This window comes from Nonomuraea sp. NPDC049378 (assembly GCF_055586745.1).
In genome coordinates, this window is the sequence record NZ_JBVJHP010000001.1 from 735,855 (window position 1) to 783,344 (window position 47,490).

At 71.3% G+C, this 47,490-nt stretch carries 40 protein-coding genes (1 of these 40 cut by a window edge); 22 read left to right on the plus strand and 18 right to left on the minus strand.

Going from position 1 to position 47,490, the window contains the following annotated elements; all coding sequences use genetic code 11:
• The 4 genes in view from ACZ6SA_RS03345 to ACZ6SA_RS03360 are tightly spaced (each overlapping or abutting the next) and all read right to left on the minus strand, a layout consistent with a single transcriptional unit that may run on beyond the window.
• Nucleotides 1–1,821 carry the 5' portion of a 2Fe-2S iron-sulfur cluster-binding protein gene (locus tag ACZ6SA_RS03345; protein ID WP_465826396.1) on the minus strand. It extends 1,287 nt beyond the left edge of the window, so only the first 1,821 of its 3,108 coding nucleotides appear in the window; the start codon lies at nt 1,819–1,821; the stop codon falls past the left edge of the window.
• Nucleotides 1,818–2,060, minus strand: coding sequence for a sarcosine oxidase subunit delta (locus ACZ6SA_RS03350; RefSeq protein WP_465826397.1), 243 nt, complete (start codon nt 2,058–2,060; stop codon nt 1,818–1,820). The genes ACZ6SA_RS03345 and ACZ6SA_RS03350 overlap by 4 nt, the downstream gene beginning before the upstream one ends.
• Complete coding sequence (locus tag ACZ6SA_RS03355; RefSeq protein ID WP_347641640.1) at nt 2,060–3,262, minus strand: sarcosine oxidase subunit beta family protein; 1,203 nt, start codon at nt 3,260–3,262, stop codon at nt 2,060–2,062. Before ACZ6SA_RS03355 ends, ACZ6SA_RS03350 begins: the two co-directional genes overlap by 1 nt.
• A complete protein-coding gene (locus tag ACZ6SA_RS03360; RefSeq protein WP_465826399.1) occupies nt 3,259–5,688 on the minus strand; it encodes a GcvT family protein in 2,430 nt (809 codons plus the stop codon). The genes ACZ6SA_RS03355 and ACZ6SA_RS03360 overlap by 4 nt, the downstream gene beginning before the upstream one ends.
• Nucleotides 5,689–5,921: 233 nt before the next feature.
• Between ACZ6SA_RS03360 and ACZ6SA_RS03365 the strand changes: the two genes are divergently transcribed.
• On the plus strand, nt 5,922–6,920 hold the full coding sequence (locus tag ACZ6SA_RS03365) for a helix-turn-helix domain-containing protein (RefSeq protein WP_465826400.1): 999 nt from the start codon (nt 5,922–5,924) through the stop codon (nt 6,918–6,920).
• A gap of 33 nt (nt 6,921–6,953) precedes the next feature.
• Here ACZ6SA_RS03365 and ACZ6SA_RS03370 read toward each other — a convergent pair whose 3' ends face one another.
• The 6 genes from ACZ6SA_RS03370 to ACZ6SA_RS03395 are packed head-to-tail and all read right to left on the minus strand — an operon-like array spanning nt 6,954 to nt 13,123.
• Nucleotides 6,954–7,712, minus strand: coding sequence for an SDR family NAD(P)-dependent oxidoreductase (locus tag ACZ6SA_RS03370; RefSeq protein WP_347641637.1), 759 nt, complete (start codon nt 7,710–7,712; stop codon nt 6,954–6,956).
• Nucleotides 7,713–7,745: 33 nt separating this feature from the next.
• The gene (locus ACZ6SA_RS03375; protein ID WP_465826401.1) at nt 7,746–10,022 is read right to left on the minus strand and encodes a tetratricopeptide repeat protein; all 2,277 of its coding nucleotides are present in this window, start codon (nt 10,020–10,022) and stop codon (nt 7,746–7,748) included.
• Between the two features lie 19 nt (nt 10,023–10,041).
• Nucleotides 10,042–10,797 (minus strand): SCO6745 family protein, encoded by a 756-nt coding sequence (locus tag ACZ6SA_RS03380; RefSeq protein WP_465826403.1) that lies wholly within the window; start codon nt 10,795–10,797, stop codon nt 10,042–10,044.
• 48 nt (nt 10,798–10,845) lie between these two features.
• A complete protein-coding gene (gene dapF / locus ACZ6SA_RS03385; RefSeq protein WP_465826405.1) occupies nt 10,846–11,658 on the minus strand; it encodes a diaminopimelate epimerase in 813 nt (270 codons plus the stop codon).
• Nucleotides 11,659–11,667: 9 nt separating this feature from the next.
• Nucleotides 11,668–12,573 (minus strand): tRNA (adenosine(37)-N6)-dimethylallyltransferase MiaA, encoded by a 906-nt coding sequence (miaA, locus tag ACZ6SA_RS03390; RefSeq protein WP_465826406.1) that lies wholly within the window; start codon nt 12,571–12,573, stop codon nt 11,668–11,670.
• A gap of 13 nt (nt 12,574–12,586) precedes the next feature.
• Complete coding sequence (locus ACZ6SA_RS03395) at nt 12,587–13,123, minus strand: methylated-DNA--[protein]-cysteine S-methyltransferase (RefSeq protein ID WP_465826408.1); 537 nt, start codon at nt 13,121–13,123, stop codon at nt 12,587–12,589.
• Here ACZ6SA_RS03395 and ACZ6SA_RS03400 point away from each other — a divergent pair.
• Complete coding sequence (locus ACZ6SA_RS03400; RefSeq protein ID WP_347641631.1) at nt 13,122–14,021, plus strand: ribonuclease Z; 900 nt, start codon at nt 13,122–13,124, stop codon at nt 14,019–14,021. The genes ACZ6SA_RS03395 and ACZ6SA_RS03400 overlap by 2 nt on opposite strands.
• On the opposite strand, the gene ACZ6SA_RS03405 is transcribed toward ACZ6SA_RS03400, so the two are convergent.
• The 3 genes from ACZ6SA_RS03405 to miaB all read right to left on the minus strand — a co-directional run bounded on the left by ACZ6SA_RS03405 (nt 14,015) and on the right by miaB (nt 18,116).
• Nucleotides 14,015–14,755: an isocitrate lyase/PEP mutase family protein gene (locus tag ACZ6SA_RS03405; RefSeq protein WP_465826410.1), complete on the minus strand. Its 741-nt coding sequence runs from the start codon at nt 14,753–14,755 to the stop codon at nt 14,015–14,017. The genes ACZ6SA_RS03400 and ACZ6SA_RS03405 overlap by 7 nt on opposite strands.
• 178 nt (nt 14,756–14,933) lie before the next feature.
• Entirely contained in the window at nt 14,934–15,500 is a 567-nt protein-coding gene (locus tag ACZ6SA_RS03410) for a hypothetical protein (protein ID WP_465826411.1), read from the minus strand.
• Nucleotides 15,501–16,622: 1,122 nt separating this feature from the next.
• Nucleotides 16,623–18,116, minus strand: coding sequence for a tRNA (N6-isopentenyl adenosine(37)-C2)-methylthiotransferase MiaB (gene miaB, locus ACZ6SA_RS03415; protein ID WP_465826413.1), 1,494 nt, complete (start codon nt 18,114–18,116; stop codon nt 16,623–16,625).
• Nucleotides 18,117–18,254: 138 nt separating this feature from the next.
• Between miaB and ACZ6SA_RS03420 the strand changes: the two genes are divergently transcribed.
• From ACZ6SA_RS03420 to ACZ6SA_RS03445, 6 genes are all read left to right on the plus strand, one after another.
• Nucleotides 18,255–19,010, plus strand: a complete 756-nt coding sequence (locus tag ACZ6SA_RS03420; protein WP_347620236.1) for an amino acid ABC transporter ATP-binding protein — start codon at nt 18,255–18,257, stop codon at nt 19,008–19,010.
• Nucleotides 19,011–19,027: 17 nt separating this feature from the next.
• Entirely contained in the window at nt 19,028–19,888 is an 861-nt protein-coding gene (locus tag ACZ6SA_RS03425) for a glutamate ABC transporter substrate-binding protein (protein ID WP_465826414.1), read from the plus strand.
• Between the two features lie 58 nt (nt 19,889–19,946).
• Entirely contained in the window at nt 19,947–20,615 is a 669-nt protein-coding gene (locus ACZ6SA_RS03430; RefSeq protein WP_443150239.1) for an amino acid ABC transporter permease, read from the plus strand.
• A complete protein-coding gene (locus ACZ6SA_RS03435) occupies nt 20,612–21,478 on the plus strand; it encodes an amino acid ABC transporter permease (protein WP_465826416.1) in 867 nt (288 codons plus the stop codon). Before ACZ6SA_RS03430 ends, ACZ6SA_RS03435 begins: the two co-directional genes overlap by 4 nt.
• Nucleotides 21,479–21,621: 143 nt before the next feature.
• Nucleotides 21,622–22,467: a glutamate ABC transporter substrate-binding protein gene (locus tag ACZ6SA_RS03440; RefSeq protein WP_347643107.1), complete on the plus strand. Its 846-nt coding sequence runs from the start codon at nt 21,622–21,624 to the stop codon at nt 22,465–22,467.
• Between the two features lie 48 nt (nt 22,468–22,515).
• A complete protein-coding gene (locus tag ACZ6SA_RS03445) occupies nt 22,516–24,324 on the plus strand; it encodes a S9 family peptidase (RefSeq protein WP_465826417.1) in 1,809 nt (602 codons plus the stop codon).
• On the opposite strand, the gene rny is transcribed toward ACZ6SA_RS03445, so the two are convergent.
• From rny to recA, 3 genes are all read right to left on the minus strand, one after another.
• Nucleotides 24,321–25,937, minus strand: coding sequence for a ribonuclease Y (rny, locus tag ACZ6SA_RS03450; protein WP_347641623.1), 1,617 nt, complete (start codon nt 25,935–25,937; stop codon nt 24,321–24,323). The genes ACZ6SA_RS03445 and rny overlap by 4 nt on opposite strands.
• Nucleotides 25,938–26,561: 624 nt before the next feature.
• Nucleotides 26,562–27,101 (minus strand): recombination regulator RecX, encoded by a 540-nt coding sequence (recX, locus tag ACZ6SA_RS03455; protein WP_465826418.1) that lies wholly within the window; start codon nt 27,099–27,101, stop codon nt 26,562–26,564.
• 662 nt (nt 27,102–27,763) lie between these two features.
• A complete protein-coding gene (recA, locus tag ACZ6SA_RS03460) occupies nt 27,764–29,944 on the minus strand; it encodes an intein-containing recombinase RecA (protein ID WP_465826420.1) in 2,181 nt (726 codons plus the stop codon).
• A gap of 442 nt (nt 29,945–30,386) precedes the next feature.
• On the opposite strand from recA, the gene ACZ6SA_RS03465 reads away from it, so the two are divergent.
• On the plus strand, nt 30,387–30,659 hold the full coding sequence (locus tag ACZ6SA_RS03465) for a hypothetical protein (RefSeq protein ID WP_347641621.1): 273 nt from the start codon (nt 30,387–30,389) through the stop codon (nt 30,657–30,659).
• 5 nt (nt 30,660–30,664) lie between these two features.
• Here the strand turns inward: ACZ6SA_RS03465 and ACZ6SA_RS03470 are convergent, their stop codons facing one another.
• On the minus strand, nt 30,665–30,859 hold the full coding sequence (locus ACZ6SA_RS03470) for a DUF3046 domain-containing protein (RefSeq protein WP_132596118.1): 195 nt from the start codon (nt 30,857–30,859) through the stop codon (nt 30,665–30,667).
• 44 nt (nt 30,860–30,903) lie between these two features.
• Between ACZ6SA_RS03470 and ACZ6SA_RS03475 the strand changes: the two genes are divergently transcribed.
• Nucleotides 30,904–31,098 carry a hypothetical protein gene (locus ACZ6SA_RS03475; RefSeq protein WP_347641620.1) on the plus strand — a complete coding sequence of 65 codons (195 nt, stop codon included), beginning with the start codon at nt 30,904–30,906 and terminating at the stop codon, nt 31,096–31,098.
• Between the two features lies 1 nt (nt 31,099).
• Here ACZ6SA_RS03475 and ACZ6SA_RS03480 read toward each other — a convergent pair whose 3' ends face one another.
• Nucleotides 31,100–31,588 (minus strand): VOC family protein, encoded by a 489-nt coding sequence (locus ACZ6SA_RS03480; RefSeq protein WP_347620246.1) that lies wholly within the window; start codon nt 31,586–31,588, stop codon nt 31,100–31,102.
• A gap of 83 nt (nt 31,589–31,671) precedes the next feature.
• Between ACZ6SA_RS03480 and ACZ6SA_RS03485 the strand changes: the two genes are divergently transcribed.
• The 12 genes from ACZ6SA_RS03485 to ACZ6SA_RS03540 all read left to right on the plus strand — a co-directional run.
• Entirely contained in the window at nt 31,672–36,408 is a 4,737-nt protein-coding gene (locus ACZ6SA_RS03485) for an ATP-dependent helicase (RefSeq protein ID WP_465826422.1), read from the plus strand.
• 84 nt (nt 36,409–36,492) lie between these two features.
• Entirely contained in the window at nt 36,493–37,098 is a 606-nt protein-coding gene (locus ACZ6SA_RS03490; RefSeq protein ID WP_347641618.1) for a TetR/AcrR family transcriptional regulator, read from the plus strand.
• Nucleotides 37,095–37,844, plus strand: a complete 750-nt coding sequence (locus ACZ6SA_RS03495; RefSeq protein WP_347641617.1) for an ABC transporter ATP-binding protein — start codon at nt 37,095–37,097, stop codon at nt 37,842–37,844. The genes ACZ6SA_RS03490 and ACZ6SA_RS03495 overlap by 4 nt, the downstream gene beginning before the upstream one ends.
• A complete protein-coding gene (locus ACZ6SA_RS03500) occupies nt 37,835–39,589 on the plus strand; it encodes a hypothetical protein (RefSeq protein WP_347641616.1) in 1,755 nt (584 codons plus the stop codon). The genes ACZ6SA_RS03495 and ACZ6SA_RS03500 overlap by 10 nt, the downstream gene beginning before the upstream one ends.
• A 19-nt stretch (nt 39,590–39,608) precedes the next feature.
• On the plus strand, nt 39,609–39,824 hold the full coding sequence (locus ACZ6SA_RS03505; RefSeq protein WP_347641615.1) for a hypothetical protein: 216 nt from the start codon (nt 39,609–39,611) through the stop codon (nt 39,822–39,824).
• A 33-nt stretch (nt 39,825–39,857) separates the two neighbouring features.
• Complete coding sequence (locus tag ACZ6SA_RS03510; protein ID WP_465826424.1) at nt 39,858–40,535, plus strand: GntR family transcriptional regulator; 678 nt, start codon at nt 39,858–39,860, stop codon at nt 40,533–40,535.
• 90 nt (nt 40,536–40,625) lie between these two features.
• Nucleotides 40,626–42,242, plus strand: a complete 1,617-nt coding sequence (locus tag ACZ6SA_RS03515; protein ID WP_347641613.1) for an ABC transporter substrate-binding protein — start codon at nt 40,626–40,628, stop codon at nt 42,240–42,242.
• The gene (locus ACZ6SA_RS03520; RefSeq protein WP_347641612.1) at nt 42,242–43,201 is read left to right on the plus strand and encodes an ABC transporter permease; all 960 of its coding nucleotides are present in this window, start codon (nt 42,242–42,244) and stop codon (nt 43,199–43,201) included. Before ACZ6SA_RS03515 ends, ACZ6SA_RS03520 begins: the two co-directional genes overlap by 1 nt.
• The gene (locus ACZ6SA_RS03525; protein WP_347641611.1) at nt 43,194–44,060 is read left to right on the plus strand and encodes an ABC transporter permease; all 867 of its coding nucleotides are present in this window, start codon (nt 43,194–43,196) and stop codon (nt 44,058–44,060) included. Before ACZ6SA_RS03520 ends, ACZ6SA_RS03525 begins: the two co-directional genes overlap by 8 nt.
• Nucleotides 44,057–45,022 (plus strand): ABC transporter ATP-binding protein, encoded by a 966-nt coding sequence (locus tag ACZ6SA_RS03530; RefSeq protein ID WP_347641610.1) that lies wholly within the window; start codon nt 44,057–44,059, stop codon nt 45,020–45,022. Before ACZ6SA_RS03525 ends, ACZ6SA_RS03530 begins: the two co-directional genes overlap by 4 nt.
• Entirely contained in the window at nt 45,019–45,987 is a 969-nt protein-coding gene (locus ACZ6SA_RS03535) for an ABC transporter ATP-binding protein (RefSeq protein WP_347641609.1), read from the plus strand. Before ACZ6SA_RS03530 ends, ACZ6SA_RS03535 begins: the two co-directional genes overlap by 4 nt.
• A gap of 12 nt (nt 45,988–45,999) precedes the next feature.
• Nucleotides 46,000–47,490: gamma-glutamyltransferase family protein (locus ACZ6SA_RS03540; RefSeq protein WP_465826426.1), on the plus strand; the 1,491-nt coding region annotated here is incomplete at its 3' end.

Sequence of the window (47,490 nt, forward strand, 5' to 3'; positions counted from 1 at the left end):
GTCGTCGAACACCATCCCGTCGGCCCCGCACATCACCCCGTAGCGGCAGGCTCCGACGGCGAGCGTGGAGTACATGTTCGTGTAGACGCGGTCGAGGAACTCGCCGGCGTCCGCGCCCCTGACGTCGATCTTGCCCAGCGTGGAGGCGTCCATGGCGGCGACGGCGCTGCGGGCCGCGTGGCACTCGCGCCGCACGGCGGCCTCCATGTCCTCGCCGTCCCGGGGGAAGTATCGCGGCCGTTTCCACTGGCCGACGTCCTCGAACACGGCCCCGCGCGCGACGTGCGCGTCGTGCGGTGCGGTGGTCCTGACGGGGTCGGACAGCGCGCCGCGGGCGCGTCCCGCGAGGGTGGCGAAGGACACGGGCGTGTACGGCGGCCGGAACGTGGTCGTACCGACCTGGCCGGGGGCGGCGCCGAGCAGCGCGGACATGACGCCCACGACGACCGCGCCCGACGTCTTGCCCTGGTCGGCGCCGGTGCCCGCGGTGGTGTAGCGCTTGACGTGCTCCACCGAGCGCATCCCGGTGCCCGTGGCCATGGCCAGGTCGGCCACGGTCACGTCCCGGTGCAGGTCCGTGAAGGCGGGGTCACTGCCCGGGGCTCTTTCGACGAGCCAGAGGGCCGCCGGCCGCCGCAGGGGCCGTTCGTCGCACTCCGGCACCCTCAGCCCGGGTTCGCCGTGCCCGGCGGCCTCCGCTCCCGCGGCGTAGCCGTCGGCGATGGCCTCGCGGGTGCCGTACAGGCCCGCGCAGGCTCCCGCCGACCGTTCGGCCTGCGCCGACGTGCCGGGCACGAAGGCCGCGAGCTCCTCGTCGAACCTGGTCCGGCCGCCCGACTGGCTGAACAGGTGCACGGCGGGGTTCCAGCCGCCGGCGACGGCCAGCAGGTCGGCGTCGAAGTGCCGGGCGCCGGCCTGGACGCCCGTGAGCACCCCCTCGGCGTCCGCGGTCGTGCCCGTCACCACCTGGCCGGCGAGCACCTCCACGTCCGCGGGCACCCCGGAAGGTCGCGGGTCCACGACGGCGAGCACGTCCACCCCGGCCGCCATGAGGTCCTCGGCAGCCTCGTAACCGGAGTCGGCGCAGGCGAACACCACCGCCCGCCGTCCGGCGCGCACGCCGTAACGGTTGGCGTAGGCGCGGGCGGAGGCGGCCAGCATCACACCGGGCCGGTCGTTGCCGGGGAAGGCGAGCGAACGCTCGTGCGCGCCCGTGGCCAGCACCACGCGGCGCGCCCTGATGTGCCACAGCCGCTCGCCCCGAGCCCGCCGCTCCACGGCGAGCACGTAGTTGTGGTCGTAGTAGCCGACGGCCGTCGTCCTCGTGAGCACCCTGGCGGGCAGGTCGAGGCCGGCCACCCAGTCGAGCGCGGGAGCGCCGTCCAGGAGCAGGCGGCTGTTCAGCAGGTCGCCGCCGAGCCGGGGCTGGTCGTCCACAAGGATCACCCGCGCCCCCGACCGTCCCGCCGCGGCGGTCGCGGCCAGCCCGGCCGGCCCGCCACCGACCACCAGCACGTCACAGTGCAGGTAGCCCTTGTCGCAGCGGCGCTCGTCCACCGCGTCGAGATCGACCCGGCCCTTGCCGCGCAGGCTCTGCGCCTCCAGCCCGTCGTGGAGCTCCACGGTGGTGGCCGCCAGCATCGGGTCGGCGCCGACGCGGACCAGCGCGTTCGGCTCCTCGGGACCCGCGGTGAAGATCCCGCGCGGGCGGCCCAGACCGACGCTGCGGCCGACCACCCGCACCCCGTTGCGCAGCAGCGCCGCGGCCAGCGTGTCACCCGGCTCGCCCGTCATCGGGCGGCCGTCGAACGTGAACCTCATCGTGGCTTCCTGATCTCGTGGGTGACCGTGTGGCGCTCGACCGTGAACCAGGTCCGGCAGCCGTGCACGTGGAACCAGCGCTCGTGGAACCAGCCCTTGGGGTTGTCACGCATGAACACGTACGCGGCCCACCGTTCGTCCGTCATGTCGCCGGTGGGGCAGGCGATGCCGGCCTGGCCGCCGTAGTGGAACTCGTTCTCGTCGCGGGGCCCGCAGTTAGGGCAGTCGATCAGCAACATCAGTGCGCCACCGCCGCCGCGCCGTGCTCGTCGATGAGCGCCCCCGTGGTGAACCTGTCGAGCGCGAACGGCTCCGCCAGCGGATGCGGCCGGTCGTGAGCCAGGGTGTGGGCGTAGACCCAGCCGGAGCCGGGGGTCGCCTTGAAGCCGCCGGTGCCCCAGCCCGCGTTGATGTAGAGGCCGTCGACAGGGGTCGGGCCGATGACGGGCGAGGCGTCAGGGGAGACGTCGACGATCCCGGCCCAGGTGCGCAGCACGCGCACTCTGCTGAAGATCGGGAACAGCTCCAGGGCCGCCGCCATCTGCGCCTCGATGACGTGCACGCCGCCGCGCTGCCCGTAGGAGTTGTACGCGTCGATGCCCGCCCCCATGACCAGCTCGCCCTTGTGCGCCTGGCTGACGTACACGTGGACGGCGTTCGACATGACCACGCAGTCGAGCACCGGCTCCAGCAGCTCCGACACCAGCGCCTGGAGCGGGTGCGACTGCAGCGGCAGGCGGATCCCGGCCCGTTCGGCGAGCACGGAGGTGTGCCCCGCCGCCGCCAGCGCGACCTTCCCCGCCGCTATGCGCCCGCGCGAGGTCTCGACGGCCGTGACCCGGCCGCCGGTGATCTCGAAACCGGTGACCTCGCACCCCTGGACGAGGTCGACGCCGTACGCGTCGGCCCGGCGGGCCAGGGCCCAGGCCACGTGGTCGTGCTTGGCGATGCCGCCCCGCCGCTGCAGGGTGGCGCCCATGACGGGATGGCGGGCCCGGTCGCTGACGTTGATGACCGGGCAGAACTTCTTGACCTCGTCCGGGTCGAGCCACTCGGCGTCCACGCCGTTGAGCCGGTTGGCGTTCACCCGGCGCCGGCCCTCGCGCACGTCGCCCAGGTTGTGCGCCAGGTTGAGCACGCCGCGCTGGCTGAACTGCAGGTCGTAGTCCAGCTCGTCGCTCAGCCCCTCCCACAGCTTGAGCGAGTGCTCGTAGATGGCGGCGCTCTCGTCCCACAGGTAGTTGGAGCGGATGATCGTGGTGTTGCGGGCCATGTTGCCGCCGGCCAGCCAGCCGCGCTCCAGGACGGCGACGTTGGTCAGGCCGTGGTTCTTCGCCAGGTAGTAGGCGGTGGCCAGGCCGTGACCGCCGCCTCCCACGATGACGACGTCGTAGGCCGGCTTGGGCTCCGGGTTGCGCCAGAGGAAGTCGGGGTGGGTCAACGTCTGATCTTCTCCATCCCGGGGTCGAACAGGGGCTCCTTCGCGACCTCCGCGGGGACGCGGCGGCCAAAATAGGAAATATCCACGTGTGTCCCTGGTTCGGCGAGCTCGGCGGGCAGCCAGGCGTACGCGATGGGCCGCTGGATGGTGTGCCCGTACGCCGCGCTCGTGACGTACCCGACCGTGCGGCCCTCATGCCGTACGGGCTCCTTGCCCATCACCACCTCGGTGCTGAGCAGCGGCACCAGCCTGCGCGTGACGTCGGCCGTCAGCGCGTCCCGGCCGACGAAGTCCTTGTCCGTCCTGACGGCGAAGGCCAGCCCCGCCTCGTACGGGTTGTGCTCGGTGGTCATGTCGACGCCCCAGAGCCGGTAGCCCTTCTCCAGCCGCAGGCTGTTGAACGCGGCCCGCCCGCCGGCGGTCGTCACCCCGGGCGACCAGAGCGTGTCCCACAACTTGAGCCCCATGTCGGCGGTGGTGTAAAGCTCCCAGCCCAGCTCGCCCACGTAGGAGACGCGCATCGCGAGCACCGGCACCTGACCGACATATCCGGACTTGCAGCTGAAGTAGCGGAAGTTCTCGTGCGACAGATCCATGTCGGTGAGCCCCTGCACGAGCTCCCTGGCCTGCGGGCCCCACACGCCCACGCAGCACGTGCCGGGCGTCAGGTCGCGCACCCGCACCCCTCCGGGCGCGTGCCTGGTCAGCCATTCGAGGTCGAGGTTGCCGTTCGCGCCGACCTGGAAGGTCTCCTCGTCCAGCCGCGCCACCGTGAGATCGGACCTGATGCCGCCCTCGACGTCCAGCAGCAGGGTGTAGGTGACCGAGCCGGGCTTCTTGTCCACGTTGTTCGTCGTCATGCGCTGCAGGAACGCCGCCGCCCCCGGCCCGCTGACCTCGACACGCTTGAGCGGCGTCATGTCGAAGAGCGCGACCCGCTCCCTCGTCGCGTACGACTCCGCGGCGGCGATCGGCGACCAGTAGCGACCGGCCCACTCGTCCCGCTGCTCAGCCCCGATGAACGGCTCGACCGGCACCTCACCGTCGTGTTCATCCGTGCCGCGTACGAGGTCTTCCAGCAGCGGCGCATTGGCCTCGAACCAGTGCGGCCGCTCCCACCCCGCCGCCTCAAGGAAGAACCCGCCCAGTTCCCGCTGGCGCGGGTAGAACGGGCTGGTGCGCAGGGGCCGCGGCGACTCCATCGGCTGCAGCGGGTGGATGACGTCGTAGACCTCGACGAAGTTCTGCTTGCCACGCTCCTCGACGAACGCCGGCGACAGCTGCGCCTGCTCGAACCTGCCCAGCTCGCACTCGTGCAGGTCGACAGACGAGCGTTCGTCCACGAGCACCTCGGCCACCGCCCGCGCCACCCCCGCCGAGTGGGTCACCCAGACCGCCTCGGCCAGCCAGAAACCTTCGAGGTGAGGCGCCTCGCCGATCAGCGGGAACCCGTCCGGCGTGAAGGAGAAGACGCCGTTGATGCCCTCCTCGTACTTCGTCTCGGCGAGCGCGGGCAGCAGCTCGACCGCGTCGCGCCAGGCGGGGTCGAAGTCCTCCTCGGTGAACGCCTGCACCGACGGCATCGTGGTCGACCGGGGGCCGATCTCCTCCTGGGTGACCGGCATGGGCCTGTGGGCGTAGGAGCCGATGCCGATGCGGTCACCGTGCTGCCGGAAGTAGAGGTCGCGGTCCTGGTGGCGGAGGATGGGGCCCTCCAGCTGGAGGGCGAGGGGGCCCGACTTGGCGTACTGGTGGGCCAGCGGCAGCAGCGGCACGGTCAGCCCCGCCATCGCGCCGATCGAGGGGCCCCAGAAGCCGGCCGCGCACACCACCACGTCGGCGGGGACCGTCCGGTGCCCGTCCGAGGTCACGACCGAGACTCCGCTCACCCGGCCGCCCCGCTGCTCGACGCCCACCACCGTGTGGCCGGGCAGGAACGTGGCCCCGCGCTCCATGGCCCGCTCCGCCTGCGCCTGCCCGCAGGCGACCGCCCCCGCCAGGCCGTCGCTCGGCACGTGGAAACCGCCGAACACCCTGTCCTTGTCGAGCAGCGGCCACAGCTCCGCGCACCGCCCGGCGTCGACCAGCTCTCCCTCGACGCCCCACGACTCGGCCCAGCCGTGCTTGCGGTGCAGGTCGGCCCAGCGTTCCGGGGTGGTGGCCACCTCCAGGCCGCCGACCTGGCGGAAACAGCTCTCCCCCAGTGCGGTGTACTTGCGCACGGTGTAGGAGGCGAACTCGGTCATCGTCTTGGACGGGTTGGTCTGGAAGACCAGGCCGGGTGCGTGCGAGCTGGAGCCGCCGGCGGCGAAGAGCGGCCCCTGGTCGAGCACGGTGACGTCGGTCCACCCCCGCTCGGTGAGCTCGTCGGCGAGAGCGCACCCCACGATTCCCGCCCCGACGATCACCAAACGGGGTCCACTCATGGCGCCTCCGGTTGTTTCTTAATACGCAACACGCACCGCACTACGCAACCGAACATAGGCCCATGCGCACCTCTGGAACAAGAGCGGCTTTCCGGAACACTCTGAACCCGCCCCCGAGAACCCGACACCGCCGCACTGGACGCGGCCCACCACAGGCGCACACATCGCAGCCTGAGGTGGACCGCTGGACGCGGCCCGCCTTACGCTTGTGGGATCTTGGGGGTGAGGGCGACATGGCGCAGCGGCGCTTGCTGGAGGGGCTCGGCGTCACCGTCGCCGAGGAGACGGCCTACCGCGCCCTGCTCCAGCACGGCCCCGCCACGCTGAGCCGGCTCGCCGCGGAAACAGGGTCGTCCCCCGCCGCCATCCGCCGCATGCTGCCCAGGCTGGAGGACCTCGGGCTGATCTCCCGCGTCGCGGGCCGCCCGCTGAGACTCGTCGCCACTCCCCCGAACGTCGCCATCGACATCCTCGTCGCCCGCCGCCAGGAGGAGATCGCCCACAGCAGGGCCGCCGCCGCGCTGCTGGCCACCGAGGTCGCCGAGCGCAGCGGGCCGCAGCCCGAGGAGGTGCTGGAGGTGGTGACCGGGCGCGACGCCGTGGCCCGCCGCTATCTGCAGCTCGAACGCAACGCCACCCGGGAGATGCTCGTGCTCGTGCATCCCCCGTACGCGGTCGACATCAGCGACGACCAGGAGAACCGGCAGCGGGCGGCCCGCCAGGGAGCACCCACCCGCGGCATCTACAGCCCGCTGGCCTTCGAGCACCCCGGCATGCTCGCCCACACGCGCCGCGCCATCTCCGACGGCGAGCAGGCCAGGCTCGGCCAGGTGCCGGTCAAGCTGGCCGTAGCCGACGCCCGCACCGCCATCCTGCCCCTGGTCTCCGACGACGACCGGGCCGTCGAGAGCGCCCTCGTGGTGCACCCGTCCGCGCTGCTCGACGCTCTGGTGGGGCTGTTCGAGACGTTGTGGCGGGCCGCCGTGCCGCTCCGCCTGACCTCCACCGAGGCCCTGGAGCCCGAGATGTGGCCGCAGGCCCCCGACGCCGAAGTGCTGGCCCTGCTCGCGGCCGGGATGAAGGACGACGCCATCGCCAGGCAACTGGGGTTGAGCCCGCGCACGGTGCAGCGGCGCGTGCAGGTGTTGTGCGAGCGGCTGGGCGCCAGGACCCGCTTCCACGCGGGCTTCCTCGCCGCCCGCCACGACCTGCTCGTGGCCGGCCCCAAGTGAACGAGCCCGCCGCCCGCCTCTCGTGGCGGGGGCCTAGGTGAGCAGGATCCCGCCGTCCACCGGCAGCGTCACTCCGGTGATGTACGAGGCCGCGTCGCTCGCCAGGAAGACCGCGGCGGCCACCAGCTCGGCCGGGTCGCCGGTGCGGTCCATGATCACCCGCGACTCCACCATCCGCTCCAGATAACCGGGTTTGTACTGCTCGGTCATCTCGGAGGCGAAGAACCCCGGCTCCAGGCAGTTGACCCTGATGCCGCGGCGACCGGTCCACTGCTGCGCGAGGTCGCGCGTCAGCCCGGTCACCGCCGCCTTGGACGCGCTGTAGGCGGCCTGCGGCAGCCCTGCCGTGGTCTCTCCGAGCACGCTGCCGATGTTGACGATCGACGAGCCTGGCCGCATCACCCGCGCGCACGCCTGCGCCATCCAGTAGGTGCCGTGCAGGTTGATGTCGATGACCCGGCGGAACTCCTGCGGGGTCTCGCGCAGCGCGGGCACGGCCGTGCCGACGCCGGCGTTGTTGATCAGCACGTCGACGCCGCCCATGGCCTCGACGGCGGCGGCCACGAGGGCGTCGCAGTCTTCCGGCCGCGACACGTCGGCCGGCACGGCCAGGCACCGGCGGCCGGTCTCCTCGACCAGCCGCCGCGTCTGCTCCAGCCGCTCGGCGCGCCGGGCGGCGATCACGACGTCCGCGCCCGCCTCGGCCAGGCCCCGGGCGAAGGCGACGCCCAGCCCGGCGGAGGCGCCGGTGACGATGGCCACCCTGCCGTCGAGCCGGAACCGATCCAGCACGTCAGTCTCGCCCTTCCGGTCGGCCCGAGAGCCTTACAGGCCGTACTCCTTGACGATGCGCTCGTGCCGCTCGACCTCGACGTCGATCTCGCGGGCCAGGTCGAGCCAGGCCAGCGGGTGCACCCACCGCTCGGTGGCGTCGTCGAGCAGGGCGTCGACCTCGTTGGGCGACACGTCGGGCGGCACCGCGACCCAGCCGAACACCCCAGGCAGCCGCTCGCCCGAGGACGGGTGGGAGACGGTGTAGTTTTCGTCGCTGTAGACCCACATCGGCCAGCCGCGCTCGGCCATGACCTCGGTGAACTCCGCCCAGTCCTCCTCGCTCGGCGCGGCGCCGTCGAAGAAGTAGCTGGTGTAGCCGCCGGGCCGCAGGATGCTCACCGCGGCGAAGGGCGGCACGAAGTTCTGCTGCTCCTCGGGGTCCTCGGGCACCGGCTCCAGCAACTGCGGGTCGAAGACGACCAGGTCGCCGGCGTTGTAGTCCATGCCGCGCGGCTGGGGCAGCGCCAGCCTGGCGGTGGCCGGGCCGGTGCGGATCGACAGGACCTGGCGCTGGCCACCGTCGGGTGCGGGCAGGATGACCCTGATGAGGCCCATCTCCTCCTCGATCGGGCCTTCCTTGGCCTTGATCGGCATGCCGATCTTGGCCGCGCCCTGGTGCACGATCTCCCAGTTCTCGGCGGCTGTGGCCATGACGATCATGCGCCAGACGTCTTCGTCGACGAGCTCGTCGAGCACTTCGTGCAGCACCCCGGCCGCCCGGTCGTTCTGGTCGAGCTGCTGGGCAGCGCCCGACAGCAGGCGGCGGGCCTCGAGCCCGGCGCCGGCCGCGACGGCGTGCTCGGCCGCTTCGAGCGTCTCCGGCCAGCGCTCGCGGGCGCTGTGCAGCCTGGCGAGCGCGAGGTATTGGGCGTCGTGCGGCAACATCGCGGCCATCTGCTCCAGCCGCTCGTCCTGGCGGGCCTCGATGAGCAGCGTGGTGAGGTAGGCCACGTCATCGGAGTCGGCCGTGGCGATGTCGCCGGAGTCGACCAGCATCGTCCAGTAGATGTCGGCGCCGGTGGCGGGATAGCCCAGGAAGCCGGCCGTGGTCGTGTGGCGGCGGGTGGCCTCGAGGTCCTGCCCGGACAGCGGGGCCAGCCAGCCCACCCACTTCTCCGGGTCGGCGTTGAAGCCGTCGGCGGCGTCGAAGAGGCCGACCCGCTCCTCCAGCGGGCCGGGCGGCTCGGGCTCGCCCGTGGCGTCGGCGGTGGCCCGCAGGGCGGCGACGCGCTCCGCGAGCCCTTCGCTCTCGCGCAACTCGGCGACTCCGGACTCGGCGAGGTCGGCCAGCAGCCTGGCCTGCCAGACACCCTGCCTGGCGATGGCCAGCTCGCCCGCGACCAGCGCGAGCTCGACGCGGGCGCGATAGCCGCCCATCATGCTGAAGTAGTCGATCCACTGGCGCAGCACGCGGCCCAGCTGCCAGGTGTTGGTGATCTGGGCGGAACCCGCCAGCTTGCTGACGGCCTGCGACCACTCGACGAACACCCGCGGGTGCTCGCCGACCACGTCGAGGTCGGGCAGCGCGTCGACGGCCTCGGCGATGCGACCGAGCGTGGCCAGGATGAGCGCCCTGCGCACGCCGTCGCGGTGCTCCTTGGCCACCGGGTCGTCCGGCTGGAACTCCGATGCGGCCTGCAACGCCTGCAGCGCGTCCTCGGCGCGGCCGGCGGCGAGCAGCGCGCGGGCGCTCTCGGCGCCGAGCTCCCAGCTCGCCTCGCGACCGGCGACCGTCAGCCGCTCGACGGCCGACTCGGCATAGGTCACGGCCTCGCCCGGCCGGGCCGCGTCGGTGAGCGCGGCGACATATTGCGTGACGAGCCCGGTGAAGGCGGGCTTCTCCGGGCTCAGCGCCTCGATCCGCGCGCCCAGCAACTCGAGCCGCTCGGCGGCGTGGCCGGGGCCGTCGGCGTTGGCCCATGCGATGGCCATCGCCTCGACCGCCGCGGGAACGGCCGGGCACTCCCGCACGTCTTCGCGCTGAGCGAACTCGAGCAGCTGCTTGGCGTCGTCGATGGCGACCGCGCCCTGAGCCCGGTCGCCGATGCGGCCGATCAGGTGCCAGTAGCGGGCGTAGAACTCGAGCCAGGGCAGCTCCAGGGCCTCTGCCTGCTGCGCGATGGCCGGAGCCATGACGTCGAGCTGCGGGTTACGGCCCTCATAGGCCTGTGCGGGAAGGTCTCCCAGCGCCATGGCGAGGCCAACGTTGCCCGCCTCAGAAAGCTGCTGCTGGGTTTCGCCGACCCAGGCCCAGATGTCCACGTCCATGGGCAGCCAGTCTGCCAGGTCAACGAGCGTCCCCAAAACGCAGAAGCCCGATCAGCTCGTCCGATTCGCTGTCGCTCAGGACCGAAAAGGCGCGGGCCATGAGGTCGTCGGTCGTCTCCTCCACGGCGGCGCGCCGCTCGACCACGTCGGGACCGGGCTGCGGGTAGGGCTCAGGCCAGGTGAAGAACCGGGCGATCTGCTCCCCCCTCGTGCGCCCGAGCGGGGTCGAGTCGTGGGCGGCGGCCAGCGTCGCCTCCAGAGGGTCGAGGCCCGCCGCGATCACGGCGTTGGCGTGCAGGCCGCCGCGCAGCTCGCGTACGACGTGCATGAGCTGGACGGCACGCGCCGGCGGGTCGTCGGCCAGCGGCACCGCCCGCCAGCCCGCGAACAGCGGCGCGCCGACGGGCGAGGCCTCCTCGACGACCCGCTGGAGCAGCTCGGCGATCCTGGCGCAGCCGTCGTGGCCGCCCAGCTTGCGCCGCCCCCAGGCCCTGCACACCTCGGCGTAGAGCTCGACGGCCTGCTCGGCGGCCACCTTGCGGCCGCCGTTCCAGCTCTCTTCGACGTGCTCGGGCGGGAAGAAGACGACGACCGCGCTGACCACGTCGGCGTCGCACTCGCCGAGCACGCCGCAGCGGCCGCGGAAGTACAGCTCACGAGGGCCGAGGGCGTACTCGTCGCAGACGGCCTTGGCCTCTCTGGAGATCGTGAAGCCGCCGCCGAACTGGCCGATCGGGGCCCTGACCTGTGTCGCGGTGGTGCGTGGGTCCGCCATGTCCACCTCTCAGTTCGCGAAGTGAACCCAGCATTCCTCGGAAGAACATCATTCTGCAAGCATCAGTTCGCCACTCGCCACGATGACCGCGGGACCGGAAAGGTAGCTGGTGTCCTCGTCGAGGATGACGGTCAGCGTGCCGCCGACCACCTCGACCGTCCAGGTGCCCGTGCTGTCGCCCGACAGGCTCGCGGCGGCGACGGCCGTGGCCACCGCCCCGGTGCCGCACGACCGGGTCTCGCCGGAGCCGCGCTCGAAGACGCGCATCACCGCGCGGCTGGTGCCCACCGGGTTGAACAGCTCGATGTTGACGCCGCCGGGGAAGACCCCCGTGTCGAAGCCCGGCTGGTGGGCGAGGTCGAGCTGCGCGACGGGATCGCCGATGGCGCAGGCCAGATGCGGGTTGCCCATGTCGATGCACAAACCGGTGTACTCGTGTGAGCCGACGGTGGCCACGCTCTCGCCGTGGACGACGGGCCGGCCCATGTCGACCGTGACGTCGCCGTTCGGCTCGACGCGGACCTTGCGCAGGCCGCCACGGGTGGCCACCGCGAACTCCGCGTGCTCCGCCAGCCCGGCGTCGATCAGGTAGCGGACGAACACGCGCACGCCGTTGCCGCACATCTCCGCCACGCCGCCGTCGGCGTTGCGGTAGTCCATGAACCATTCGGCCGCCGACGCCTGCTCGGCCACCTCGTGGCTCAGCTTGGTGCGCGCGACCCTGAGCACACCGTCGGCCCCGATGCCTGTCCTCCTGTCGCAGATCTTCGCGACGAGCGAGGCTGAGACGTCCAGCTCGCCGTCGGGATCAGGCAGGATGACGAAGTCGTTCTCGGTGCCGTGCCCCTTGAGAAAGCGCATTCTGAAAGTCTATGCACACCGGCTCGCCGCGATCCGATCGAGGGATCGCTCAAGCAGATCCGGGGCGTCGTAGGGCAACCAGCACACCCGCGGATCACGGCGGAACCACGACTCCTGGCGACGCGCGAAGCGCCTGGTCAGCCGGACGGTCTCCGCGATCGCCCGCTCCTCGCTCCACTCGCCCTCCAGGAAGCGGATGACCTGGGCGTACCCGAGGGCGCGGCTCGCCGTACGGCCCTCGGCCAGCCCTTCGCCGAGCAGCCCTCGAACCTCGTCGACCAGGCCCGCCCGCCACATGCGCCCGACCCTGACCGCGATCCGCTCGTCCAGCTCCGCCCTCGGCACCTCGAGACCGAGCTGCACGCTCGGGTAGACCGCTTCGTAGGCGGGCATCGTGGCCGAGAACGGGCGCCCCGAATGCTCGATCACCTCAAGGGCGCGGACGATGCGGCGGCCGTTGCTGGGCAGGATCGCCGACGCGGCGGCCGGGTCCAGGCCCCGCAGCCGTTCGTACAGCCGGGCGGTGCCGAACTCGGCCAGCTCCGCCTCCAGCCTCGCCCTGATCTCCGGGTCGGTGCCGGGGAACTCCAGCTCGTCGATGGCCGCCCGCACGTAGAGCCCGCTGCCGCCGACCAGGACCGGCACGTCGACGCGGTCGAAGACGGCCCTCGCCAGCTTCTGGTATTCGGCCACGCTGGCCGTGACCGTGACGTCCCAGACGTCCAGCAGGTGGTGGGGAACCCCGCGCTGCTCGGCCGGGGTCAGCTTGGCCGTGCCGATGTCCATCCCCCGGTAGAGCTGCATGGAGTCGGCGTTGACGCACTCGCCCCCCAACCGGAGCGCGAGGCCGACGGCGAGATCGGACTTTCCCGCCGCGGTGGGGCCGACGACGGCGATGACGGGCTGCTGGCTCACGCTGACCAGTCTGCTAGAGGTCGAGCAGCGTCGGTTGCAGATAGCCCTCATGGGTCAGCAGCCGGCGCTTGGTCTCCACGCCCTCGCCGCCGCTGAAGCCGCCCAGGCCGGTGCCCGCGACCACGCGGTGACAGGGCACGAAGATCGGGATCGGGTTGGAGCCCATGATCGAGCCGATGCCGCGGGCCGGCACGCTGGAGCCGCTGCGCCGGGCCAGCTCGCCGTAGGTGACGGCGGTGCCGTACGGGACCTGGTGGAGTGCCTGGAGCACCCGCAGCCGCGAGCCGGACATCAGGCGCCAGTCGATCGGCGTCTCGAAGACCTTCAGGTCGCCGGCGAAGTAGGCGTTCAGCTCCGCGACCGCGAAGGCCGTACGATCCGCATCATGAACCTCAGGCAGGCCGAGCCGGTCGGAAAGGCGCGCACGCGACCCGTGCGCCGACGCCCAGCCCGACGCCACGAGGCCGGTCTCGGTGACGGCCAGCACGAACAGGCCGACCGGCGTCGGCACCTCGGCGAAGGCGGCGGTCTCTGCGGCGGCGGGCATCATGTCCTCACGTGAGCTCGTGGTGCTGGGCACCTCCAGCGCGGTTCCTACCCGACACCGTAACCACAATGGCTACCTCCTGCGCTGGGACGGTCAGGGCTTCCTGTTCGACCCGGGCGAGGGCACGCAGCGGCAGATGCTGCACGCCGGAGTCAGCGCGCACGACGTGCACTGGCTCTGCGTCACGCACTTCCACGGCGACCACTGCCTGGGCGTGCCGGGCGTGGTGCAGCGCATCGCCCGCGACAAGGTCAGGCACCCGGTGCGGGCGCTCTTCCCCGGTTCCGGCGAACCCTACTGGCGCAGGCTCCGCCACGCCGCCGTCTTCGCCGACACGTCCGTCATCTCCGAACATCCCCTCGACGGCGACCTCACCGCCGTCGGCCCGCTGACTGCGCGCCGCCTCTCCCATCCGGTCGAGTCCTACGGCTACCGCCTCCAGGAGCCGGACGGCCGCCGCATGCTGCCTGAGCGGCTGGCCGCCCACGGCATCCGCGGCCCCGAGGTCGGCGAGCTGCAGCGCACCGGCTCCGTTCGCGGCGTCACGCTCGACCGGTGCAGCGAGCCCAGGCCGGGGCAGAGCGCGGCCTTCGTGATGGACACCCGGCTCTGCGACGCCGTCTTCGAGCTGGCGTCGGGGGCCGACCTGCTGGTGATCGAGTCGACGTTCCTGTCGTCGGAGAGCGCGCTGGCCAAGGAGTACGGGCACCTGACGGCGTTCGAGGCGGGGATGGTGGCGGCGGACGCGGGGGTGCGCAGGCTGGTGCTCACGCACTTCTCCGAGCGGTACGGCTTCGCCGAGGAGCCGGCCTTCGCCGCCGAGGCGCGGCGCAGCTTCGACGGCGAGGTGGTGCTCGCCCGCGACCTGATGAGGATCCCCGTGCCGCGCCGCCGTCAGTAGGGGCTCCGGCCCTCCTTGACCTTCGCCAGCAGCCCGCGCGTGTAGTCGGCGGACGCGCGGTGCAGGCCGCTGCCGAAGCTGATCCTGGCCACCCCCAGCTCGGCCAGGCGCGCCGGCGAAGGGCCTCCCGGCCGGAACAGGATGTTGACCATCCCGCCCAGCTCGCCGGCCAGCGCCCGGATCTCCTCCTCGTCCGCCAGGCCGATCGGGTAGACGCAGTCGGCTCCCGCCTCCAGATAGCGCCGTGCGCGCTCGACGGCCGCGGCACGGTCGCCGCTTCCGTACAGGTACAGGTCGATCCTGGCGTTGATCACCAGGCCCGGGCCCGCGGCGGCGCGCACCTCGGCGAGGAAGTCCGCCTGGACGCCTGTCTCCACCATCTCGCCGGTGCCGGGGAGCGAGTCCTCCAGGTTGCACCCGACGGCTCCGGCGCCCGCCAGCGCCTCGGCGAGGGCGGCCGGTTCGAGCGCGTACCCGCGCTCGACGTCGGCGGTGACGGGCACGTCGACCGCTCTGGCCACGCGCGCCACGGCCGCCATCATCTCGTCGGCAGGGGTGCCCTCGCCGTCCTCGTAGCCCAGCACGCGCGCGACGGCGGCGCTGCCGGTGGCGACCGCGGGGAAACCGGCGTCCTGTACGGCCCGCGCCGACGCGACGTCCCAGACGTTGGGCAGGACCAGCGGAGTGCCCGGCACGTGAAGGGCTCGCAGCGCGTCCGCCTTGTCAGCAGTCATGCGGCGACCTTACGGAGCACCCCGGCGCCGCCGAAGGTCCAATACCGGCGAATTACGGCAAGCCACTTCACCGGCGCCGCACGAGCGCGAGGGGGACGCGAGCACCCGGGCGCTCAATGGCGAGCGGCCCCCGGCCTCCCTGACGCCTTCGATGGGCGAGTGGCCCTTCGTGACACCTTCAGCAGCCGGCCTTGGCGCACTGGCCGTTGACCAGGCCCCCCGGGCCGTCGGCCGGGGTGTCGGCCTCGTCCTGCGCGGGCTTGCTCGGGGACGTCGTCGCGGGCTTCTTGCCGGTGTTGGTCTGCTTGGTGCCATCGGACGGGTTGGAGCCCGTCGAGCCCGTGTCGTGGTTGCCCGGGCCGCCCTCGCCGTCGTTGTCCGTCCCGGCGTCGCCCATGCTGCCGTCGTCCTCGCCGGTCGGCAGGTTGTCGTCAGGGGCGTCGGTCCTGGCGTCACCCATGGTCGCGTCGTCGTCACCCTGGAGTTCTTCGTCGCCGGCCGCGCTCTGCGAGGGCGCCGGCTGGGAGGCGCCTCCGGGCCGTGCGGGATCGGCGGGGTCTCCCGCCAGGAAGTAGCCGCCGCCGGCCGCCGCCACCAGTGCGACCGCCACCGAGGCGACGATCATGGCGATCTTCTTGTTGTTCTTCGAGGACTTGTGCCCTGGCGGCGCATTCCTCGAAGCCAGGCGGGTGTCCCCAGGCCCCTCCAGGATCTCCTGATGATCCGGCTCACGCGAACCTTGCATGGTGTTGCAGCTCCCTGCGGTCGTATCGGGAAAGCTCACCGGCTTCCGCGGGTGATGGACCACACTAGCCGCAACACCGGAATGCTCGCAGAACAATCACGAAGGAATCACGACTTGTCCCCCCTTAGATCCATAAGACCAGGTAGCCGCGCCAACCTGGCACCGCTGGCCGGAACAGCCGGGGTACTCGTCACCGCGACCCTGGGAATTTTCCTGGCATTCACCGACTCCTCAGAACCGTCTCCGCAAAGCTCCGCCGAATTCGATCAGGAATCTCCGCATTCCTCAAGATCGATAACGCCTTCGCCGCCACTCTGGGCGTCGAACATGACACAAAGGGCGACCGCCTCCCGAACTTCCGGGCCATTTCCTGGAACGTTCCCGCAACCGCCCTCACAGACCGTGGACGCCGTGATGGGGCCGTTGGCGCCGCCGTGGATCCAGCCCGTCCCGCCGCCCTGGGACATCACGGGAACGCCGCCCTGGGGCACCCGAACGCCTCCCCGGGACGCCCCGGCACCGCCCTGGGGCACGCACGAACCCGTCCGCCCCTCACCTGCCACGGGCCCGCCGGCCGCGACCGCGCCCCCGGGGTCACCGGCGCCCTTTCCCGGACGCACGGCCGCGCCTCCACCGCCCTTCCGCGACCGGTCGGCGGCTCCCGGGCCACCCGTGCAGGTACGGTCCGCGGCGCCCGGCCCGGCGGGCTCGCCCTCTCCGCAGTCGCCCCCTCAGCCGCCTCCCCGCGACCCAGCGCCGACCAGGCGCCCGGCCGTCCCCGCGCCTCCGGCACGCGGCATCGACCCCTGCGCCACGTTCGACGACTTCCGCCGGCAGCCCTGCTACAGCTTCCTCGACCGCCTCACTCGCTGACGCTTGGCCATCGGGATGCGGCCGTGAGAGCGCCTGTCCGGCGCCCGGGCACCGGACAGGCGGGCCAGAGAGCAGGGGAGACAGGTGGGCAGGTGGTGTGCCGGGTATCTGGGGACGTCGCGCCACCGATCCGGCCGAGCCCTGATCCGGGAACGAAGCGGGCTTCCCGGCCGGGGAGCGTCTGCCTGGCGGCCTCGGCGAGCGCGGCGAAGGGAGGCGTCAGCCCTCGGGCGGAGGGCTGCGCCTTGGTCAGTGGGCTGAGCAGGCGCCCGACGGGGCGGTGGTGGGAGCGGGGCGGCCGACGGTGGGCATGCCGAGCAGCACCCCCGGCCCCGTGGAAGGACCGGCCTGGCGGGACTCCCAGGCGTCGCCCGCCCGCGTCCGCCTGACCGCGTACGCCGGCCCGTCCGCCACCAGGTGGTGCGGGGCCGCGTACGTCACCTCGACCGTCACCATGTCACCCGGCCGGGGAGCTTCCGAGCCCACGGCGAAGTGCACGAGCCGGTTGTCGGGCGCGCGGCCGGACAGCCGGCGGGTGGCGTCGTCCTTGCGCCCCTCGCCCTCGGCGACCAGCACCTCGAGCGTCCGGCCCACCTGCTTCTTGTTCTCCTCCCACGAGATCTCCTCCTGGAGGGCCACCAGCCGCTCGTAGCGTTCCTGGACGACCTCCTTGGGGATCTGGTCGTCCATGGTGGCCGCCGGCGTGCCGGGACGGATGGAGTACTGGAAGGTGAAGGCGTTGGCGAAGCGGCTCTGCCTGACGACGTCGAGCGTGGCCTGGAAGTCCTCCTCGGTCTCGCCGGGGAAGCCGACGATGATGTCGGTCGAGATGGCAGCGTCCGGCATGGCGGCGCGCACGCGTTCGATGATGCCGAGGTAGCGCTCGGCGCGGTAGGAGCGGCGCATCGCGCGCAGCACCCGGTCGGAGCCCGACTGCAGCGGCATGTGCAACTGGTGCATGACGTTGGGCGTCTCGGCCATGGCGGCGATCACGTCGTCGGTGAACGCGGCGGGGTGGGGCGAGGTGAAGCGGACCCGCTCCAGGCCCTCGATGGAGCCGCACGAGCGCAGCAGCTTGCCGAAGGCCAGCCGGTCGCCGAACTCCACGCCGTAGGTGTTGACGTTCTGGCCCAGCAGCGTGACCTCGAGGACGCCCTGGCCGACGAGGGTCTCGACCTCGGCCAGGATCTCGCCGGGCCGGCGGTCCTTCTCCTTGCCGCGCAGGGAGGGGACGATGCAGAACGTGCAGGTGTTGTTGCAGCCGACCGAGACGGCCACCCAGGCGGCGTAGGCGGACTCGCGCCTGGTGGGCAGCGTCGAGGGGAAGACCTCGAGCGACTCCTTCAGCTCGACCTGCGCCTCGCCCTCGATGCGGGCGCGCTCCAGCAGCACCGGCAGCGAGCCGATGTTGTGGGTGCCGAAGACCACGTCGACCCATGGCGCCTTGCGGACGATCTCGCCCTGGTCCTTCTGGGCGAGGCAGCCGCCCACGGCGATCTGCATGCGCGGGTTGCTCACCTTGGCGGGCCGCAGGTGGCCGAGGTTGCCGTAGAGGCGGTTGTCGGCGTTCTCCCGCACGGCACACGTGTTGAACACGACCACGTCGGCGGTCTCGCCGTCGGGGGCGGGCACGTAGCCGGCATCCTCCAGCAGGCCGGAGAGGCGTTCGGAGTCGTGGACGTTCATCTGGCACCCATATGTGCGCACTTCATAGGTGCGGGCGCTTTCCTGGGTCACAGTCATGGCGCTTTCCAGGGTAGTCGTTGTCAGGCTTGAGACGGCCCGTACCGATCTAAAAGACCAGCTTGACGGCACGATGTGATCGGATCGGTACCACCCGGTTAGTGACCAGCGTCTTAATGCCCTCTACCGTTTGGGTGCATGACGGAGAACGGCGACGGCGCTCCACTGGTTCGGTTGGAGAACGTCAACAAGCACTTCGGGGCGCTGCATGTCCTGAAGAACATCAACTTGACCGTCTCTCGTGGCGAGGTTCTGGTCGTCATCGGCCCGTCGGGCGGCGGGAAGTCCACGCTCTGCCGCGCGATCAACCGGCTGGAGACGATCAGTGACGGGCAGATCATATTTGACGGCCAGGTGCTGCCCGAGGAGGGCAAGGCCCTGGCGAGGCTCCGTTCCGACGTCGGCATGGTCTTCCAGTCGTTCAATCTGTTCGCTCACAAGACCATCCGGGAGAACGTCACGCTCGGCCCGATCAAGGTGCGCGGGATCGCGCGCGATGCGGCCAACAAGCGTGCGATGGAGCTTCTCGAACGGGTAGGTATCGCAGCACAGGCGGACAAGTATCCGGCCCAGCTGTCGGGTGGCCAGCAGCAGCGGGTCGCCATCGCCAGGGCACTGGCGATGGACCCGAAGATGATCCTGTTCGACGAGCCGACCTCGGCACTGGACCCCGAGATGGTGCAGGAGGTGCTCGATGTCATGGTCGGGCTGGCCCGTGACGGGATGACCATGGTGGTCGTCACGCACGAGATGGGTTTCGCCCGCCGCGCCGCCAACCGCGTCGTGTTCATGGCAGACGGGCAGATCGTCGAGGAGAACACCCCCGACGAGTTCTTCACCAACGCGCAGACCGACCGGGCGCGCGACTTCCTTTCGAAGATCCTCACGCACTGAGATTGAGGCAGGTACACATGCACATGCGTCGAACGGGAGCGGTGCTCTCGGTAGCGGCTCTGGCCGCCGGCCTGACGGCTTGTGGTGGCGGCGAGCAGACGTACGCCACCGTGCTGGAGAAGGTCCAGGGCGCCAACACGATCGTGGTCGGCACCAAGTGGGACCAGCCGAGCCTGGGCCTGAAGATGGGCGCCGAGCCCGAGGGATTCGACGTTGACGTGGCCAAGGCCCTGGTGAAGGAGCTGGCCGGCGGCAAGGAGGTCGAGATCGAGTGGAAGGAGTCGGCCTCGTCCAACCGTGAGCCGTTCCTCCAGAACGGCACGGTCGACATGGTCGTCGCCACCTACTCCATCACCGAGGAGCGCAAGGGCAAGGTCACCTTCGGCGGCCCCTACGTGATCGCCCACCAGGACGTCATGGTCCGCAAGGACGACACGTCGATCAACAGCCCGCAGGAGCTCAAGGGCAAGAAGATCTGCAAGGCAGCCGGCTCCAACTCCTACAAGCGCATCACCGAAGGGCCGCCGGACGGCGAGCTCGACATCGACGCCACGACCGTCGACGCGGCCAACTACTCCGAGTGCGTGCAGAAGCTGACCGGCAGCAACCTCGACGCCGTCACCACCGACGACCTGATCCTGGCGGGCTTCGCCAAGCAGGCGGGCGGCAACTTCAAGGTGCTGGGCCAGGGCTTCACCGACGAGAAGTACGGCGTCGGCCTGAAGAAGGGCGACACGAAGACGTGCGAGGCCGTCAACGCCGCGGTGAAGAAGCTGTGGGACAACGGCACCATGAAGCAGCTGCTGGACAAGTGGTTCGGCGGCATCCAGGGCCTGAAGCTGTCGGAGGCCGCGCCGCCGGCCGAGGGCTGCAGCTGATCACGTCGGCGACGGCGGCCGGCCCCCCGGCCGCCTTTCGCCCCTGCGGTGGAGCACGATGGACGAACTAATCACGTACGCCCCCGACCTCGCGTTGGGATTCCTGGAGAACGTCAAGCTCGCGCTCGTGGCCCTGGTCGCATCGCTGATCCTCGGCACGATCCTGGTCGCGATGCGGGTCTCCCCCACGCCGGTGTTGCGCGCGGCGGGCACGATCTACGTCAACGTTGTCCGTAACACCCCCCTGACACTGGTGCTGGCGTTCTCGGCGCTGGGCCTGAGCGACCAGCTGGGCCTGATCTTCTCCGACGAGCCGCGGTCCAACTCGTTCTGGCTCGTCGCGATGGGCCTGTCGCTCTACACGGCGGCCTTCGTGTGCGAGGCGCTGCGCTCGGGTGTCAACACGGTGCCGATGGGGCAGGCCGAGGCCGCCAGGGCGATCGGCCTGACGTTCAGCCAGTCACTCACGATGATCATCCTGCCGCAGGCGTTCCGCGCCGTGGTCGCCCCGCTGGGCAGCGTGATCATCGCCATGATCAAGAACACCACGGTCGCCACCGCCGGCGGGTTCCTCGCCGATGCGGCGGCCGTGATGAAGGAGACGTTCGACCAGACCGGCGCGTCGATCCCCATCTTTCTCGGCATCGTCGTCGCCTTCATGGTGCTGACCATGCCGATCGGGTTCTTCACCGGCTGGTTGTCGCGGCGCCTGGCGGTGGTCCGATGAGCACTTCTGTCCTGTTCGACGCCCCCGGGCCGCGCGGGCGGGTGCGCAACCACGCCCTCACCGTCGTCAGCGTCATCGCCGTCGGGGCGGTCGTCTACGGCGTCTACAAGGGGTTCGACGCCAAGGGCCAGTGGGAAGGCAAGATCTGGCAGCCGTTCCTGCAGTGGGAGACGTGGGAGTTCTACATCATCCCGGGTCTCATCGGCACCCTGAAGGCGGCGGCCGTGGCCGCGGTGCTCGCGCTCGCCTTCGGCGCGATCTTCGGCCTGGCCCGGCTCTCGGACCATGCCTGGATCAGGGTCCCGGCCGGCGTGGTGGTGGAGGTCTTCAGGGCCATCCCCCTGCTGCTGCTGATCTTCTTCATCTTCTACCTGGCCCCGTTGCTGCTGGGCGGCGGCGACTACGCGTTCATGGCGGTGGTCGTCGGCCTGATGCTCTACAACGGCTCGGTGCTCGCCGAAGTCGTCAGGGCCGGCGTGCAGGCCGTCCCCAAGGGGCAGTCGGAGGCCGCCTACGCGGTGGGCATGCGGAAGAACCAGGTCATGCGGCTGGTGTTGTTGCCGCAGGCCGTCACGGCGATGATGCCGGCGATCGTCAGCCAGCTCGTGGTGCTGCTGAAGGACACCGCGCTCGGCTACATCATCGCCTACGTCGACCTGCTCAACACCGGCTTCAAGATCCTTCCTGCCCGGTTCTTCGGCTCGTTGATCCCGGCGGCGATCGTCATCGGCATCATCTACGTCGCGCTCAACATGGCCCTGAGCTACCTGGCCACCTGGCTGGAGGGGCGGAGCAGGCGCAGCCGCAAGACGGCCGCCAAGCCGGTCACGCCGGCCGTGGGCATGGGCGAAGGCGCCGCCTGACGGTGTACGGGCGGTGAACGCGCCGCCCGTACACCGATAAATCCCCAAGAAAGTCCCACTTCTCCGTTGGAGGCGTTGAAACACCGGCCTGCGCGCGTTATTCAGCCGACAAGCTCCTCTTACAGGAGATGATCGGGGTGACCATGCGTGGGGCGGCGCTCGCAGGGGCGGCCATGGCCGTGTGCCTGGCGGCGTGCGGCGGAAACGGCTCATTCTCCACCGTCGCGGAGAAGATCAGAGAAGGCGGCACGGTCACGGTCGGCACCAAGTGGGACCAGCCGGGCGTGGGCCTCAAGACCGGGCCCGGCGCCCCCGAGGGTTTCGACATCGACGTCGCCCGCTACATCGTCCGCCACCTCGCGGGCGGCGAGAACGTGCACATCACGTGGCGCGAGGCCCCCTCCTCAGCCCGCGAGGCGCTGCTCCAGAACGGCACCGTCGACATGGTCGTCGCCTCCTACTCCATCACCATGTCGCGCAAGCCCAGGGTGACGTTCGCGGGCCCGTACGTGACGGCCTACCAGGACACGATGGTCCGCCGCGACGACACCTCCATCCAGAAGACCAGCGACCTGGCGGGCCAGCGCATCTGCCTGGCCAAGGGGTCCAACTCCTACCGGCGCATCGTCGACCCGCCGCCGGACGGCAAGCTGGACCTGCCGGCCATCCTCGTGCCCGCGGCCAACTACTCCGAGTGCGTACGCAAGCTCCTCGACCGCCAACTCGACGCGGTGAGCACCGAGAACCTGTCCCTGGCCGGGTACGTCGAGCAGGACCCCAAGAAGCTCAGGCTGCTCAACGACCCGATCAGCGAGGAGCAGTGGGCCGTCGGCCTCAAGGAGGGCGAGATCGCCACGTGCGAGGCCGTCGACGAGGCGATCACCATGATGTGGGCGGACGGCACGGCCGCCCGGCTGCTGCAGAAGTGGTTCGGCAGGACAGGGCTCGACCTGCCCACGGCGCCACCACCGCCCGCGGGCTGCCCCTGATCCAAGATCCGGCCAGCACGCTCGCCGATCTTCCGGCAGGATGCGGGTATGCCTTTCTGGCCCTCCCCCATCACGACCAGAGACGTGGCGAGCGCAGGCGTGCGTCCGAGCTGGCCCACGATTCGGGGCGGCCGGGTGTGGTGGACCGAGGACCGCCCCGAGGAGGGCGGACGCACCACGATCGTGTGCCGCGCCGCCGACGGCACCCACCGCGAGCTGCTGCGGGCCCCGTGGTGCGCGCGCACCCGCGTGCACGAGTACGGCGGCAGGCCCTACACCGTGGCCCCCGGCGGCGAGGTGGTCTTCGCCAACCTCGACGACCAGCGCCTGTACATCCTGGCGGACGGCGGTGAGCCCGAGCCGCTCACCGGCGACGGCTGCCGCTACGCCGACCTGGTCGTGCACGACGGCCAGGTGTGGGCCGTGCGCGAGCGGCACGGCGACGACGGCAAGGTGACCCGGGCCATCGTGTCCGTCCCGCTGGACGGCGGCGACCCTCGCACCTGGGTCACGGGCTGCGATTTCTACGCCTCCCCCGCCGTCTCCCCTGACGGGCGGCACCTGGCTTACCTCTGCTGGAACCACCCGCTCATGCCCTGGGACGGCACCGAGCTGCGGGTCGTCCGCCTCTCCAGCGGCGAGGAGTGGACCGTGCGCGGCGGGCCCGCCGAATCCGTGCTCGCCCCCGCCTGGAAGGACGACGCCCACCTCTACCTGATCTCTGACTCCTCAGGATGGTGGAACCTCCACGAGACCGGTCTGGGGGGCGCGGATACGCGGGCGGTCCATCCCGCCGAGGAGGAGTTCGCGGCGCCGCCGTGGCAGCTGGGCGGATGGCCGTACACCGTGCTCGGCGACGGGCGCATCGCGATCCTGCACGGGCGCGGCGACCTGCGGATGGGCGTGCTCGACCCCGAGTCGGGCACCCTGACCGACCTCGACGTGCCCCGTTCGGGGTGGGACGCGGCGCTGGCGGCCGAGGGCACGTCCGTGGTCGGGGTCGGCTACTCCGCCACGCTCCCCCGGTCGGTCGTCCAGGTGGACACGGCGGCGGGCACGCACGTCGCGCTCGGCCAGGACGTCGCGCGCCTGCCCGACCCCGCCTGCCTGCCGCTTCCCCGGGCGGTGGAGACGCCGGCCCCCGCGTTCCTCTATCCGCCGCACGGACCGGCGACCACCGGCGTCCCCCCATACGTGATCTTCGTGCACGGCGGGCCGACGGCCTGCGCCGACAGCGCGCTCGACCTGGAGAAGGCGTTCCTGACCTCGCGCGGCATCGGCGTGCTCGACGTCAACTACGGCGGCTCCACCGGCTACGGCAGGCCCTACCGCGACCGGCTGAAAGGGCAGTGGGGCCTGGTTGACGTCGCCGACACGATCGCCGCCGCACGATGGCTGGCCGCCGAAGGCCTGGCCGACCCCGCCAAGATCGCGGTACGCGGCAGCAGCGCGGGCGGCTGGACCGTGCTGGCCGCGTGCTGCCGGTCCGACGTGTTCGCGGGCGGCGTCTCCTACTACGGCATCAGCGCGCTCGCGCCCCTCTCCGAGCACACCCACGACTTCGAGTCACGCTACGTGGAGTGGCTGGTGGGGCCGGAAGACCCGCAGGTCTACGCCGCCCGCGAGCCGCTGGGCCTCGTCGACGACGTGACCTGCCCCATGCTGCTCCTGCAGGGGCTCGACGACCCCGTGGTGCCGCCCCAGCAGTCGGTGGCCTTCGCCGACGCGCTCTCCGAACGCGGCATCCCGTGCACCTATCTCTCCTTCGACGGGGAGTCACACGGCTTCCGCCGCGCCGAGACGCGGGCCGCGGCGCTCGCCGCAGAGCTCGCCTTCTACCAGCAGATCTTCGCCTAACGGGCGAACTCGGTGGCCCTCGACTCCCTGACCACGCTGATGCGGATCTGCCCCGGGTAGGTCAGCTCCTCCTCCACCTGCTTGGCCACGTCGCGGGCGATCACCTGCGCCTGGATGTCGTCGACCGCGTCGGGTTTGACCATGACGCGGATCTCCCGGCCGGCCTGCATGGCGAAGACCTTCTCCACCCCGTCGTACGACTGCGCGATCTCCTCCAGCCGCTCCAACCGCTTGACGTAGGCCTCCAGGGACTCACGGCGGGCCCCTGGACGGCTGCCGCTGATCGCGTCGGCGGCCTGCGTGAGCACCGCCTCGACGGTGCGGACCTCGACCTCGTTGTGGTGCGCCTCGATGGCGTGCACCACGTCCTCCTCCTCGCCGTAGCGTCGGGCGATCTCCGCGCCGATCAGCGCGTGACTGCCCTCGACCTCGTGCGTGAGAGCCTTGCCGATGTCGTGGAGCAGGGCGCAACGCTTCATCAGCCGCTGGTTCAGCTTCAGCTCGGCGGCCATGATGCCCGCGATGTGCGCGGACTCGATCAGGTGCTTGAGGACGTTCTGTCCATAAGAGGTGCGGTAGCGCAACTGCCCGAGCAGCAGCGTCAGCTCGGGATGCATGTCGGTGATGCCCAGCTCGACCAGGGCGTCCTCGCCGGCCCGGGCGCACAGGTCCTGGACCTCCTGGCGGCTGCGGTCATGGGCCTCCTCGATGCGCTGCGGATGGATGCGGCCGTCCAGCACCAGCTTCTCCAGCGTCAGCCTGGCGGTCTCCCTCCGCACCGGGTCGAAGCACGACAGCAACACCGCCTCAGGCGTGTCGTCGATGATCAGGTTGACCCCGGTGGTGGACTCGAAGGCGCGGATGTTACGCCCCTCGCGCCCGATGATCCGGCCCTTCATCTCGTCGCCCGGCAGGTGCAACACGCTGACGACCGACTCCGCCGTCTGCTCCGCCGCCACCCGCTGCACGGCCAGCGTCACGATCTTGGTGGCCCGCTTCTCGCCCTCCTTGCGAGCGGCCCCCTCGATCTCCCTGACGATCAGGGCGGCCTCGCGCTTGGCTTGGTTCTCGATCTCCCTGACCAGCTCCGCCTTGGCCTGCGCGCCGGTCAGCCCGGCGACCCGCTCCAGGATGACCTGCCGCTCCTGCTCGACCTGGAGCAGCTCCTCGCGCCGGTCGGCCAGCTCGACTTCCGTCTCGGCGAGCTTCCTGTCACGCTCGGACTGCCGTCTGGCCTCCTCGTCCAGCCGCTGCTCGCGCTCGGCCAGCCTGGCCTCCCTGCGCTCCAGGTCGGTCCGTAGCTCTTTGAGCTCGGACTTGAGGATCCGGGCCTCCTCCTCGACCTCCCGCCGCATCTGCGCCGCGCTCTCGGCAGCGCTCTCCGACCTGCGCAGGATCTCCTCGGCGTCCGTCTCCGCCTTGTGGCGGATCTCCTGCGCCTCCTCACGCGCCTGCTCGAGCTCCTCGTGAACGGCCTGCATCTGCTCGGAGCTCGGCTTGCCGGAACGTGGCAGAGGGCCGGAGGTGCGGCGTATGACAACGAGGAGCGCGACGATCATCCCGAACGCGAGCACGAGCACCGCCACCATCAGCACCACGACCAGCGGCCCCATGTGCGCCCCGCCCTCCTCGCGTCGTCAACACCTCATAACGCGGCCACAAAACGGGAGGGGTCACAAGCACGCCACGGACAGCCCGGTCATCACCTGGGTCGATGCCCAGCCAAGGCTGACCGGGCGTCGGCTCGGAAAGCCGACACCTCGCCTGCCTCGATCGCCCAAGCTCGCTCGTCCGTCGTTCACCGGTATGGCAATCCGCACTGCGCGGAGTAACTCCCTCACTGCCGTCGAGGTTATGCGTCGAACAGGTCACGAGCAAGCAAACGCGTCTCCAAGCGTGTCTTACGGACCCGCATCGCCACATCCACCACAAGATCCGCCATTGCCCTGGGAAACCGCCGGGATCCGGCACGCTCCCCGTGCCGGACGCGGACATCCTTCAGGCGGCCGCGTTGAATGCGCCAGGCATCCACCAGGCTGACGGCGGGTCAGACTCTCCGGCGAAACGTCCGCTCCCAGCGAGTCAGACTCTCCGGAGGAACGTCCATTCCCAGCGAGGCGAGCTCGCCGGGCCGGACGTCGGCCCTCCCGAGAGGTTGAGTTCCGGGCGGGGTGCTCGTCGAAGGAGAGCGACCATCCCCTTTGAAGCCAGGGGCAGACGTCCCGTCAGGGGTCCCGTCAGGGGAAGTCTTCTTCCATGTCGATGCCCTCCTGTTCCAGGGCCTCGCGGATGACGCGGAAGGCCAGGCCCGACGGGTAGCCCTTGCGGGCGAGCATGCCGGCGAGGCGGCGGGTGCGGGCGCGCGGGTCGAGGGAGCGGGTCGCGGCCAGCTTGCGCTCCACCAGCCGGCGAGCGGTCTCCGCCTCCTGGTCGGGATCGAGGCGGTCGACGGCTTCCTTGACCGTGTCGGTGTCGACGCCCCGATGGCGCAGCTCGGCGGCCAGGGCGCGCTTGGCCAGGCCGCGACCGTGGTGCCTGGAGTCGACCCAGGCCGTGGCGAAGGCCTCGTCGTCGATCAGCCCCAGCTCAGAGAACCGGCTGAGCACCGCCTCCGCGGCGTCGTCCGGCACCTCCCGCTTGCGCAGAGCTTCGGCGAGCTGGGCTCGCGTCTTGGGAGCCATGGTGAGAAGGCGCAGGCAGATGGCCCGGGCCACCGACTCCGGGTCGGCGGCCGGAGCGGCCCCGGCCGGGCTGTCGGCGTCAGGCCCTTCCGGCAACCATCCCCGCGGGCCCTTTCCTGCGCGCCTGCTGGACCGACCGGACCGGCGCCCTCTGCCCGATCGCCTCGCACCGTCCTCACCCCACTCGCCCGCCGGGCTCCCGCTGCCTTCGTCCTGCCCGCCTGAGGCGTTCTCGCCGCCTCCGGCCCACTTGTCAGCTCGGCTCCTGCCTTCAGTGCCCTTCCCGCGGCCCCTGGCATGGTCTTTGCCGAACCAACTGTCCCCGGCCAGCACCTCGGAATGCCATCCGCCGTCTCCGTCGCCGGAAGACCTGTCAGCCGGCCCGCCATCGCGCACGCGGGAGCCGTCGGCCTCCGGAGGCGGGGAGCCGGTGGCTCCTTGCTCCAGCTCTGCCGGGACACCGGGGGCACGCTGTCCATCACGCCCCGAACCATCGCGGTCCAGGCGGGGGCGGCCCGGCGTCGGAGGCGGGCAACCGGGCACGCCGGGACCTTCTGCCGGGCTGCCGGAATCCGTGGCGCCGCCGGGCTCGGGATCGGGGGTGCGAGGACGGTTGCGCCACTCGTCGAGTGATGGCCAGCCGTCCGCCGCCGAGAGAGCGAGGTCACGGCCCCGCGGCGAGGTGGACTTCGGCCAGGCGCCCCGATTGTGTGGCTGGGGCGCCTGTGGCCGCTCGGGGTTGCTCATAGGGTCAGCGATCAGACGTCACCCGGCTTGGGGGTGGACTTGGAACCCCGGCCGGAAGGAGCGGCCGCCGGGGCCGGAGCGGCGGGCTCGGCCGGGGTGTCGAGGCGTGGGCCGACACCCAGCTTGTCCTTGATCTTCTTCTCGATCTCGTTGGCCATGTCGGGGTGGTTGCGCAGGAAGTTGCGCGCGTTCTCCTTGCCCTGGCCGAGCTGGTCGCCCTCGTAGGTGTACCAGGCGCCGGACTTGCGCACGAAGCCGTGCTCCACACCCATGTCGATGAGGCCGCCCTCGCGGGAGATGCCCACACCGTAGAGGATGTCGAAGTCGGCGACGCGGAAGGGCGGCGCCATCTTGTTCTTGACGACCTTGACCCTGGTGCGGTTGCCGACCGCCTCCGTGCCGTCCTTGAGCGTCTCGATGCGGCGGATGTCCATCCGGACCGAGGCGTAGAACTTGAGCGCCTTGCCACCCGTCGTCGTCTCGGGGCTGTTGTGGACCATGACACCGTCGACGAAGTAGTTGTGCGTCCCCTCGATCTCGAGGTCGAACTTCCTCATGGAGCGGGCCTTCGGCTTGATGCGAATGTCAAGGATCCGTGAGGGCACGAGCCGCGGCTCGGGGTCGGCGAACTCCGGCTCGACCGCGAACTGGCCGCGATAGCGAGGCAGGAGCTTGTAGGCCATAGAGGGGTGGACGTAGGGCGCCACCAGCTTCTGGAACGTGGCCGACGATGCCGTGTCGAACTGCAGGACGGCCACGCCCCGGGCCCCGCGATGCTGAACCTGCACGTTGAGGCCATAGGTGTCACACAGGTAGTCGCGAAGACGCTCCTGGGAGCCCTGGCTCATCGCCTCGACGCAGATCTCGATGCGACCGGAACCGCCTTCGGTGCGCTGCTGCAACCCTTTCGAACGGAGCGTGAACGAGCCATCGTCCATGTACCACACCGCCAGAGCCAGAGGTGTCAGCGCCTTGAGGTATTCCGAGGTGATGTGCTTCTTGCCGCCACCGAGGTAGACCACCTGGCGCAGCTCTTCGAGCTCGGGAAGAGGAGTGAAGTCGGCGAAGACCGCGCCCTTGGAGTTGGTGCTGCGGCTGTGGGTGATGTTGCCGAGCATCGAGCACTTCCAGGACAGGTAGTCCTCCTGCTTGGCGCCATGCCCCATGCGGAAGCGAACGCCGGTGCGGCCACGGCGATTGGGCGACAGGTTTCCATCTCCCATCAGCGACCCCAGGATGACCTGCCACTGCTTGTCGCTCAAGCGGTGGGTCTCCGTGAGCATGACGCGATCTCCCGCGATCAGCTCACCGGCGTCACGCCAGCCGCCCGGGGTGCGGATCTGGTGGTTCTCCGTCGCAGCGAACTGGGCCTTTCCGTTTCCGCCCGACTTGGCCACAGTGAACTGCAGGAACCGCTCGGCGTTGCCGTTGTCGAACCAGTTGACAATGCGGCGGGGAACGAGCTTGTCGGTCTCCGGGTCGTAGGAGAGAACCTCGACGTCCATCTTCTGATTGACGATCTTGCCGATTTTCTCCTGTGTGCCGTCGGCGAGCGTGACGCGCGTGCCGTACGACATGCAGCCGAACATCACACCGATCTTCTCGCGGAGCTGGTTGATGAAGATGGCGGTGGTGCCGGTGCTGCTCAGGGCACCGGCGATCTTGCGCAGCGCCTGGGACATGAGGCGGGCCTGGAGGCCGACGTGGCTGTCGCCCATCTCACCCTCGATCTCGGCCTTGGGCACGAGCGCTGCCACCGAGTCGATGACGATGATGTCGACGGCGCCGGACCTGATGAGCATGTCGGCGATCTCGAGCGCCTGCTCACCGGTGTCGGGCTGGGAGACCAGCAGGGCGTCGGTGTCGACGCCGAGCTTCTTGGCGTATTCGGGGTCGAGGGCGTGCTCGGCGTCGACGAACGCCGCGATGCCGCCGGCCCGCTGGGCGTTGGCCACCGCGTGCAGGGCGATGGTCGTCTTGCCCGAGGACTCAGGGCCGTAGACCTCGACGATGCGGCCACGCGGCAGGCCGCCGATGCCGAGGGCCACGTCGAGGGAGATCGACCCGGTGGGGACCACCTCGATGGGAGCTCGGGCGTCGTCGCCCAGGCGCATCACTGAGCCCTTGCCGAACTGCCGCTCGATCTGGGCGAGTGCGGTCTCGAGGGCCTTCTCGCGGTCGTTGATAGCCATGGAACTCCCCCTGGAGGATCGTGGTCCGGTCAGTCGAGTGAAAGCTACGGCCTGCCACCGACATTTTCTGGGACTGCCGGGGAAGACGTGGCTCGGCGCGCTTCCATCGTAGCCGAACGGCTGTTCGAGCACAGCGGGAACACGCCACGAGCCGTGCCCCGCCCTGAAGCCGATCAGCGCAGGTGACTTAAGGTACGCCAGGACGTCCCGGCGGTGGCAGGGTTTCCGGCATCGCCGCCGGGAGTCCACCAGGACCGGATCCTCGAAGAGGCCCCTCGGCTCTGCCCACCCGGATCCTCATGGATCCGGAACACTGGAAGCCCGCGCTCCGCGTAATTCCTCGATCTCGCCACGTGATGTTCACGAGGGTCGGCCCCGGCGTGTTGTGATGCGCGGTGAGCTGGGGAGACTCACTGCAGGGCGAAAGCTTGGAGGCGGCGACGTGGCGAGCGGCTTCACCGGGGAACGGCGCGTCCATCTGGAGTCGCTCGCCGAACTGCTGCCCGACGTGGGACTGGTCAGCCGGTTGGTCGGCGAGGACGATCCGGTGTTGTGGGTGTGGCATCCGCGCACCGGCCGCCAGACGATCATCTTCGCGACGCCGTCCGGCCAGGGCTGGCTCTTCCTTTGGTCTGCGGGAGGGCAGGGCAGCGCCGACGATCTGGAGAGCACGGCCGCGGCGCTGCGCCGGGCGCTGGACGCGGCCCAGCCCTAGCCGCTTCAGCGCAGCTTGGGCGAGACGTCCTCCACCTGGCACACGGCGCGCCAGACGGTCTTGGCGCTCTCACCGTCGGCCAGCGCCTGCGTCACCGTCCGCCCGCCGAGCGGGGCGAGCACGTAGTCGCGCGCCCATGACTCGGCGTAGGTCTCACCGAAGTGAGCGTTCATCCGTCTCCAGAACTCGGTCAGGCGCATGCACTCAAGTATGGAAGCCCGCCGCGGGTGGGTAGGACATCCCCATGCCAAAGACCCCCAAGTCTTCACCCCCGAAGTCAGCCGTCGCCAGGGCCAACAGGGCCAGGCGCCGCCGGTTGCGGCTCGCGCTGCGCCTCGCCGTGCGGAAGGAGAAGGAGGAGCGTGCCGAGCGGCACGCGGGCATCAGGCGGTTACCGCGTACGGGCAGGCCGCGAACGCGCAGGGCGTCGCGCCGCTAGGTCACATCACCCGCGCGCCGTACATCTCACCGAGATGGTCGGCGAGCAGTTCCAGGCGGGCGCCGTCGGGGTCCTTGAAGTAGATGGAGGCGCCGCTCTCGATCTGGTGCGGCACGCCGGCCATCTCCAGCTTCCCGCGCAGTCGTTCCCACGTGGCGGGGTCGACGGAGATCGCGATGTGGTGCAGCCCGCCGAGCACTTCCTGGTACGGCCCGAGGTCGAGGCCGGGGAAGTCGAAGAAGGCGAGCAGGTTGCCGTTGCCGATGTCGAAGAAGAAGTGGCTGGAGCCCTTGTAGTCGCGGTTTTCGATGATCTCGGTGAGCGGGAACTCCAGGAGTTCCTGGTAGAACGTTATGGTCCGTTCCACGTCGGACGACAGCAGGGCCACGTGGTGCAGGCCCCGCGCGCTGCTGGACGGCCGGTGCGGTAAGACGTGACGCCGCCTGAGCTCCGCACGGCGGGCTTCGATGGACGCGTAGTCAATGGTCACGGTCGCTGTATGTCCGCCATGGCGCCCGCTCAATCACGCGCCGTCGTGCGAATGCGGTTTCTGTCGGTGACGCGAGGCAGTATGTGCTGGTGAGCTCGCTAGACCACTTCAGCCAGATGACCAGGCAATGGTTCACCGGAGCATTCCAGGAGCCCACCGCCGCCCAGGAGGGGGCGTGGGAGTCGATCGCGCGCGGCGACAACACCCTGGTCGTCGCGCCCACCGGGTCGGGCAAGACGCTGGCGGCGTTCCTGTGGTCCCTCGACCGGCTCGCCGCGACGCCGGTCGATGAGCGGGTCCAGGAGCGGCCCCCGAGACGGCCCGGGGGCCGGGCCCAGGGGCAGGCCGGGCGCAGGGGCACGCGCGTGCTCTACGTGTCGCCGCTCAAGGCGCTCGCCGTCGACGTCGAGCGCAACCTGCGCGCGCCGCTGGCGGGCATCAAGCAGACGGCGCGGCGGCTGGGGCTGCCGGTGCCGGAGATCTCGGTCGCGATCCGCTCGGGCGACACCCCGGCGGAGGACCGCAGGCGGTTCGCCGCCAGGCCGTCCGACATTCTGATCACGACGCCCGAGTCGCTGTTCCTGCTGCTCACCAGCCAGGCACGCGAGGCGTTGCGCGAGGTCGAGACGGTGATCGTCGACGAGGTGCACGCGGTCGCGGCCACCAAGCGGGGCGCGCATCTGGCGCTCACCCTGGAGCGGCTCGACGCCCTGCTCGAACGGCCGGCGCAGCGCATCGGGTTGTCGGCGACCGTGCGCCCGGTGAGCGAGGTGGCGACGTTCCTGGGCGGGGTTCGCCCGGCCACCGTGGTGCAGCCGCCGTCGGAGAAGCAGATCGAGATCGAGGTCGTCGTCCCGGTCGAGGACATGACGGAGATGGAGGGCGGCAAGCCGCAGGAGGGCGAGGAGTTCGCGCCCGAGCCGAGCGGCAGGTCGATCTGGCCGCATGTCGAAGACCGGCTCTTCGACCTGATCGGGGCGCACAGCTCGACGATCGTCTTCGCCAACTCGCGGCGGCTGGCCGAGCGGCTGTGCACCCGGCTCAACGAGCTGGCATATGAGCGCGAGCACGGCACGGAGGCCGTCGATCCGTCGATCTGGGAGACGGGTCCGCCCGATCAGGGCCGCGCCGCCGAGCCTCCCCGGCGCACGCCCGCCGAGATGATGGCGCAGGCGGGATCCGCCAAGGGGGTCGTGACGGAGATCGTACGCGCTCACCACGGCTCGGTCTCCAAGGAGGAGCGGGCGCAGATCGAGGAGGCGCTCAAGTCGGGCAGGCTGCCCGCCGTGGTCGCCACCTCCAGCCTGGAGCTGGGCATCGACATGGGCGCGGTCGACCTGGTCGCGTGCGTGGAGGCGCCGCCGAGCGTGGCCAGCGGGCTGCAGCGCATCGGCCGGGCGGGCCACCAGGTGGGGGCGGTGTCCAAAGGGGTGATCTTCCCGAAATACCGCGGCGATCTGGTGCAGACGGCCGTGGTGGCCGAGCGCATGAAGAGCGGCGAGATCGAGGAGCTGCGCTATCCGCGCAATCCGCTCGACGTGCTGGCCCAGCAGATCGTCGCCATGACGGCGCTCGACGAGTGGACGGTCGACGAGCTGGAGTCCGTGGTCAAGCGGTCCGCCCCCTACGCCACGCTGCCGCGTGGCGCGCTGGAGGCCACGCTCGACATGCTGGCCGGCCGCTATCCGAGCGAGGAGTTCGCCGAGCTGCGCCCCCGCATCGTGTGGGATCGCGTGACCGGCACCCTGCAGGGGCGTCCAGGGGCGCAGCGGCTCGCGGTCACCAACGGCGGCACCATCCCCGACCGCGGCCTGTTCGGGGTGTTCCTGGTGGGCGAGCGCTCCTCCAGGGTGGGCGAGCTCGACGAGGAGATGGTCTACGAGTCGCGGGTGGGCGACGTGTTCGTGCTGGGCGCGACGTCCTGGCGGATCGAGGACATCACGGCCGACCGGGTGCTCGTCTCACCGGCGCCGGGGCAGCCGGGCAAGCTGCCGTTCTGGCACGGCGACGCGCCCGGCCGTCCGGCCGAGCTGGGCCGGGCGATCGGGCGGTTCCTGCGCGAGCAGGCCCAGCAGGGCTCGACCGACCGGATGCGGGCGGCGGGCCTGGACGCCTACGCCTCGGGCAACCTGCTGGCCTACCTCAACGAGCAGCGCGAGGCCACCGGCTACGTCCCCGACGACCGCACGTTGCTGGTGGAGCGTTTCCACGACGAGCTGGGCGACTGGCGGGTGGTGATCCACTCCCCCTACGGCGCGCGGGTGCACGCGCCATGGGCGCTGGCCGTCAACCGGCGGCTGCGCGAGCGTTACGGCGTCGACGTGCAGGCCGTGCACTCCGACGACGGCATCGTGCTGCGCATCCCCGACACGCTGGCCGAGCCTCCCACCGACGTGGCGGCGTTCGACGCCGAGGAGGTCGAGCAGATCGTCACCGAGGAGCTGGGCGGGTCGGCCATGTTCGCCTCCCGGTTCAGGGAGTGCGCGGGGCGGGCGCTGCTGCTGCCGCGCCGCACGCCGGGCAGGCGCAGCCCGCTGTGGCAGCAGCGCCAGCGGGCCGCCCACCTGCTGGGCGTGGCCTCCCGATACGCCTCGTTCCCGATCGTGCTGGAGACGATGCGCGAGTGCCTGCAGGACGTCTTCGACGTGCCCGGCCTCGTCCGGCTCATGCGCGACATCGCGGCGCGCAGGGTGCGGCTGGTGGAGGTGGAGACCTCGCAGGCCTCCCCGTTCGCGGCGTCGTTGTTGTTCCACTACGTGGGCGCGTTCATGTACGAAGGCGACGCGCCGCTGGCCGAGCGGCGGGCGCAGGCCCTGGCCCTCGACACCACGCTGCTGTCCGAGCTGCTCGGGCAGGCCGACCTGCGCGAGCTTCTCGAACCCGACGTGATCTCCGACAGCGAGCGCGAGCTGGCCCGGCTCGACCGGCCGCTGCGCGACGCGGAAGACCTCGCCGACCTGCTGCGCTCGCACGGCCCGCTGCTGGCGCCCGACGTGAGCGTGCGCGGCGGCGACCCGGCCTGGCTGCAGGAGCTGGAGCGCGCGCGGCGGGCGATCAAAGTACGCGTCGCGGGCGAGGAGCAGTGGGCCGCCATCGAGGACGCGGCGCGGTTGCGTGACGCGCTCGGCGTGCCCCTGCCGGTGGGGGTGCCGCACGTGTTCCTGGAGCCGGTCGCCGACCCGCTGTCCGACCTGGTGGCGCGGCACGCCCGCACGCGCGGGCCCTTCCACGCCGGCACGGCCGCGGCGAGGTTCGGGCTGGGCGTCGCCGTGGTGACGGACGCGCTGCGGCGGCTGGCGGTGACCGGGCGGGTCGTCAGCGGCGAGTTCCGGCCCGGCGGGCGGGGCGAGGAGTGGTGCGACGCCGGGGTGCTGCGGATGTTGCGCCGCCGGTCGCTGGCAAGGCTCCGCAAGGAGGTCGAGCCGGTCGCGCCGGAGACGCTGGCCCTGTTTCTCCCGGCCTGGCACGGCATCACCGGCTCGGGGCCGGCCTCGGCGGGGCGGGCGGGGGCGGCCAGGGCGATGGACTCCCTGGTCCGCTCCATCGAGCAGCTCCAGGGGGCGGCCGTGCCCGCGTCCGCGCTGGAGACGCTGGTCCTGCCCGCGCGGGTGCCCGGCTACCATCCGGCGCTGCTCGACGAGCTGACGTCGTCCGGCGAGGTGATGTGGGCGGGGCAGGGCTCACTGCCCGGCGGTGACGGCTGGGTGTCCCTCTACTTCGCCGACACCGCGCCGCTGCTGCTGCCCGAGCCCGCCGAGATCACCATGACGCCGGTGCACGACAGCGTGCTGGAACTGCTGGGCGGGGGTGGCGCGCTGTTCTTCCGCGGGATCTCCGACCAGCTCGGCTCGCTCGACGACACGACGCTCGTCGCCGCGCTGTGGGACCTGGCGTGGGCGGGGCGGGTGTCAGGTGACACGCTCGCGCCGCTGCGGGCCACCCTCGGCACCGGACGGCCCGCGCACCGGCCCGCCACCACGCGGCGGCGCCGGGCGGTGCTGCCGAGCAGGAGCGGGCCGCCCACGGTGGCCGGGCGGTGGTGGTTGCTGCCCGGCCCCGCGCCCGACGCGACGCAGCGGGCCAACGCCCAGGCCGAAACGCTGCTCGAACGGCACGGGGTGGTGACGCGCGGGGCGGTGACCTCGGAGCGCCTGCCCGGTGGGTTCACGCCGGTCTACCAGGTGTTGCGGGCGTACGAAGAGAGCGGGCGCTGCCGGCGGGGCTACTTCGTCGAAGGGCTCGGCGGTGCCCAGTTCGCGCTGCCCGGGGCGGTCGACCGGATGCGCGCCATGGCACCGGGCATCGCCCCGGGCGCGTCCGGCTTCGCGCCGGAAACCGGGCTCGGACCGGGTACCGAACCGGGGCCGGGGGCCGGATTCGAGCCGGGCGCCGGGCTCGCGCCGGGGACCGGATTCGGGGGCGTTTCCGCGGGCTCCGGGCGGTCGGGCGGCTCAAGGCGGGCGGTGGTGCTCGCCGCCGCCGACCCGGCCAGCCCGTACGGCGCCGCGCTCCCCTGGCCGCAGCATCCCGGCGACGTCGGGCACAAGCCGGGCAGGAAGGCCGGGTCCCTGGTGGTCCTGGTCGACGGCCACCTGGTGCTCTACGTCGAGCGGGGTGGCAAGACCCTGCTGTCGTTCACCGACGACGCGCGCCTGCAGCCGGCCGTCGACGCCCTCGCCCTGGCCGTACGCGACGGCGCGCTGGGCAAGCTGACCGTGGAGCGGGCCGACGGGGCCTCCATCGTCGACTCACCGCTGGCGGCCGCTCTTGAGGCGGCGGGGTTCCACCCGACGCCCCGCGGCCTGCGCCTGCGCGCCTGACCGAGCTCCGGCGTCCTTCGGGCACGACGCCCCGGGCAGGCTCCAGGCGACACTCGAGTTGAATGACCGTTTAGAATTCTGATCATGCCGTCAGAAAGTCGCACGTTCATTGAGCAGGCGCGCCGGGCCCAGATCATCGCGTGCGCCATCGAGGTGCTCGCCGACCAGGGGTACGCCCACACGACCCTGGCCAGGATCGCCGAGCAGGCAAAGATCAGCACCGGCGTGATCTCGTACCACTTCGGCGGCAAGAAGCAGCTCATCGATGCGGTCGTCGCGGAGGTCGCCAGGATGGCGACCGACCTGATGGTCCACCGCATCCTCGGCCAGTCCACGGCGAGCGACGGCCTGCGCGCCTACATCGAGAGCAACATGGAGTTCATGCGGCTGCGCCGCAAGCCCCTGCTGGCGCTGATGGAGGTGATCACGCACACTCCGGGCGAGGAGGGCGGCCCCGGGCCGTACGCGGTGCAGGCCGAGGTGGCGATCGCCGACCTGGAGAAGCTGCTCGGCTGGGGCAAACGGACGGGCGAGTTCCGCGACTTCGACCAGCGCAGCATGGCCGTCAGCATTCGCGGCGCGATCGACGCGGTGCCCGGCCACCTCCTGCATGATCCGGACTTCGACCTCGACCTGCACACCCGCGAACTCGTCACCTTGTTCACCATCGCCACCAGGAGAGACCCATGACAGCCGCATTGGAGATCAAGGGGTTGGCCAAGACGTTCGGCGAGAACGTCGCCGTCGACCACATCGACATGACCGTTCCCCAGGGGTCGTTCTACGGCCTCGTCGGGCAGAACGGCGCGGGCAAGACCACCACGTTGTCCATGGCGGTCGGCCTGCTCAGGCCGGACGCGGGAACGGCGCGGATCTTCGGCGCCGACGTGTGGTCCGATCCCGGCCGGGCCAAGCAGCTGGTGGGCGTGCTGCCCGACGGAATGGCCATGCCGGAGCGGCTCACCGGCCGCGAGGTTCTCACCTACCTCGGGCTGCTGCGCGGGCTGGGCAAGGAGGTGGTGGCCGAGCGGGCCGAGGAGTTGCTGTCGGTGCTGGAGCTGGACGGGGCCGAGAAGACTCTGGTGATCGAATACTCGACCGGCATGCGTAAGAAGATCGGCCTGGCCACGGCTTTGTTGCACGCGCCCAAGCTGCTGGTGCTGGATGAGCCGTTCGAGGCAGTGGACCCGGTGTCGGCTGCCACGATCAAGATGATCCTGCGCGGGTTCGTGGCGGGCGGCGGTTCGATCGTGTTGTCGAGCCATGTGATGGCGCTGGTCGAGCAGCTCTGCGACCACGTGGGCGTGATCGACAAGGGCCGGGTGGCGGCGGCGGGCCCGCTGCAGGAGGTGCGCGGCGCGGCGACGCTGGAGGACCGGTTCGTGGAGCTGGTCGGCGCGGGCTCCACCGGCACCAGGGGATTGTCATGGCTGTAGCCGTCACTCTGGTCCGGATGAAGGTCGCGATCCTCCGCCATTCGGTCACGGGACAGCGCGGCGGCACGATGGCCACGGGCGGCGTGCTCGGGCTGGTGCTCGCGGCGGGCACGATCTACCTGACCCTCCTTGACGGCGACTGGGCGGCCGCCGCCTACGCCGTGTGGATGCTCGGCTGGATCATCGGCCCCGTCTTCTCCGGCGGCGGCGACGAGACGTTGCGACCCGAGTTCTTCGCGCTGGTGGGGTTGCCGCCGGCGCGGCTGGCGGGCGGGCTGTTGGTCTCGGCGTTCGTGGGCGTCGCGCCGGCGGTCAGCCTGATCGCCCTGTCGGGGCTCGTGGTGGCGGGCGCGCGGGAGAGCGCCGTGGCGGCGCTGGTCGCGGTGCCCGCGATGGTGTTGCAGCTGGCGGTGTTCGTGCTGCTGTCGAAGGTGGCAGTGGGACTGCTGGGCATCGCGCTGCGCTCGCGCGTGGGGGCGATCGGCGCCGGGGTGATCAACGGTGTGGTGCTGGCGTTCCTGGGGCAGGCGTGGGTTTTCGCGGTGGCGTTCGGGCAGGGCGGGCGGATTCCCGAGTTCGTGCGGTACCTGCCGTCGGGGTGGGGGTTGCTGGCGGTGCGGGGCGGCTATTGGGCCCTGGCCGCGATGGCGGTGCTGATCGTGCTGCTGCTCGGCGCGTGGGCGGCGCTGCTGACCCGGCGGGCGGGCGCGTCCCGGCCGTCGGCGCGTGGCCGCCGGCCGATGCGGGCGGGCACGGCGGGCACGGCCGTGGTCGCCAAGGAACTGCGTACGTGGTCGCGCGACCTCGTGCGCAACCATCAGCTGACGTTCGCGCTGGCGTACGGGCTGTTCTTCGCGGGGGCGCCGCTCGTGCTCGGCTGGGCGGGGCTGCTGCCGTGGGCGGGGCCGATGTTCATCGTCATGGCGGCCGCCATGACGTCCAACCTCTACGGCACCGACGGCACCGCGCTCTGGTTGTCGCTGATGACGCCGGGCGCGTCCGACGTGCGCGGCCGGCAGCGGGCCTGGCTGGTGATCGTGGGCCCGGTGGCGGTCGTGCTCGGGGTGGCGCTCGCCCTGGTCGTGGAGGGCACGATGCCGCTGATCCTGGCGGCCACGGTCGCGCTGCTCGGCGGCGCGGCCGGGCTGGTGCCGCTCATCTCTGTGTTCGCGCTGGTGCCCGGCACCGACCCCCAGAAGCGCGGCGGCAACCCCCTGCGGACGAGCGAGGACGACGGCTCGCTGACCGGCCTGGCGTACCTGGTGCTGGTCCTCGTCGCGCTGACGGGCGCGCCCGCCATCGTGGTGGCGGTGCTGTACGGCTGGTGGGGCGTGGCGGCCGGGGTGGGCACCGGCGTCCTGTGCTACTGGGGGCTGGGGCTGCTGGCCGAGCGGCGGCTGGCCGCCCGGGGCCCCGAGCTGCTGCACATGATGCGTACGGGCCGCCGCCCCGACGGAGGAGCCGGCACGGCGTTCAAGATGCCGGACATGCCCAAGGTCCAGCGGGTGATCGTCATGACCTGCTGGTCGCTCGGCGCCATCCCGCTGTTCCCGCAGGGGATCGTGGCCGGCATCTTCGTGAACAACGGCATGCTGGAGCACTCGTGGTTCCTGGCCACGTACATGGAGCCGGGGCTGCGCGCGCCGACCGTCGCGGTCATGATCGTCCTCGGCGTGGCCATGTACGGCACGGGCCTGTGGCTCACCTATCGCGCCAAGCGCCGCGCGGGCGCGGCCACCGGGTGAAGCGGCTTCCGTCCGGCTCGTGCGGACCGCGAAGGTGATCTACCTGACGGCACGACCGGCCTGGTCGAGGAGCCTGCAGAAGTGCCTGGTCCGTGGCGGAGCGGTCGAGGTCCTGCTGATCGACCCGCAGGGCACGGTGCCGGAGGAGGCGATGACGACGGGAGAGTTCGGGCGCATGTGGGAGGTCAGCCGGGTGGCGGAGGAGGCGGGCCGGAGTCCACGCGGGGAAGCCTGACCCGCAATGGAGCTGTATACGATAAGTCATCAAATGAGTGGCATGACGCTGGGCGCGGCCCATCAGACATTACGCGACGAGGTCACCGAGGAGCTGCGGCGCCGCATACTCTCCGGCGAGCTCGCCCAGGGCGAACGGCTGGTCGAGGACCGGCTGGCCGCCGCGCTCGGCGTCTCGCGCAATCCGGTACGCGAGTCCATCCGGGTGCTGGCCGCCGAGGGCTTCATCGAGGTCGTCCCCCGGCTCGGCGCCACGGTCGCCCGCCTGTCCGCCGAAGAGGGCGAGGAGCTCTTCGACGTGCGCATGGCGATCGAGGGGCTCGCGGCCCGGCTGGCGGCGCGCAGGCGTGATCCGGCCGCCGCCGAGCGGCTCCGGCAGGTGCTCGAGCAGGCCAGGCAGGCGGTGGAAGCCGGGCGCCTGGAGCGGGTGGCCGACCTCAACACCGCCTTCCACCTGGCCGTGGGCGAGGCTGCGGGCAACTCCTACCTGAGCCTGATGATGAAGCCGATGCTCCAGCGGGCGCAGTGGGTCTTCAGCCAGACCGCCGCCGCGCGCGGCCCGCACTCCTGGTCAGAACACGTGAGCCTGTACGAGGCCATCGCCGCGGGCGACGAGGACGAGGCGCAGGCCAGGGCGGTCGCGCACGTGGCCGCGGCCAGGAGATCGTTCCTGGTGGCCGTGGGCCGTACAACAAAACACCCGAACGATTAGAAAACGGTCAGATAACAACACAGCGTTATGAAACACTTATGAAATGTCAGGTCTTGTATACAGTCTCCTAAAAGGTTCTACGGAGGCCCCATGAGACCGTCCCCCAGGCTCTTCGCGGCGCTCGCCGTTCTCCCCGTGGCCCTGGCGGCATGCGGCGGAGGCGGATCCACCGGCACGCCCGCCGCACCTCCATCCATCGCCGACGCCACCACCGACAACCGGCCGGTCAAAGCGGGCGGCACGCTCAACATCGCGCTCAACGCCGACCCCGACGCACTCGACCCGAGCTCCGCGACCACGCTGGTGGGTCGCGAGGTCTTCGCGAACATGTGCGAGAAGCTCTACGACATCGACGCGGCGTCGGCTCTGGTGCCGCAACTGGCCGCCGCCCTGCCGGAGGTCTCCGACGACGGCAAGGAGGTGACGATCAAGCTGCGCGAGGGCGTGAAGTTCAACGACGGGACACCGCTCGACGCCGAGGCCGTCAAGAAGTCGCTCGACCGGCACCGCACCTGGAAGAAGTCGGCGCGCCAGGCCGACCTCGCCCCGGTCGACAAGGTCACCGTGGTCGACCCCGCCACGGTCAGGCTCACGCTCTCGCAGGCGTTCACCCCGCTGACCGCGCAGCTCGCCGACCGCGCCGGCATGATCATGTCGCCCAAGGCGCTGGACGAGGCGGGCGACAACTTCGGCGCGAGCCCCGTGTGCGTGGGACCGTTCGCGTTCGCCGGCCGCACCTCCGGCAGCCAGATCGTGCTGGAGAAGGCGCCCGACTACTACGACGCGGCCAAGGTCAAGCTCGACAAGCTCGTCTACAAGATCATTATCGACCCCAACGTACGGGCCGCCAACCTGAAGTCCGGCGACGTTCAGGTGGCCGACCAGCTCGCCACCACCACGGTCAAGGGCGTGCAGGCCGACCCCAACCTGAAGGTCGTGGCGGGCGGCGGCCTCGGCTACTACGGCGTCACGATCAACGTCGGCAACGCCGACGGGGCCACGGAGAAGGCCGGCGCGGTGGACACGGCGCTGGGCAAGAACCCGCAGCTGCGCGAGGCGTTCGAGCTGTCCCTCGACCGCGAGCTGATCAACAAGACCGTCTACAACGGCCTGTACGAGGCCGACTGCTCGCCCCTGCCGCTGGACAGCCCCTACCGGGCGCAGGACCTGCAGTGCTCGAAGCGCGACGTCGCCAAGGCCAAGCAGCTCGTCCAGGCCTCCGGCGTGCCGACGCCGATCCCCGTCAGCCTCAACACGCCCAACGACGCCACCAACATCCGCCTGGCGCAGGTCATCCAGCAGATGGCCAAGGAGGCGGGCTTCAACGTGAGCGTGAAGACGGGCGAGTTCGTCAGCAACCTGGAGCAGGGCAAGGCCGGCGACTTCGACGCCATGCTGGTCGGCTGGTCGGGCCGGGTGGACCCGGACGGCAACCTCACCGGCATGGTCACCAGCCGCGGCGCCAACAACTACAGCGGCATGTCCGACCCGGGCATCGACGACCCGGTCAAGGAGGCGGCCGCAGAGTCGGACACCGCCAAGCGGGCGGAGCTCTACAGCAGCGCGACGAAGAAGATCGCCGAGCTGCGCGGGATCGTGTACCTCTACCACAACAAGTACTACCTGGGCATGAACAAGAACGTCGCCGGAGTCCAGTACTTCAAGGACGGCCTGCCGCGCTTCGTCACCGCCGGGTTCACCTCCTGATGCTCTGGTTCATCCTCCGGCGCTGCGGATCCGCGGTGATCGTCATGTTCCTGGGCAGTGTCCTGATCTTCCTGGGGATCAGGGCGCTGCCCGGCGACCCGGCCACCGTCATGGCGGGACAGGAGGCCTCGCCCGAGGTGGTCGAGGCCATCCGGCAGGAGTTCGGCCTGGACAAACCACTGCCCGCACAGTACGTCGACTACATCGGCCAGACCCTGACCGGCAACCTCGGCCGCTCCACGCAGGACCAGCTCCCGGTGATCGACATCATCGCCGAGCGGCTGCCGGTGACGCTGGAACTGTCCGCCCTCGCCATGCTGGTCGCGATCGTCATCGGCGTGGGCGCGGGCATCGTGGCGGCGGTGCGCCGCGGCAAGGTCGCCGACTACGTCGCCACCGGGTTCGGCCTGGCCGGGTTGTCGGTGCCGCACTTCTGGCTGGGCCTGCTCGCCATCCTGCTGTTCGCGGTCACCTGGCGGGTGCTGCCCGCCTCCGGATACGTGCCGTTCACCCAGGACCCGGCCGAGAACCTGCAGCGCATGATCCTGCCCGCCCTCGTGCTCGGGACCGGCTTCGCGGCCATCCTGATGCGGCAGACCCGCTCGGCCATGCTGGGCGCGCTGTCGGCCGACTACGTCAGGACCGCGCGGTCCAAGGGCCTGTCGGAGGCCAAGGTCGTGGGCGCGCACGCGCTGCGCAACAGCCTGACGACCGTCGTCACCGTGCTCGGCCTCCAGCTCGGCGCCCTGATCAGCGGCGCCGTGGTGACGGAGCAGATCTTCGTGATCCCCGGGTTCGGCAAGCTGACCGTGGACGCGGTGCTGACCAGGAACTACCCCGTCATCCAGGCCGTGGTGCTGATCACCGTGATCGGCTACGTCGTCGTCAACCTCCTGGTCGACATCGCCTACGCCTTCCTCAACCCGCGGATCAGGCTGTCAGGGGGCTCCCATGACTGAACAGGCCGTCGCGGCGGGCCGGGCCGCCCGCAGGCGCAGGTTGTGGCGGCGCTTCCGGCGGCGGCCGATGCCGATGGCCGGGCTGGTGCTGGTCGCGGGTTTCGTCCTGCTGGCCCTGGCGGGGCCGCTGGTGACCGGCGACCCGGCCGCGCAGGACTACCTGGCCACGCTGGCACCGCCGTCGCCCGCGCACCTGATGGGCACCGACGACCTGGGCAGGGACGCGTTCGCCAGGATCGCGCACGGCGCGCAGGTGTCGCTCCAGGCCGGGGTGCTGTCGACCCTGCTCGCGATGGCGGTGGGCATCCCGATCGGGCTGGTCGCCGGGTTCTACCGGCGCTGGCTCGACCCGGTCGTGATGCGGCTGGTGGACGTGACGCTGGCCTTCCCCTTCCTGGTGTTCGCGGTGGGCCTGGCGGCGATCATCGGGCCGTCACTGAAGGGCGTGGTGCTGGCGCTGGGCTTCTCCCAGCTGCCCGCCGTCGTCCGCATCACCCGGGGCGAGGTGCTGGCGGTCAGGGAGATGGACTACGTGGCGGCGGCCGTCGCCGACGGCGCCGGCGACGGGCACATCATCTTCAGGTACGTGCTGCCCAACTGCGCCAGCCCGCTCATCGTGCAGGCCACGGTGGCGATCCCGGCGGCCATCATCGGCGAGTCCACGCTGTCGTTCCTCGGGCTCGGCGTGCAACCGCCGACGGCCTCGTGGGGAGTGATGCTGACCACCGCGCAGCAGTACCTGAGCGACGCGCCGTGGCTGGCCATCTGGCCCGGCCTGATGATCGCCCTGGCCACGCTCGGCTTCAACCTGCTCGGTGACGGGCTGCGCGACGTACTGGACCCGAGGAGCGGCCGATGAGCCTGCTGGAGATCACCGACCTGACCGTCGGGTTCGACACCGAGGACGGCCTGGTGCAGGCGGTCAGGGACATCTCGCTCACCCTGGACGAGGGCGAGATCCTGGCGTTGTGCGGCGAGTCCGGCTGCGGCAAGTCGGTCACCGCGATGTCGGTGCCCCGGCTGCTGCCGCCCGACACGACCCGGTTGTCCGGCTCGGTGCGGCTGGACGGCCGCGAGCTCACCACGCTGCCCGAGCCGGACCTGCGGCACGTACGCGGCAAGGACGTCTCGGTCGTCTTCCAGGAGCCGATGACCTCGCTCAACCCGTCGTTCAGCGTCGGCTACCAGATCACCGAGGTGCTGCGCAGGCACGAGGGCCTGTCTCGGCGGGCGGCCGGCGACCGCGCGGTCGAGCTGCTGGAGCTGGTCGGCATCCCGGCGGCGGCGCGCAGGATGAAGGAGTATCCGCACCAGCTGTCCGGAGGCATGCGGCAACGCGTGATGATCGCGATCGCGGTGGCCTGCTCTCCCCGGGTCCTGATCGCCGACGAGCCCACCACGGCGCTCGACGTGACGATCCAGGCGGGCGTGCTGGACGTCTTCCGCGACCTGCGCGACCGGCTCGGCACCGCGATCATCCTGATCACGCACGACCTGGGCGTGGTGGCCGACATCGCCGACCGGGCCGTGGTCATGTACGCGGGCCGCGCCGTGGAGCAGGCCACGGTGACCGAGCTGTTCGCGAACCCGCGCCACCCGTACACGCTGGGGTTGATGCAGGCCCTGCCCACCGCCGCGGTCGGCGGGCGGCTGGCCGAGATCCCCGGCATGGTGCCCTCGCCGCTGTCCGACCCCGACGAGTGCGCCTTCCACGACCGCTGCCCGCGCGTCCAGGCCGACTGCCGCCTCTCGCGGCCCTCGCTCGTACGCCAGGCGGAAGGCCATCTGGCGGCCTGCTTTCACCCGGGAGGCACGGAGTGATCCTGCGCATCGACGACCTGGTCAAGCACTACGGCCAGGTGCGCGCCGTGGACGGCCTGTCGCTGGAGATCGGCCAGGGCGAGGTGCTCGGCCTGGTCGGCGAGTCCGGCAGCGGCAAGTCCACGGTGGGCAAGTGCGTGCTGCGCCTGACCGACCCGACCGCGGGCACGATCGAGCTGGCCGGCCGCGACATCACCCGCCTGTCGCGCCGGGCCATGCGCCCGCTGCGCCGGGACATGCACATGGTCTTCCAGGACCCCTTCTCCTCGCTCAACCCGCGCTTCACGATCGAGCAGATCGTCGGCGAGCCGCTGCTGCGGCACAAGGTGGCCGACCGCCGGGGCGCCTCCGAGCGGGTGTCGGCCATGCTGGAGAAGGTCGGGCTGCGGCAGGAGATGCGCTCGCGGTTCCCGCACGAGCTGTCCGGCGGGCAGCGCCAGCGGGTGGGGCTGGCCAGGGCGCTGGTCCTGGAGCCGAAGCTGGTCGTGGCGGACGAGCCGGTGTCGGCGCTCGACGTGTCCGTGCAGGCGTCCGTGCTCAACCTGATCACGGATCTGCAGCGGGACATGGGCTTCTCCTGCCTGTTCATCACGCATGACCTGTCGGTCGTGGAGTTCCTGGCCGACCGGATCGCCGTCATGTACCTGGGCAAGATCGTGGAGTCGGGCCCGAAGGCCGAGATCTTCGCCGCGCCGCGGCACCCGTACACGCAGGCGCTGCTGTCGGCGGCCCCGGTGGCCGATCCGGTGCGGCAGCGCGAGCGGCGCAGGATCGTGCTCGGCGGCGACGTGCCGAGCCCGGTCGATCCGCCCTCCGGGTGCCGGTTCCACACGCGGTGCCCGCTGGCGTACGACGCCTGCCGCACCGACGAGCCCCCCTTGACCGACGCGCGGGGCAACGGGCATCCGGCCGCGTGTCACCTCGTCACGGCGGACCGCATCCCCGACGCGGCCGCTCATCGCTAGAAGGAGAATGGTTTGTTCACCACCAGGCCCGAGCTCTCAGGCGACTTCGGCATGGTCGCCAGCACGCACTGGCTGGCGTCAGCCGCCGGCATGGGCGTGCTGGAACGCGGCGGCAACGCCTTCGACGCGGCCGTTGCCGCCGGGTTCGTGCTGCAGGTCGCCGAGCCCCATCTGAACGGCCCTGGCGGTGAGGTGCCGATCCTGCTGTGGAGCGAGGCCGACCAGAAGGTGTCGGTGGTGTGCGGCCAGGGCGTGGCGCCCGCCGCGGCCACGATCGAGCACTACACCGGGCTGGGCCTGGACGTGGTGCCCGGCACGGGGCTGCTGGCGGCGACCGTGCCGGGGGCGTTCGGCGGCTGGATGCTCATGCTGGAGCGCTGGGGCACCTGGTCGCTGGCCGACGTGCTGGCCCCCGCGATCCACTACGCCGAGCACGGCGTGCCGGTGCTGGAGCGGATCTCCGCCACGATCGAGTCGGTCGCGGGGCTGTTCACCGGCGACTGGCCGACGTCGGCGGCGACGTGGCTGCCCGGCGGCGCGGCGCCGGCGCCGGGGTCGAAGCTGGCCAACCCGGTGCTGGCCGCCACCTACCGGCGGCTGGTGGCGGAGGCCGAGTCGGCTTCGAGCACCCGCGAGGGTCAGCTCGCCGCCGCCAGGAAGGCCTGGTACGAAGGCTTCGTCGCGGAGGCGATCGCCGAGTTCAGCGCCAAGACGGCCTGGCGCGACAGCTCCGGCGAGGTGCACGGCGGGCTGCTGACCGGCGACGACCTGGCCGGCTGGGCGGCCTCCGTCGAGGATCCCGTGACCTTCGACTACCGCGGGCACACCGTGTGCAAGACGGGGCCGTGGGGGCAGGGCCCGGTGTTCCTGCAGCAGCTCGCGCTGCTGTCCGGGTTCGACCTGGACGCGATGGGATATCTCAGCGCCGACTACGTGCACACGGTGACGGAGGCCGCCAAGCTCGCCTTCGCCGACCGCGAGGCCTGGTACGGCGACGCCGACGTGCCCATGTCCGATCTGCTGGGCGAGGCGTACAACGCGGGGCGGCGCGCCCTCGTCGGCCCCGAGGCCAGCATGGAGCTGCGGCCGGGAGCGCCCGGCGGCCGGACGCCCAGGCTGCCCGTCCTCCCCGCGCCCGGCACCTCCAGCAGCGCCCCCGGCGTCTCCGGCGCGCGCGCCCCGCAGGGTGTCGGCGAGCCCACGGTCGCCAAGAGCGCGGGCGGCGTGGAGGTGACCGCCCCCGACGGCACGGTCAGGGGCGACACCTGCCACGTCGACGTGGTCGACCGGCACGGCAACATGGTCTCGGCCACGCCCAGCGGCGGCTGGCTGCAGAGCTCGCCCACCATTCCCGCGCTGGGCTTCTGCCTGGGGACGCGGGCGCAGATGTTCTGGCTGCAGGAGGGCCTGCCGGCGTCGTTGCGGCCCGGGGGGGGGGGGGGGGCGGGGGGGGGGGGGGCGGCGGGGGGGGGGGGGGGGAGGCGGGGGCTGGGGGTGGCGAGA

What these genes read in the sequence shown, in the direction of transcription:
- ACZ6SA_RS03350 (WP_465826397.1), bottom strand. Translation starts at nt 2,060, where the DNA reads ATGTTGCTGATCGACTGCCCTAACTGCGGGCCCCGCGACGAGAACGAG.
- ACZ6SA_RS03360 (WP_465826399.1), bottom strand. Translation starts at nt 5,688, where the DNA reads ATGAGTGGACCCCGTTTGGTGATCGTCGGGGCGGGAATCGTGGGGTGC.
- ACZ6SA_RS03365 (WP_465826400.1), top strand. Translation starts at nt 5,922, where the DNA reads ATGGCGCAGCGGCGCTTGCTGGAGGGGCTCGGCGTCACCGTCGCCGAG.
- ACZ6SA_RS03375 (WP_465826401.1), bottom strand. Translation starts at nt 10,022, where the DNA reads ATGGACGTGGACATCTGGGCCTGGGTCGGCGAAACCCAGCAGCAGCTT.
- ACZ6SA_RS03380 (WP_465826403.1), bottom strand. Translation starts at nt 10,797, where the DNA reads ATGGCGGACCCACGCACCACCGCGACACAGGTCAGGGCCCCGATCGGC.
- dapF (WP_465826405.1), bottom strand. Translation starts at nt 11,658, where the DNA reads ATGCGCTTTCTCAAGGGGCACGGCACCGAGAACGACTTCGTCATCCTG.
- ACZ6SA_RS03400 (WP_347641631.1), top strand. Translation starts at nt 13,122, where the DNA reads ATGTCCTCACGTGAGCTCGTGGTGCTGGGCACCTCCAGCGCGGTTCCT.
- ACZ6SA_RS03395 (WP_465826408.1), bottom strand. Translation starts at nt 13,123, where the DNA reads ATGATGCCCGCCGCCGCAGAGACCGCCGCCTTCGCCGAGGTGCCGACG.
- ACZ6SA_RS03405 (WP_465826410.1), bottom strand. Translation starts at nt 14,755, where the DNA reads ATGACTGCTGACAAGGCGGACGCGCTGCGAGCCCTTCACGTGCCGGGC.
- ACZ6SA_RS03410 (WP_465826411.1), bottom strand. Translation starts at nt 15,500, where the DNA reads ATGCAAGGTTCGCGTGAGCCGGATCATCAGGAGATCCTGGAGGGGCCT.
- miaB (WP_465826413.1), bottom strand. Translation starts at nt 18,116, where the DNA reads ATGACTGTGACCCAGGAAAGCGCCCGCACCTATGAAGTGCGCACATAT.
- ACZ6SA_RS03420 (WP_347620236.1), top strand. Translation starts at nt 18,255, where the DNA reads ATGACGGAGAACGGCGACGGCGCTCCACTGGTTCGGTTGGAGAACGTC.
- ACZ6SA_RS03425 (WP_465826414.1), top strand. Translation starts at nt 19,028, where the DNA reads ATGCACATGCGTCGAACGGGAGCGGTGCTCTCGGTAGCGGCTCTGGCC.
- ACZ6SA_RS03430 (WP_443150239.1), top strand. Translation starts at nt 19,947, where the DNA reads ATGGACGAACTAATCACGTACGCCCCCGACCTCGCGTTGGGATTCCTG.
- ACZ6SA_RS03435 (WP_465826416.1), top strand. Translation starts at nt 20,612, where the DNA reads ATGAGCACTTCTGTCCTGTTCGACGCCCCCGGGCCGCGCGGGCGGGTG.
- ACZ6SA_RS03440 (WP_347643107.1), top strand. Translation starts at nt 21,622, where the DNA reads ATGCGTGGGGCGGCGCTCGCAGGGGCGGCCATGGCCGTGTGCCTGGCG.
- ACZ6SA_RS03445 (WP_465826417.1), top strand. Translation starts at nt 22,516, where the DNA reads ATGCCTTTCTGGCCCTCCCCCATCACGACCAGAGACGTGGCGAGCGCA.
- rny (WP_347641623.1), bottom strand. Translation starts at nt 25,937, where the DNA reads ATGGGGCCGCTGGTCGTGGTGCTGATGGTGGCGGTGCTCGTGCTCGCG.
- recA (WP_465826420.1), bottom strand. Translation starts at nt 29,944, where the DNA reads ATGGCTATCAACGACCGCGAGAAGGCCCTCGAGACCGCACTCGCCCAG.
- ACZ6SA_RS03470 (WP_132596118.1), bottom strand. Translation starts at nt 30,859, where the DNA reads ATGCGCCTGACCGAGTTCTGGAGACGGATGAACGCTCACTTCGGTGAG.
- ACZ6SA_RS03475 (WP_347641620.1), top strand. Translation starts at nt 30,904, where the DNA reads ATGCCAAAGACCCCCAAGTCTTCACCCCCGAAGTCAGCCGTCGCCAGG.
- ACZ6SA_RS03490 (WP_347641618.1), top strand. Translation starts at nt 36,493, where the DNA reads ATGCCGTCAGAAAGTCGCACGTTCATTGAGCAGGCGCGCCGGGCCCAG.
- ACZ6SA_RS03495 (WP_347641617.1), top strand. Translation starts at nt 37,095, where the DNA reads ATGACAGCCGCATTGGAGATCAAGGGGTTGGCCAAGACGTTCGGCGAG.
- ACZ6SA_RS03500 (WP_347641616.1), top strand. Translation starts at nt 37,835, where the DNA reads ATGGCTGTAGCCGTCACTCTGGTCCGGATGAAGGTCGCGATCCTCCGC.
- ACZ6SA_RS03510 (WP_465826424.1), top strand. Translation starts at nt 39,858, where the DNA reads ATGAGTGGCATGACGCTGGGCGCGGCCCATCAGACATTACGCGACGAG.
- ACZ6SA_RS03515 (WP_347641613.1), top strand. Translation starts at nt 40,626, where the DNA reads ATGAGACCGTCCCCCAGGCTCTTCGCGGCGCTCGCCGTTCTCCCCGTG.
- ACZ6SA_RS03520 (WP_347641612.1), top strand. Translation starts at nt 42,242, where the DNA reads ATGCTCTGGTTCATCCTCCGGCGCTGCGGATCCGCGGTGATCGTCATG.
- ACZ6SA_RS03525 (WP_347641611.1), top strand. Translation starts at nt 43,194, where the DNA reads ATGACTGAACAGGCCGTCGCGGCGGGCCGGGCCGCCCGCAGGCGCAGG.
- ACZ6SA_RS03530 (WP_347641610.1), top strand. Translation starts at nt 44,057, where the DNA reads ATGAGCCTGCTGGAGATCACCGACCTGACCGTCGGGTTCGACACCGAG.